This is a genomic window from Lichenibacterium ramalinae, assembly GCF_004137085.1.
Lineage (GTDB): Bacteria > Pseudomonadota > Alphaproteobacteria > Rhizobiales > Beijerinckiaceae > Lichenihabitans > Lichenihabitans ramalinae.
The window spans coordinates 1-57,435 of record NZ_QYBC01000019.1 but is presented as its reverse complement, the minus strand read 5'-3'; the positions used below and the strand labels follow the sequence as shown (position 1 = coordinate 57,435).

49 protein-coding genes, 2 tRNA genes and 1 pseudogene (1 of these 52 only partly in view) are annotated in these 57,435 nt (G+C 70.2%); 27 read left to right on the top strand and 25 right to left on the bottom strand.

Going from position 1 to position 57,435, the window contains the following annotated elements:
• The 4 genes from D3272_RS20485 to holA all read left to right on the top strand — a co-directional run.
• A protein-coding gene (locus D3272_RS20485; RefSeq protein WP_129221075.1) for a chromate transporter crosses the window boundary here: on the top strand, positions 1-32 show its 3' portion. Its footprint begins 535 nt before the window's first position; the window shows 32 of its 567 coding nt (coding positions 536-567); its start codon lies off the left edge, out of view; the stop codon is at positions 30-32.
• A gap of 5 nt (positions 33-37) precedes the next feature.
• Positions 38-568 carry a chromate transporter gene (locus D3272_RS20480; protein WP_207210266.1) on the top strand — a complete coding sequence of 177 codons (531 nt, stop codon included), beginning with the start codon at positions 38-40 and terminating at the stop codon, positions 566-568.
• A gap of 201 nt (positions 569-769) precedes the next feature.
• On the top strand, positions 770-3,223 hold the full coding sequence (locus tag D3272_RS20475) for a diguanylate cyclase domain-containing protein (RefSeq protein ID WP_129221074.1): 2,454 nt from the start codon (positions 770-772) through the stop codon (positions 3,221-3,223).
• A gap of 90 nt (positions 3,224-3,313) precedes the next feature.
• On the top strand, positions 3,314-4,333 hold the full coding sequence (gene holA, locus D3272_RS20470; protein ID WP_129221073.1) for a DNA polymerase III subunit delta: 1,020 nt from the start codon (positions 3,314-3,316) through the stop codon (positions 4,331-4,333).
• Positions 4,334-4,385: 52 nt separating this feature from the next.
• Here the strand turns inward: holA and phoB are convergent, their stop codons facing one another.
• From phoB to D3272_RS20435, 7 genes are all read right to left on the bottom strand, one after another.
• The gene (gene phoB / locus D3272_RS20465; protein ID WP_129221072.1) at positions 4,386-5,126 is read right to left on the bottom strand and encodes a phosphate regulon transcriptional regulator PhoB; all 741 of its coding nucleotides are present in this window, start codon (positions 5,124-5,126) and stop codon (positions 4,386-4,388) included.
• A 23-nt stretch (positions 5,127-5,149) separates the two neighbouring features.
• Positions 5,150-5,875: a phosphate signaling complex protein PhoU gene (phoU, locus tag D3272_RS20460; RefSeq protein WP_129221071.1), complete on the bottom strand. Its 726-nt coding sequence runs from the start codon at positions 5,873-5,875 to the stop codon at positions 5,150-5,152.
• A gap of 25 nt (positions 5,876-5,900) precedes the next feature.
• On the bottom strand, positions 5,901-6,737 hold the full coding sequence (gene pstB, locus D3272_RS20455; RefSeq protein ID WP_129221070.1) for a phosphate ABC transporter ATP-binding protein PstB: 837 nt from the start codon (positions 6,735-6,737) through the stop codon (positions 5,901-5,903).
• A complete protein-coding gene (pstA, locus tag D3272_RS20450) occupies positions 6,734-7,576 on the bottom strand; it encodes a phosphate ABC transporter permease PstA (protein WP_129221069.1) in 843 nt (280 codons plus the stop codon). Before pstA ends, pstB begins: the two co-directional genes overlap by 4 nt.
• Before the next feature lie 7 nt (positions 7,577-7,583).
• The gene (pstC, locus tag D3272_RS20445; protein ID WP_129221068.1) at positions 7,584-8,579 is read right to left on the bottom strand and encodes a phosphate ABC transporter permease subunit PstC; all 996 of its coding nucleotides are present in this window, start codon (positions 8,577-8,579) and stop codon (positions 7,584-7,586) included.
• 163 nt (positions 8,580-8,742) lie between these two features.
• Positions 8,743-9,792 carry a phosphate ABC transporter substrate-binding protein PstS gene (pstS, locus tag D3272_RS20440; protein WP_129221067.1) on the bottom strand — a complete coding sequence of 350 codons (1,050 nt, stop codon included), beginning with the start codon at positions 9,790-9,792 and terminating at the stop codon, positions 8,743-8,745.
• Positions 9,793-9,950: 158 nt separating this feature from the next.
• Entirely contained in the window at positions 9,951-10,991 is a 1,041-nt protein-coding gene (locus D3272_RS20435) for an ATP-binding protein (RefSeq protein WP_129221066.1), read from the bottom strand.
• A 202-nt stretch (positions 10,992-11,193) separates the two neighbouring features.
• Here D3272_RS20435 and rfbC point away from each other — a divergent pair, with 202 nt between their 5' ends.
• From rfbC to D3272_RS20415, 4 genes are all read left to right on the top strand, one after another.
• Positions 11,194-11,763: a dTDP-4-dehydrorhamnose 3,5-epimerase gene (rfbC, locus tag D3272_RS20430; protein ID WP_129221065.1), complete on the top strand. Its 570-nt coding sequence runs from the start codon at positions 11,194-11,196 to the stop codon at positions 11,761-11,763.
• Positions 11,760-12,842 (top strand): dTDP-glucose 4,6-dehydratase, encoded by a 1,083-nt coding sequence (rfbB, locus tag D3272_RS20425; protein ID WP_129221064.1) that lies wholly within the window; start codon positions 11,760-11,762, stop codon positions 12,840-12,842. Before rfbC ends, rfbB begins: the two co-directional genes overlap by 4 nt.
• A 4-nt stretch (positions 12,843-12,846) precedes the next feature.
• Positions 12,847-13,746, top strand: coding sequence for a dTDP-4-dehydrorhamnose reductase (gene rfbD / locus D3272_RS20420; RefSeq protein ID WP_129221063.1), 900 nt, complete (start codon positions 12,847-12,849; stop codon positions 13,744-13,746).
• 61 nt (positions 13,747-13,807) lie between these two features.
• Positions 13,808-14,302 carry a regulatory protein RecX gene (locus D3272_RS20415; RefSeq protein WP_129221062.1) on the top strand — a complete coding sequence of 165 codons (495 nt, stop codon included), beginning with the start codon at positions 13,808-13,810 and terminating at the stop codon, positions 14,300-14,302.
• On the opposite strand, the gene D3272_RS20410 is transcribed toward D3272_RS20415, so the two are convergent.
• From D3272_RS20410 to D3272_RS20400, 3 genes are all read right to left on the bottom strand, one after another.
• Positions 14,215-15,072, bottom strand: a complete 858-nt coding sequence (locus D3272_RS20410) for a GGDEF domain-containing protein (RefSeq protein ID WP_129221061.1) — start codon at positions 15,070-15,072, stop codon at positions 14,215-14,217. The genes D3272_RS20415 and D3272_RS20410 overlap by 88 nt on opposite strands.
• Positions 15,073-15,167: 95 nt before the next feature.
• A complete protein-coding gene (sthA, locus tag D3272_RS20405) occupies positions 15,168-16,562 on the bottom strand; it encodes a Si-specific NAD(P)(+) transhydrogenase (RefSeq protein WP_129221060.1) in 1,395 nt (464 codons plus the stop codon).
• 104 nt (positions 16,563-16,666) lie between these two features.
• Positions 16,667-17,077 (bottom strand): rhodanese-like domain-containing protein, encoded by a 411-nt coding sequence (locus tag D3272_RS20400; protein WP_129221059.1) that lies wholly within the window; start codon positions 17,075-17,077, stop codon positions 16,667-16,669.
• Between the two features lie 84 nt (positions 17,078-17,161).
• Between D3272_RS20400 and ftrA the strand changes: the two genes are divergently transcribed.
• Positions 17,162-18,148 carry a transcriptional regulator FtrA gene (gene ftrA, locus D3272_RS20395; RefSeq protein ID WP_129221058.1) on the top strand — a complete coding sequence of 329 codons (987 nt, stop codon included), beginning with the start codon at positions 17,162-17,164 and terminating at the stop codon, positions 18,146-18,148.
• Between the two features lie 32 nt (positions 18,149-18,180).
• Here the strand turns inward: ftrA and D3272_RS20390 are convergent, their stop codons facing one another.
• Complete coding sequence (locus D3272_RS20390) at positions 18,181-18,798, bottom strand: DsbA family oxidoreductase (RefSeq protein ID WP_129221057.1); 618 nt, start codon at positions 18,796-18,798, stop codon at positions 18,181-18,183.
• 128 nt (positions 18,799-18,926) lie between these two features.
• On the opposite strand from D3272_RS20390, the gene D3272_RS20385 reads away from it, so the two are divergent.
• The 4 genes from D3272_RS20385 (at position 18,927) to D3272_RS20370 (ending at position 21,023) form a co-directional block, all read left to right on the top strand.
• Entirely contained in the window at positions 18,927-19,268 is a 342-nt protein-coding gene (locus D3272_RS20385; protein WP_129221056.1) for a (2Fe-2S) ferredoxin domain-containing protein, read from the top strand.
• 95 nt (positions 19,269-19,363) lie between these two features.
• Positions 19,364-19,624 (top strand): hypothetical protein, encoded by a 261-nt coding sequence (locus D3272_RS20380; protein WP_129221055.1) that lies wholly within the window; start codon positions 19,364-19,366, stop codon positions 19,622-19,624.
• A 79-nt stretch (positions 19,625-19,703) separates the two neighbouring features.
• Complete coding sequence (locus D3272_RS20375) at positions 19,704-20,705, top strand: alpha/beta fold hydrolase (protein WP_245496699.1); 1,002 nt, start codon at positions 19,704-19,706, stop codon at positions 20,703-20,705.
• A gap of 132 nt (positions 20,706-20,837) precedes the next feature.
• Complete coding sequence (locus D3272_RS20370) at positions 20,838-21,023, top strand: hypothetical protein (RefSeq protein WP_129221053.1); 186 nt, start codon at positions 20,838-20,840, stop codon at positions 21,021-21,023.
• 211 nt (positions 21,024-21,234) lie between these two features.
• On the opposite strand, the gene D3272_RS20365 is transcribed toward D3272_RS20370, so the two are convergent.
• From D3272_RS20365 to D3272_RS20345, 5 genes are all read right to left on the bottom strand, one after another.
• Positions 21,235-22,356, bottom strand: a complete 1,122-nt coding sequence (locus D3272_RS20365; RefSeq protein WP_129221052.1) for an ABC transporter ATP-binding protein — start codon at positions 22,354-22,356, stop codon at positions 21,235-21,237.
• Between the two features lie 10 nt (positions 22,357-22,366).
• The gene (locus D3272_RS20360) at positions 22,367-23,182 is read right to left on the bottom strand and encodes a carbohydrate ABC transporter permease (protein WP_129221051.1); all 816 of its coding nucleotides are present in this window, start codon (positions 23,180-23,182) and stop codon (positions 22,367-22,369) included.
• A 9-nt stretch (positions 23,183-23,191) separates the two neighbouring features.
• Entirely contained in the window at positions 23,192-24,109 is a 918-nt protein-coding gene (locus tag D3272_RS20355; protein WP_129221050.1) for a carbohydrate ABC transporter permease, read from the bottom strand.
• A gap of 83 nt (positions 24,110-24,192) precedes the next feature.
• On the bottom strand, positions 24,193-25,512 hold the full coding sequence (locus D3272_RS20350; protein ID WP_129221049.1) for an ABC transporter substrate-binding protein: 1,320 nt from the start codon (positions 25,510-25,512) through the stop codon (positions 24,193-24,195).
• A gap of 98 nt (positions 25,513-25,610) precedes the next feature.
• Positions 25,611-26,582, bottom strand: a complete 972-nt coding sequence (locus D3272_RS20345) for a sugar-binding transcriptional regulator (protein WP_129221048.1) — start codon at positions 26,580-26,582, stop codon at positions 25,611-25,613.
• 332 nt (positions 26,583-26,914) lie between these two features.
• On the opposite strand from D3272_RS20345, the gene mgrA reads away from it, so the two are divergent.
• From mgrA to D3272_RS20320, 5 genes are all read left to right on the top strand, one after another.
• Complete coding sequence (gene mgrA, locus D3272_RS20340; RefSeq protein WP_129221047.1) at positions 26,915-27,949, top strand: L-glyceraldehyde 3-phosphate reductase; 1,035 nt, start codon at positions 26,915-26,917, stop codon at positions 27,947-27,949.
• Between the two features lie 7 nt (positions 27,950-27,956).
• A complete protein-coding gene (locus tag D3272_RS20335; protein WP_129221046.1) occupies positions 27,957-28,454 on the top strand; it encodes a GFA family protein in 498 nt (165 codons plus the stop codon).
• Positions 28,455-28,595: 141 nt separating this feature from the next.
• On the top strand, positions 28,596-28,838 hold the full coding sequence (locus D3272_RS20330; RefSeq protein ID WP_129221045.1) for a helix-turn-helix domain-containing protein: 243 nt from the start codon (positions 28,596-28,598) through the stop codon (positions 28,836-28,838).
• Positions 28,839-28,971: 133 nt separating this feature from the next.
• On the top strand, positions 28,972-30,207 hold the full coding sequence (locus D3272_RS20325) for an acyltransferase family protein (protein WP_165361440.1): 1,236 nt from the start codon (positions 28,972-28,974) through the stop codon (positions 30,205-30,207).
• Positions 30,207-30,416 (top strand): hypervirulence associated TUDOR domain-containing protein, encoded by a 210-nt coding sequence (locus D3272_RS20320; RefSeq protein WP_129221043.1) that lies wholly within the window; start codon positions 30,207-30,209, stop codon positions 30,414-30,416. The genes D3272_RS20325 and D3272_RS20320 overlap by 1 nt, the downstream gene beginning before the upstream one ends.
• 57 nt (positions 30,417-30,473) lie before the next feature.
• On the opposite strand, the gene D3272_RS20315 is transcribed toward D3272_RS20320, so the two are convergent.
• Both D3272_RS20315 and argH read right to left on the bottom strand, forming a co-directional pair.
• Complete coding sequence (locus D3272_RS20315; protein WP_129221042.1) at positions 30,474-32,651, bottom strand: catalase; 2,178 nt, start codon at positions 32,649-32,651, stop codon at positions 30,474-30,476.
• 133 nt (positions 32,652-32,784) lie between these two features.
• Entirely contained in the window at positions 32,785-34,167 is a 1,383-nt protein-coding gene (gene argH / locus D3272_RS20310; protein ID WP_129221041.1) for an argininosuccinate lyase, read from the bottom strand.
• A 21-nt stretch (positions 34,168-34,188) separates the two neighbouring features.
• Between argH and tlpA the strand changes: the two genes are divergently transcribed.
• Complete coding sequence (gene tlpA, locus D3272_RS20305; protein ID WP_129221040.1) at positions 34,189-34,848, top strand: thiol:disulfide interchange protein TlpA; 660 nt, start codon at positions 34,189-34,191, stop codon at positions 34,846-34,848.
• Between the two features lie 60 nt (positions 34,849-34,908).
• On the opposite strand, the gene D3272_RS20300 is transcribed toward tlpA, so the two are convergent.
• Complete coding sequence (locus tag D3272_RS20300; protein ID WP_129221039.1) at positions 34,909-35,796, bottom strand: cation diffusion facilitator family transporter; 888 nt, start codon at positions 35,794-35,796, stop codon at positions 34,909-34,911.
• 109 nt (positions 35,797-35,905) lie between these two features.
• Between D3272_RS20300 and D3272_RS20295 the strand changes: the two genes are divergently transcribed.
• The 4 genes from D3272_RS20295 (at position 35,906) to D3272_RS20280 (ending at position 39,084) form a co-directional block, all read left to right on the top strand.
• Positions 35,906-36,844: a nucleoside hydrolase gene (locus tag D3272_RS20295; protein WP_129221038.1), complete on the top strand. Its 939-nt coding sequence runs from the start codon at positions 35,906-35,908 to the stop codon at positions 36,842-36,844.
• 69 nt (positions 36,845-36,913) lie between these two features.
• The gene (locus D3272_RS20290; protein ID WP_129221037.1) at positions 36,914-38,740 is read left to right on the top strand and encodes a glycoside hydrolase family 15 protein; all 1,827 of its coding nucleotides are present in this window, start codon (positions 36,914-36,916) and stop codon (positions 38,738-38,740) included.
• A 111-nt stretch (positions 38,741-38,851) separates the two neighbouring features.
• A tRNA-Tyr gene (locus D3272_RS20285) sits at positions 38,852-38,936 on the top strand.
• A 74-nt stretch (positions 38,937-39,010) separates the two neighbouring features.
• Positions 39,011-39,084 (top strand) — tRNA-Gly (locus D3272_RS20280).
• Between the two features lie 324 nt (positions 39,085-39,408).
• Here D3272_RS20280 and D3272_RS20275 read toward each other — a convergent pair.
• From D3272_RS20275 to D3272_RS20260, 5 genes and pseudogenes are all read right to left on the bottom strand, one after another.
• The gene (locus tag D3272_RS20275) at positions 39,409-41,844 is read right to left on the bottom strand and encodes a PAS domain-containing protein (RefSeq protein WP_245496698.1); all 2,436 of its coding nucleotides are present in this window, start codon (positions 41,842-41,844) and stop codon (positions 39,409-39,411) included.
• An 18-nt stretch (positions 41,845-41,862) separates the two neighbouring features.
• Positions 41,863-42,597 (bottom strand): annotated as a pseudogene (locus D3272_RS28455) (PAS domain-containing protein); the annotation flags it as partial.
• 420 nt (positions 42,598-43,017) lie between these two features.
• Positions 43,018-46,317, bottom strand: a complete 3,300-nt coding sequence (locus D3272_RS20270; RefSeq protein ID WP_165361439.1) for a PAS domain S-box protein — start codon at positions 46,315-46,317, stop codon at positions 43,018-43,020.
• A gap of 1,150 nt (positions 46,318-47,467) precedes the next feature.
• Complete coding sequence (locus D3272_RS20265) at positions 47,468-48,568, bottom strand: hypothetical protein (RefSeq protein WP_245496696.1); 1,101 nt, start codon at positions 48,566-48,568, stop codon at positions 47,468-47,470.
• A gap of 913 nt (positions 48,569-49,481) precedes the next feature.
• On the bottom strand, positions 49,482-50,330 hold the full coding sequence (locus tag D3272_RS20260) for a fumarylacetoacetate hydrolase family protein (RefSeq protein WP_129221034.1): 849 nt from the start codon (positions 50,328-50,330) through the stop codon (positions 49,482-49,484).
• Positions 50,331-50,529: 199 nt separating this feature from the next.
• Between D3272_RS20260 and D3272_RS20255 the strand changes: the two genes are divergently transcribed.
• Positions 50,530-52,350 (top strand): hypothetical protein, encoded by a 1,821-nt coding sequence (locus tag D3272_RS20255; protein WP_129221033.1) that lies wholly within the window; start codon positions 50,530-50,532, stop codon positions 52,348-52,350.
• 11 nt (positions 52,351-52,361) lie between these two features.
• Here D3272_RS20255 and D3272_RS20250 read toward each other — a convergent pair whose 3' ends face one another.
• Positions 52,362-54,095, bottom strand: coding sequence for a PHA/PHB synthase family protein (locus tag D3272_RS20250; protein ID WP_245496703.1), 1,734 nt, complete (start codon positions 54,093-54,095; stop codon positions 52,362-52,364).
• Between the two features lie 696 nt (positions 54,096-54,791).
• Between D3272_RS20250 and D3272_RS20245 the strand changes: the two genes are divergently transcribed.
• The 3 genes from D3272_RS20245 (at position 54,792) to D3272_RS20235 (ending at position 57,243) form a co-directional block, all read left to right on the top strand.
• Positions 54,792-55,190 (top strand): hypothetical protein, encoded by a 399-nt coding sequence (locus tag D3272_RS20245; RefSeq protein ID WP_129221032.1) that lies wholly within the window; start codon positions 54,792-54,794, stop codon positions 55,188-55,190.
• A gap of 74 nt (positions 55,191-55,264) precedes the next feature.
• Positions 55,265-56,482 (top strand): LL-diaminopimelate aminotransferase, encoded by a 1,218-nt coding sequence (locus tag D3272_RS20240; RefSeq protein ID WP_129221031.1) that lies wholly within the window; start codon positions 55,265-55,267, stop codon positions 56,480-56,482.
• Positions 56,479-57,243: an SIR2 family NAD-dependent protein deacylase gene (locus D3272_RS20235; RefSeq protein WP_245496695.1), complete on the top strand. Its 765-nt coding sequence runs from the start codon at positions 56,479-56,481 to the stop codon at positions 57,241-57,243. Before D3272_RS20240 ends, D3272_RS20235 begins: the two co-directional genes overlap by 4 nt.
• The last annotated feature ends 192 nt before the right edge of the window (positions 57,244-57,435 follow it).

The following is a 57,435-nucleotide window of genomic DNA, read 5'->3' as shown; positions in this document are numbered from 1 at the left end:
CGCTGGAATACGTCCGGCTGCGGCGGGCCTGACCGCGGTGGCACGCCCCGTCCTCGGCCTCCTCGGCGTCTTCGCCCCGCTCTCGCTGGTCACGGTGGGGGGCGGCCAGACCGTCATCGCCGCCATCCAGCGGCAGGTGGTGGACCAGCATCACTGGATGACGGCGCCGCAGTTCCTCAACGCCTTCGCGATCTCCCGCATGGCCCCGGGGCCGGGGTCGCTGCTGGCCACGCTGATCGGCTGGCAGGTTGCGGGCGCCTGGGGCGCCCTCGCCGCCACGCTCGGCATCTTCGGCCCGACGGTCGTGCTGGTCTACGGCGTCGCGGTCCTGTGGTCGCGCCACGAGGGCGCGCTCTGGCAACGCGCGCTCGAGGGCGGGCTGCGGCCCGTGGCGGCCGGCATGATCCTGGCCTCGGTCTACGTGCTGCTCGGGTCGCTCGACGGGGGCTGGCCGGCCCAGGCCATCGCCCTCGCCTCGACGGCGCTGCTGATGGCGACGCGGGTCAACCCGCTGCTGCTCCTGCTGGCCGGGGCGGGGCTTTTCCTCGCCCTGCATGCCGGCGGGTGAGGGGGCGCGCATTCGGCGCAAACATTCGACGGTGCCTCTCGGCGGGCAGATGCGCCCAGGCGTCGCAAAGCGAGGATCGGTTCGCCCGCCGAAGCATTCACGATGGAAGAATGGCGGTTTCCGTTGCGGTATACCCCTCGGCGCCATTAACGCCGTGTAAGGGACGGCGCTCCCAGGTTCGATCAAGACTTGAGAGATGCCATGTCCGCAGCCGCCGAACCGCGTGCCCGCAAGGGCCATCGAGACCCGAGCCGGCTGGTCATCCCGACCATCGGGCTCGTGGTGGCGGGGTTCTGCGCCGCGTCCGTCGCCATGCTCAACGACATCCGGCAGGACACGTGGGACCGCGCCATCACGGGCGAGGGCAACCTGCGGAAGGCCCTGTCGCAGGACATCGCCCGGAGCCTCGAAACCTACGACCTTTCCATGCAGGCGGTGGCGGACGGGGTCGCCGAACCGGAACTGCCACGGCTCAGCCCGCGCCTGCAGGACATGGTGCTCTACGACAGGTCGGCCCTGGGCCGCGACCTCGGGGCGCTGCTGGTGGTCGACGCCACCGGCAAGGTCTTGCGCAGTTCGCTCCCCGCCGCCGTCGGGACCGACGTCGCCGGGCGCGACTTCTTCGTGGCCCAGCGCGACGCCGCGGACCGCGGCCTCTTCGTCGGCGCGCCGTTTCGGCGCGGGTCCGAGGGCGAGGAGGTGGTCGGGCTCAGCCGCCGGCTCCACACCCCCGACGGGTCCTTCGCCGGGATCGTGGCCGGCACCATCCGGCTGTCCTATTTCCGCGACCTGTTCTCGAAGGCCGACATCGGGCCACACGGCGCCATCACGCTCGTGCGGCGGGACGGGATCTGCCTGATGCGCATGCCGTCCGCGACCTCCTGCTTCGGGCGGAGCTTCGCGGCGAGCCCCAACTTCCGGGCCTACATCGCCGGCGGATCCGCATTGTTCACCGGCACGGCCGCCAACGACGGCGTGCGGCGGATCTACGACTTCGGGACGGTCGGCGACCTGCCGCTGGTGCTCAGCGTCGCTTTGGCGGAGGACGACGTCTTCGCGCCCTGGCGCGCCAAGGCCATGGCGCTGGCGGTGGCGCTGACGACGCTCTGCGCGGCCGCCGCGATGCTGGGGTTCGCCCTGTCGCGGCAGATCCGCCGCACGGCCGCGGCCGAGCGGGACTCGTCGGCCAGCGAGGACCAATATCGGCTCCTCGCCGACCACGCCCTCGACATCATCATGCGGCTCGACCGCGCGCTGCGCCGGTCATACGTGTCGCCGGCGGTCCGCGCCGTGCTGGGCTACGCGCCCGAGGACCTCGTCGGCTCGACGCCGCGCGGCATCATCCATCCCGACGACTGGTCGTCGGTGCTGAACGTGATCGCGGCCGCCCAGGAGACGGGGGGCAGCGCCGAGGCCACCTACCGCCTGCGGCACCGGGACGGCCATTACCTCTGGATGGAGGGCCGCTACAATTCGGTGCCGGGCGACGGCGGCTTCATCGTCCTGCTGCGCGACGTCACGCAGCGCAAGGCCGCCGAGGAACGCCTGGCCGCGCTCAACGCCGAACTCGCCGCCGTCGCCAGCAGCGACGCCCTGACGGGGCTCGCCAACCGACGCCGCTTCGATGCCGCCCTGGCGGAAGAGGCGGGCCGGGCCGCCCGCGACGGCACGCCGCTGTCCCTGCTGATGCTCGATGTCGACCGCTTCAAGCTCTACAACGACGCGTTCGGACATCCCGAAGGCGATGCCTGCCTGCGCGCCGTCGCCGATGCCCTGCTCACCGTCGTGCGGCGCCCGAGCGACCTCGTGGCCCGCTACGGCGGCGAGGAGGTGGCGGTGCTGCTGCCCGGTACCGACGCGGCCGGGTCGCTCCGGGTCGCCGAGCGGTGCCGCGCCGCCGTCGCGGCCTTGAAGCGCCCGCACCCCGGCAATGCCGCCTGCGGCGGCGTCGTCACGGTGAGCCTCGGATGCGCGACGCTGGACGCCGGCGACGGCGCGCCGGCGGATGCCGCCGCCCTGGTATCGTTGGCCGATGCCCGGCTCTACGAGGCCAAGCGCACCGGGCGCGACCGCGTCGTCGCTCACGGCGCCGTCCTGCCCGTTCTCCCGCTGCCTCCCGACGAGGAGCGGCGCCTCGCCGTCCTGGCGCATTACGACGCCGGGGGCGCCACCGCGCGCTCCCCCCGGCTCGACGCCATCGCCGAGATCGCGGCGCGCCTGCTCGGGGCGCCGGTCGGCTTCGTCTCGCTCGTGGGCCGGGAGGAGGTGACGCTGGCCGGCTGCCACGGCGTCGAGATGCGCAGGTTCCCGCGCGACGACACCTACTGCGCCCATACGATCCAGGGCGACGATCCCCTGGTGGTGCCCGACACGCGGGCAGACCTTCGCTTCACCGAGAATGCGCTGACGCGCGACGGCGTGGGCTTCTACGCCGGGGCGCCACTCGTCAGCCCGCTCGAAGGGCGCAGGCTCGGCGCGCTCTGCGTCGTCGACACGGAGGCCCGCGCGGCGCTCGACGCGCATCAGCGCGCCCTGCTGGTCGACCTCGCCCGGCTCGCCGTCGAGGACCTCGAGCGGCGGCGCCTGGGGCTCGACCGCGCCGCCGCCGACAGCGGCTCGGAGGCCGGGACGGAGGCCGGCCCGGTGGCGGCGTGACGCCGCGCCCGCTCCGATGAAACCGGCCGGCGGGGCGGCGACCGCCGATCCGGCGTTCCACCCGGCCCGCGATCCGCATATGAAGCACCCATGGTGGCGATCAAGAATCACGAGGCGGAACGGTTCCTGGCGCGCGACGTCGGCAGCTACACGGTCTTCCTCGTGCACGGCCCCGACGTCGGCCTGGTCAGCGAGCGCGTCCGGCGCATCGTCAAGGGTCTCGTCGACGATCCCCATGATCCGTTCCAGCTCGTCCGCCTGTCCGGCGAGGACCTCGGAGGCGACGCCGCGCGCCTCGCCGACGAGGCCCAGACGGTGCCGCTGTTCGGGGGACGTCGTGCCGTCCTGGTGGACGGGACCGCGGCCAAGAAGGTCGAGCCGGCGGTCGAACTCGCCCTGACCCTCGACGGGGCCTGCCCGATCGTGGTGTCGGCCGGCACGCTGAAGAAGGACTCCGCGCTGCGCAAGGCCGTCGAGCGTAGCCGCACGGCGGCCGCCATCGAATGCTACCCCGACAGCGATCAGGACCTCGCCCGCCTCGTCGAGGCGGAGGCGGCGGGCGCGGGATTGGGGATCGACGGGGACGCGCGCGACCTGCTGGTGTCGCTGCTCGGCTCGGACCGCCTCGCCAGCCGGTCCGAGATCGCCAAGCTGCTGCTCTACGCCCACGGCGCCAAGGCCATCACGGCGGACCACGTCATCGCCGCCGTGGCCGATGCCTCGGTGCAGGCCAACGACGACGCGCTCGACGCGGCTTTCGGCGGCGACATGGCGGGGCTCGACGCCGCCCTGAACAAGCTGCACCTCGGCCCCGTCGAGGCCGGCCTGCTGCTCGGCGCCGCCCTGCGCCACGCCGTGGCGCTGCACCGCGCCAAGCTGGCGGGCCCGGGCGGCGATTCGCCCTTCCGCTTCGGCCTGCCGCCCCGGCGCAAGGTGGCGATCGACCGGCAGCTCGCCACGCTCGGCGTCGACGCGCTGGCCCGCACCATCGTGCGCCTCGGCGAGGGCATCGCCCTCGTGCGTCGCGAGCCGCGCCTCGCCGTCGACCACGCGACCCGCGCGCTCTGGACCGTGGCGCTGTCGGCCCGGCCCCGCGGCGGGCGCAACTGACCGCCGCCGCGGTGACGGCGGCTCCCGCCGCGGTGACGGCGGGTCCCGCCGCTCAGGTCCGGCCGAAGGTCTCGTCGAAGCTGTAGCCGGCGCCCCGCACGGTGCGGATCGGGTCGCGCTCGCGGCCGCGCGACAGGGACTTGCGCAGCCGGCCGACGTGGACGTCGACGGTGCGCTCGTCGATCTCGACCGATTGGCCCCAGACGCCGTCGAGCAGTTGCGAGCGCGAGAAGACCCGGCCGGGCCGTTCCATCAGGTAGTCGAGGAGCCGGAACTCCGTCGGCCCGAGGTGGATGTCCCGGGTGCCGCGGCGCACCCGGCGCGTTTCGCGGTCGAGGTCGAGGTCGCCGGCCGAGAGGCGGTTCGCGACGCGCTCGGGCCGCGAGCGGCGCAGGAGCGAGCGCACCCGGGCCATCAGTTCCGGCACCGAGAAGGGCTTGACCACGTAGTCGTCCGCCCCGACCGAGAGGCCGCGGACGCGCTCCGCCTCCTCGCCCCGCGCCGTCAGCATGATGACCGGCAGGGTGCGGGTCGATTCGCGGGCGCGGAGCCGGCGGCAGATCTCGAGGCCCGAGACGCCCGGCAGCATCCAGTCGAGGATGACGAGGTCGGGGGGGATCTCCGCCAGCCGGACCTCGGCCTCGTCGCCGCGCTCCACCCGCTCGACGGTGAACCCCTCGGCTTCGAGGTTGTAGGAGAGCAGCAGGCCGAGGGCCTGCTCGTCCTCCACCACCAGGATAGAGGGCGCGGTGCCGCCGTTCGCGGACTTTGGGGCGCTGCGGACAACGTTCACGGATGGGGCTCCCGGGCCGGCGATCAGGGCTCGTCCTGCGCCTCGGGCGTCGGCACCAGGCTGCCGCCGGAGCGCAGCTTGGGCCGATCGAGCGGCAGGGTGTCGCCGGTGGCGAGGTAGAAGACGGTCTCGGCGATGTTGGTGGCGTGGTCGCCGACGCGCTCGATGTTCTTCGAGCAGAAGAGCAGGTGGGTGCAGAAGGAGATGTTGCGCGGGTCCTCCATCATGAAGGTGAGGAGGTCGCGGAAGATGGAATCTTCCAGCGCGTCGAGTTCGCTGTCGCGCGTCCAAACCGCCTGCGCCCGCTCGACGTCGCGCTCCGCATAGGCGTCGAGCACGTCCTTCAGCTGGTTGGCGGCCAGCTCGTTCATGTGCTTCAGGCCGATCACGGCGCGGGGCACCCGCGGCTCGGTCGCGATCTTGACGGCCCGCTTGGCGATGTTCTTGGCGAGGTCGCCGACGCGCTCGAGGTCGCCCGAGACCCGGATGGCCGCCACGATCTCGCGCAGGTCGACCGCCATGGGCTGGCGGCGCGCGATCGTCATGATGGAGGCGGACTCGATGTCGCGCTGGAGCACGTCCAGGCGCGGGTCGCTGGCGACGACCGCCTGGGCGAGGTCGACGTCGAGCGCCACGAGCGCATCCATGGCGTCGGACAGCATCTTCTCGGCGATGCCGCCCATCTCGGCGATCTTGCGGCCGAGCGTCTGGAGTTCGGTGTCGTAGGCGGTGACGATATGGTCGGCCATGGCGCGATCCTTTCCCGAAGCTCGATCAGCCGAACCGGCCGGTGATGTATTGCTGCGTCTGCTTCTGCGTGGGCGAGGTGAACATGCGCTGCGTATCGCCGAACTCGATCAGCTCGCCGAGGTACATGAAGGCCGTGTAGTCGGAGCAGCGGGCCGCCTGCTGCATGTTGTGGGTCACGATGGCGATCGTGTATTGACCCTTGAGCTCGTCGATGAGTTCCTCGACGCGGGCCGTCGAGATCGGGTCGAGCGCCGAGCAGGGCTCGTCGAGCAGGATCACGTCCGGCTTCAGCGCCACCGTGCGGGCGATGCACAGGCGCTGCTGCTGGCCGCCCGACAGGCTGAGGCCGCTCGCCGACAGCTTGTCCTTCACCTCGTTCCACAGGGCGGCACCCTGCAGGGCCTTCTCGACGCGGCCGTCGAGCTCCGATTTCGGCAGCTTCTCGTAGAGGCGGATGCCGAAGGCGATGTTCTCGTAGATGGACATCGGGAAGGGCGTCGGCTTCTGGAACACCATGCCGATGCGGGCGCGCAGCAGATTGAGGTCCATGGCGGGGTCGAGGATGTTCTGGCCGTCGAGCAGGACCTCGCCCTCCGCCCGCTGTCGCGGGTAAAGGTCGTACATGCGGTTCAGCACGCGCAGCAGCGTGGACTTGCCGCAGCCCGAAGGGCCGATGAAGGCGGTGACGCGGTTGGCCTCGAGGTTGAGCGACACGCCCTTGATGGCCAGCGTGTCGCCGTAGAAGAACTTGAGGTCGCGCACCGAGACCTTGTTCAGGGCGGGGCGTCCGGCGCGCTCGGGCGCCGGCTCGGCCGCGGTGGAGGCGTCTGCGCCGGTGAGGGCGTCTGCGACGGTGGTCATTTGGCGGTCCTCGTGGAGCCGAGCGAGCGGGCCGCGATGCTGAGGATCAGCACGGTGGCGGTGATGATGAGGGCGCCCGTCCAGGCCAGCTGCTGCCAGTCCTTGTAGGGGCTGAGGGCGAACTGGAAGATGACGGTCGGCAAGCTCGCCGTGGGGCCGGTGATGTCGGCGTTCCAGAACTGGTTGTTCAGCGCCGTGAACAGCAGCGGCGCGGTTTCGCCCGAGATGCGGGCGAAGGCGAGCAGCAGCCCCGTGATGATGCCGGGGCGGGCTGCGCTGTAGGCGACCTTCAGCACGACGTGGGAGCGCGGCAGGCCCATGGCGCTGGCGGCCTCGCGCAGCTGGTTCGGCACCAGCAGCAGCATGTCCTCCGTGGTGCGGGCCACGACCGGGATGACCAGGATGGCCAGGGCCAGCGCGCCGGCGATGCCCGAGAAGTGGCCGATGCGCGTCACCACCACCTCGTAGACGAAGAGCCCGATGATGATGGACGGCGCCGACAGCAGGATGTCGTTGAGGAAGCGCACCACCACGGTCAGCTTCGAGTAGCGGCCGTGCTCGGCCATGTAGGTGCCGGCCAGCAGGCCGATCGGCGCCCCGATGGCGAGCCCCAGCAGCGTCATCACGACCGAGCCGTAGATGGCGTTGAGCAGGCCGCCCGCCGCGCCCGGAGGGGGCGTCATCTCGGTGAAGACCGAGGGCCTGAGCCCCGCGAGGCCGTTCCACAGCAGCGCCACCAGGATGAACACCAGGGCCAGCAGGCCGAGCCCCGCGGCGCCGACCGAGAGCCCGAGGAAGACGGCGTTGTTGGCGCGCCGCGCCTTGGAGAAGGTCGCCATGGCGGTTTCAGACTCCGGCGCGGCGCTGGATGCGCAGCAGCATGTAGCGGGCGATCGCCAGCACGATGAAGGTGATGACGAAGAGGATCAGGCCGAGGGCGATCAGCGACGAGGTGTAGAGGTCGCCCACCGCTTCGGTGAACTCGTTGGCGATGGCGGCCGAGATGGTGGTGCCGGGCGACAGGACCGAGGCCGAGATCCTGTGGGCGTTGCCGATCACGAAGGTCACCGCCATGGTTTCGCCGAGCGCGCGGCCGAGCGCCAGCATGACGCCGCCGATGACGCCGGTGCGGGAGAACGGGATGACGATGTTCTTGACCACTTCCCAGGTGGTGCAGCCGAGGCCGTAGCCGGCCTCCTTCAGCACCGGTGGCACGGTGGCGAAGACGTCGCGCGACACGGAGGAGATGAAGGGCAGCACCATGATGCCCAGGATGATGCCGGCGGTCAGCACGCCGATGCCGTAGGGGGGGCCCTGGAACAGGGCGCCGATGCCCGGGATGGGGCCCAGGACGGCGATGAGCGGCGGCTCGACGTAGGACTGCACGAAGGGCGCGAAGATGAACAGGCCCCAGATGCCGTAGATGATGCTGGGGATGCCGGCCAGCAGCTCGATGGCCATGCCGATCGGCTTGCGCAGCGCGAAGGGGCAGAGCTCGCTGAGAAACACCGCGATGCCGAGGCCGACCGGGATGGCGATCGCCATGGCGATGACGGAGGTGACGATGGTGCCGTAGATGGCGCCGAGGGCGCCGTAGACGTCGTCGTTCGGGTTCCACACCTGGGAGGTGAGGAAGCCCAGGCCGAAGGCCCTGAAGGCCGGCATGGAACCGATGATCAGCGAGACGATGACGCTGCCGAGCAGCACCAGCACGAAGACGGCGGCGGCGAGCGTCAGTCCGCCGAAGACCGCGTCGAAGGTCCGGAACCGCGACAGGACGGCCGCGCGGCCGGCATCCATGGTTCGGCGTGCCGGCTGATCCCGCATCGCGACGTCGGTCATAGGGGCTCCTGGAGATGGGCGGCCTCCGCCCGCGGGGCGGGAGGAGGTGGTCAGGCGAAGCCTGGTCGGACGCGGGGACGCGCCTGCGTGGCACATCCCCGCGCCCGTCGTCGCCGGGCGCCGACGCCTTCTCCCGCCGGGCGGCGGGAGAAGGGCAGGGGCCTCACTTCATGTCGTAGACGGGCTTGCCGCCGGCCATGATGCCGGTGTTGATCTCCTTGTCGATCAACGTCACCACCTTGGCGGGCATCGGGATGTAGTCGAGCGCTTCGGCTTCCTTGGTGCCGTTCTTGAAGGCCCAATTGAAGAACTTCAGCGCTTCGGCGGAAGCGGCGGAATCCTTGGGCTCCTTGTGCATCACCACGAAGGTCGAGGCCGTGATCGGCCACGACTGCGCGCCGGGCTGGTCCGTCAGGATCTGGTAGAAGCCGGGGGCGTGCTCCCAATCGGCGTTGGCGGCGGCCGACGAGAACGTGTCCATGGCGGGCGCCACGGCCTTGCCGTCGTGGTTCATCATCTTGGTGGAGACGAGGTTGTTCTGCTTGGCATAGGCGTATTCGACGTAGCCGACCGCGCCCTTGGTGTTGGCGACGTTGTTGGCGACGCCCTCGTTGCCCTTGGCGCCGAGGCCGACCGGCCACTCGACCGCGGTGTTCTCGCCGACTTTGGACTTCCAGTCGGGCGACACCTTGCTGAGGTAGTTGGTGAAGTTGAAGGTCGTGCCCGACCCGTCGGAGCGGTGCACCACCACGATGGCGGTCTCGGGCAGCTTGACGCCGGGGTTCAGCTTGGCGATCGCCGGGTCGTTCCAGGTCTTCACCGTGCCCATGAACATCGCCGCCAGGGTGGGGCCGTCCAGCGTCAGCTCGCCGGCCTTCATGCCGTCGAGGTTCACGACCGGTACGATGCCGCCCATGATCATCGGCCACTGGACGAGGCCGCCGTCCTTGAGGTCGGCTTCCTTCAGCGGCGCGTCGGTGGCGCCGAACGTCACGGTGCCGGCCTTGATCTGCTTGATGCCGCCGCCCGAACCGATCGACTGGTAGTTGATGCCGGTGCCGGTGTCCTTCTTGTAGGTGTCGGCCCATTTGGCGAAAACCGGGTAGATGAAGGTCGAGCCGGCGCCCGAGATGTCGGCGGCCTGCGCCGACAGCGTCCCCGCCGAAAGGGCGGTGGCCAGCAGGGCCGCACGCACGATGAGTTTCATGGTCATGGTTCGCCTTCGTTCAATCGTCGAACAGGTCTGTCCCGTCGCGCGAGCGCCGTGCCCCCGGGCGATGACGGCCGGAGTCGTATCGGAAACGCGACTAGCTTTTACGACGCTGGCGTTTCCGAAATATGACAATGCAAGTCACTGACGAAAAACAACATTCATGTCTTGAGCGGGATCGTCACCGTGATCAGCGTGCCGTGGCCGAGGTCGCTGTCGATGGTGAGTCGGCCGCGGTGGCGGGCCACGATGTGCTTGACGATGGCGAGGCCGAGGCCCGTCCCGCCCTTGGCACGGCTCTGGCCGGCGTCGATGCGATAGAACCGTTCCGTCAACCGCGGCAGGTGCTCCGGCGCGATGCCGGCGCCGAAGTCCCGCACCTTCAGCACGCCGATCCGCCGCTGGGCGCCGACGCCGATCTCGACCCGTCCCGGGGCCGCACCGTATTTGATGGCGTTCTCGACGAGGTTCTCGACCACCCGGAGGATCTCGTCCCGCTCGCCCGCCACGATGACCGGCACCGGCGCGTCCACCGCCAGGGTGACGCCGCTCTCGGAGGCGAGGGGGGCCAGCGTTTCGGCCACGTGCCGCACCGTCAGGGCGAGGTCGATGGGCTTGTCGGGCCGCAGGTGGAGGTTCTGCTCGATGCGCGACAGCGACAGGAGGTCGTCGATGAGGCGGGCCATGCGGCGCGCCTGGTCGGCCATGATGGACAGGAACCGCTCCCGCGCGCGGGCGTCGTCCCGCGCCGGGCCCTGCAGGGTCTCGACGAAGCCGAGGAGCGAGGCCAGGGGCGTGCGCAATTCGTGGCTGGCGTTGGCGACGAAGTCGGCCCGCATGCGCTCGACCCGCAAGGCTTCCGTAAGGTCGCGCAGCGTCAGGACCAGGGCGCGGTCCTCGCCCGGCCGGTCGAGCGGCGCCACCGTGACGTCGAACACCCGTTCGACGGGCACGCGGTCGCGCCAGGACACCTGCTCGGTGTGGCCCGACACGTAGACACGGTCCACCGCGTCCAGGATGTCGGGGTCGCGCAGCGCCAGGGCGAGGTTGCCGCCGATCCTGAGGGCCGGCAGCACGCCCTTGGCGTGCCGGTTGGCCGCCATCACGCGGCCGTCGCCCGCCACGGCCAGCACCGGCTCCGGCATGGCCTCGATCATGGCGGCGATGAGCGCCGTCGTCGATGCCGTATTGACGTCCAACATGTCCCCCGTGCCCCGCTCCCGCCGCCTTCGCCTCGCGTCGGAGTTCTATCCCTCAGCGTGACGCCGTGATGACGGCACGCCGCCGTCCGGGCCCGGTGGTCCCCGGGTCGCGGCGCCTCGCGAGGGCAGGTGCGGGCCGGGAGGACTTGGTGTAAAGCGCCGGGGACGGCGAGGCTCTCGCCTCGCGATTCCGGGGGCGACGATGCAGGTGACGAAGCTGGACATTCCCGATGTCGTGCTGCTGAGGCCGACGCGCCACGGCGACGCGCGCGGCTATTTCGTCGAAAGCTTCAACGCCCGGACCTTCGCCCGCGAGGTCGGCGACGCCGTCTTCGTGCAGGACAACGAGGCCCTGTCGGCCCAGGTCGGAACCGTGCGGGGGCTGCATTACCAGCGCCGGCCGAGCGCGCAGGGCAAGCTGGTCAGGGCGTTGAGGGGCGCCATCTTCGACGTCGCCGTCGACATCAGGACGGGCTCGCCCACCTTCGGCCGCCACGTGTCGGCGACGCTCACCGCCGAGACCGGCGACCAGCTCTGGGTCCCGCCCGGCTTCGCCCATGGCTATTGCACGATCGAGCCCGACAGCATCATCGCCTACAAGGTGACGGACTTCTACAGCGCGGCCGACGACGGCGGCCTCGCCTGGGACGACCCCGCCCTCGACATCCCCTGGCCGGTCGCCCCCGGCGCCGCGCTGCTGTCCGACAAGGACCGGCGCCAGCCCCGGCTCGCCGAGCTTCCGGCCATCTTCACCTACGAGGCCGGCCAGTGAAGCGCGTCCTCGTCACCGGCGGCGCCGGCTTCATCGGCTCGGCCGTCGTTCGCCACCTCGCGGGCGAACTCGGCGTCGACGTGCTCAACGTCGACAAGCTGACCTATGCGGGCAACCTCGAAAGCCTGCGCCCGGTCTCCAACCTGCCGACCTATCGCTTCGCCCAGGCCGATATCGCCGACCGCGCCGCCATGGACCGCCTCTTCGCCGAGTTCCGGCCCGATGGCGTGATGCACCTCGCCGCCGAAAGCCACGTGGACCGGTCCATCACGGGCGCCGGCGACTTCGTGCAGACCAACATCGTCGGCACCTTCACGCTGCTCGAAGCGGCGCGCGCCTATTGGAGCGGCCTCGAGGCAGACGCCAAGGCGGGATTCCGCTTCCTGCATGTCTCGACCGACGAGGTCTACGGCTCGCTCGGCGCCGAAGGCCTTTTCGAGGAGACGACGCCCTACGACCCGTCCTCCCCCTATTCGGCCTCCAAGGCCGCCTCCGACCACCTGGCCCAGGCCTGGATGCGGACCTATGGCCTGCCGGTCGTCATCTCGAACTGCTCCAACAACTACGGGCCGTTCCACTTCCCCGAGAAGCTGATCCCGCTCGTCACGCTCAACGCGCTGGCCGGGGTGCCCCTGCCGGTCTACGGCAAGGGCGACAACATCCGCGACTGGCTCTTCGTCGAGGACCACGCCCGCGCGCTCTGGACCATCCTGATCACGGGACGGCTCGGCGAGAAGTACAATGTCGGCGGCCGCAACGAGCGGACCAACCTCGACGTCGTCGAGACCATCTGCGACGTGCTCGACGAGTTGCGCCCCGGCCCCAAGCCCCGGCGCGAGCTCATCACCTTCGTGACCGACCGGCCCGGCCACGACCAGCGCTACGCCATCGACGCCACCAAGCTCGAGACGGAACTCGGCTGGCGCGCCCGCGAGGATTTCGCCTCCGGCATCCGCCGCACGGTGGCGTGGTACCTCGACAACGAGTGGTGGTGGAAGCCGCTGCGCGAGGGCGTCTACTCGGGCGAACGCCTGGGCCTCGACGCGCCCGGGTCCGCCAGCGCCAAGACGGCGGGCTGAGCCCATGCGCATCGCCGTCACGGGACAGAACGGCCAGGTGGCCCGCGCGCTCGACGAGATCGCGGGCCGCCACGGCCACGAGGTCGTGCTGCTGGGCCGCCCCGCCCTCGATCTCGCCGACCCTTCCACCATCGCGCCCGCCCTGCGCGACGCCCGGGTCGGGGCCGTCATCAACGCCGCCGCCTACACGGCGGTCGACAAGGCCGAATCCGAGCCGGACCTCGCCGAGGCGGTGAACGGCGCCGGCGCCGGTGCCGTCGCGGTCGCGGCAGCGGACCTCGGCTTGCCGGTGCTGCAGGTCTCGACCGACTACGTCTTCGACGGAACGAAGCCGAGCCCCTATGTCGAGGAGGACGCCGTCGGGCCGCTCGGCGCCTACGGGCGGTCCAAGCTCGCCGGCGAGCGCGCCGTCGCGGCCGCCAACCCGCGGCACGCGATCCTGCGCACCGCCTGGGTCTACGCGCCCTACGGCGCCAATTTCGTCCGCACCATGCTGCGCATCGCCGGCAGCAAGTCGGAGGTGAACGTGGTGGCGGACCAGCGCGGCTGCCCGACCTCGGCGCTCGACATCGCCACGACGCTGCTCGGCGTCGCAGCCCGCCTGGCCGAGGCGCCCGACGATGCGTCGCTCACGGGCGTGTTCCACATGGCGGCGCGGGGCGAGGCGGTGTGGGCCGATGTCGCCGAGGCGGTGTTCGCCGCCTCGCGCGCCAAGGGCGGCCCGTCCGCCACCGTGCACCGCATCACCACGGCGGAGTTCCCCACCCAGGCGGCGCGCCCGGCGAATTCGCGGCTCGACTGCGCCAAGCTCGAGCGGGTCTACGGCCTCGCCCTGCCGGACTGGCACGGCCCGCTGGAGCGCACCGTGTCGCGGCTCCTCAACGACGCCAAAAGCCCTGGCTGAGCTCTGGGACGACGTCCCGGACGCGCCCGAGGCGCGTCCCCGCGCGGCGGCCAAGCCGGCCGTGTCGCCCGAGGCGCTGATGCGCATGGCGAGCCACTATCTCGCCCGCTATTCGGCCTCGACCGCCCGCCTGCGCGACGTGCTGGAGCGCAAGGTCCGCCGCCGCTGCGAGCTTCGCGACGCGCCCGTGCCCGAGCCCGATGAGATGCGGGCTTTGGTCGAGGGCGTGGTGGCGCGCCTGACGCGCGCCGGCCTCGTCGACGACGCCGCCTATGGTCGCGGCCGCGCCGCCGCCCTGGCGCGCAAGGGCTGGCCGGCGTGGCGCGTCAAGGCCGACCTCGCCCGCCAGGACATCGACATCGCCCAGGAGGAGGTCGCCGAAGCCGTCGACCTCGACGAGGCCGCGCAGGCGGCGCGGCTGGCACAGCGCAAGCGCCTCGGGCCCTACCGCCCGGGCGAACGCGAGCCCTACCGCGACAAGGACATCCGGGCGCTGGTGCGGGCGGGGTTCCCGGTCGGGCTGGCCAAGCGGGTGGTGGACGGCGACGTGGAGTGAGGTTCGGCCCGGCCGTCGTCGACGATTCTGTCCTCGCCGTCCTCGTCGACCACGATGCAGTTGCGGCCGGACGTCTTCGCGGCATAGAGGGCGCGGTCTGCGGCGGCGTAGAGGGTCTCGAAGCTCCGGCCGCGAGCCCGGGTCGCGACTCCGGCCGAGATCGTCACGCTGACGCGCCCGCCCGCGAGCGGCGTGGCTTCGATGTCCCGGCGCAGCGCCTGCAGCCGCTGCATCAGGTGCGGCAGGGGCACGTCCGACGACAGGAAGGCAAACTCCTCTCCCCCGAGCCGCCCGACACGCCCGAGGTCCGCGAGATGATCGCTCATGAGGCTCGACACGGTGCGGATGACCTCGTCGCCGACGAGGTGGCCGTGGGTGTCGTTGACCCGCTTGAAATGGTCGAGGTCCGTGATGACCAGCGTCATGGTGTCGACCGACCCGTCGAGGTCGGCGAGGAGGGCCCGCCGGTTGAGCAGCCCGGTCAGCGGATCCGTCCGGCTCAGGCGCTCCACCTCGGCCTTCGCGCGCCAAAGGGCGAGCTGTGCCTGGCCGATCGCGCGGGAGGCCACGGCGGCGATGCCGCTCGCCACCAGCAGAGTCACCAGCCAGGATCTCAGCGCGCTTTCCCAGCCCGCGAAGAAGACGAGCTGGTTGACGACGTCGAGGGCCAGCGCCGAGCCGGCGCTGAGCGCGGTCGTGCGGGCCACGTAGAGCGCCAGGCTGCGCCCGTCGTGGATGTCGCGGGTCCACAGGTTCTTCAAAGGCGGCATGGTCGGCGTCTCGGCGAACACGATCACTGGCCAAGCTGGCCGTGCTGCCTTGACCTTACGTTAGGTGAGGACGCGACCTTTCGTCCATGCTGCGCTCACACCCGCGCCATGCGGTTCCAAGCGTCGAGCCCGGCGATCTTGTAGGCCTCGGCCAGCGTCGGATAGTTGAAGGTGTTCTCGATGAAGAAGTCGATCGTGCCCTTCAGGTTCAGCACCGCCTGGCCGATGTGGATCAGCTCGGTCGCGCCCTCGCCGACGATGTGGCAGCCGAGCAAGCGGCGCGTCTTCAGCGAAAAGATCAGCTTCATCATGCCGCCGTCGAGGCCCATGATGTGGCCGCGCGAGGTTTCGCGGAAGCGCGCCACGCCGCATTCGTAGGGGATCTTGCGCTTGCGCACCTCCTCCTCGTTCATCCCCACCGTGGAGATCTCCGGCACCGAGTAGATGCCGTAGGGGAAGAACTCGGGCGGGGGTGGGGGCTGCAGGCCGAAGGCGTGACAGGCGGCGACGCGGCCCTGCTCCATCGAGGTCGAGGCGAGGCTCGGGAAGCCGATGACGTCGCCCGCCGCATAGATGTGCGGCACGGCGGTCTGCAGGGTCTTGGGCTCGACCGCGATGCGGCCGCGCGCGTCCGTCGTGAGGCCGGCGGCTTCGAGGTTCAGCGTGTCGGTGTTGCCGATGCGCCCGGCCGCGAAGAGCAGCATGTCGGCCGAAACGCTGCGGCCGTCGTCCATGCGGCAGGTGACGCGGCCGCCCTCCGGCGCCTCGATGGCGGTGACGGGCGAGCCCAGGCGCAGCGCCACGTTGCGGTCGCGCAGGTCGTGGGTGAATTCCTCCATGACTTCCTTGTCGATGAAGTCGAGGAAGCTCGCGCGGGGCTCGATCAGCGTCATGGCGACGTCGAGCGCCGAGAAGATGGTCGCATATTCGACGCCGATCACCCCGGCGCCGATGACGATCATCGAGCGCGGCAGGCGCGGCATCTCGATGATCTCGTCCGAATCGAACACCGTCGCGCCGTTGAACGGCACGTAGTCGGGCCGGAAGGGCCGGGTGCCGCAGGCGATCAGCACGAATTCCGCCGTGTGGGTGTGGACGTCGCCGTTCTCGGCCCGGACCTCGATGCCGTGCGGCCCCACGAAGCGGGCTTCGCCCCGCAGGGTGCGGACGGCGTTGCGGCTGAACTGGTGTTCGAGCACCTCGACCTCGTGGTCGAGCGTCTTGTGCAGGCGCGCCAGCAGGTCCTCGGCGCCGATGTCCTGCTTCACCCGGTAGGAGCGGCCGTAGAAGCCGCGCTCGCGCCAGCCCGACAGGTTCAGCACGGTTTCGCGCAGCGTCTTCGACGGGATCGTGCCGGTGTGGACCGAGACGCCCCCGACGCGGCGCCCGCGCTCGACCACCAGCACGCGGCGGCCGAGCTTGGCGGCCTGCACGGCGGCCCGGCGGCCCGATGGGCCGGAGCCGATCACGATCATGTCGAACTCGGCCATCCGCTCGTCCACCCCCGTTTGGCCCGGACGCGCCGGCTCGCCCCGACACCTGCCATGCGGGGCTGGTGCCGGGCTCACGCGATGCATGGGGCATGCCGCCCTTGTCAGGCGGATGACGGGCCGCTCCGCTCCGAAGCCAGGCCCTCGTCGGCCCAGCCCGTCATGCCGCCGATCATCACCTTCACGGGCCGTCCCAGCGACGCCAGGTGCAGCGCGGCCCGGTCGGCCCCGTTGCAATGCGGCCCCGCGCAATAAACGACGAAGAGCGTGTCGGCGGGCCAGTCCTCCAGGCGCCGCGGCGTCAACTTGCCGCGCGGGATGTTGAGGGCGCCGGGCACGTGGCCCGCCGCATAGGGGCCGGGGCCGCGGACGTCGACGAGGACGAAGCCGGGCGAGCCGCCGCGGAGCGCAACGGCCACGTCGGCGCAATCGGTCTCGAAGGCGAGGCGCTCGGCATAGCGCGCCACGACGGCCTCGGCGGCGGCGGGCGGGATCTCGGTCACGGGATTGGTCATGGAGGACTCCTCGAACGGCGTCCGCATCGTCCCGCACCGGAGCGCCCCTGGACATCAGGCACGACGTCGACGAGCATCGACATCATGCCAATCTCGCTGGCCTTTCCGGACCGCCTCTCCGGCCCCCGCGTCGCCGTGCTGGCCTACGACGGGCTCTGCACGTTCGAGTTCGGCGTCGCCGCCGAGGTCTTCGGCCTGCCGCGCCCCGAGATGGGCGTCGGCTGGTACCGCTACGCCGTCTGTGCCGATGCCCCGGGGCCGCTCCGCGCCGCCGGCGGCCTCGCCGTCACGGTCGAGCGGGGCCTCGACGTGCTGGCCGAGGCCGATCTCGTCGTCGTGCCGGGCTGGCGCGGCATCGACGCGCCGGTGCCGGACGCGCTGACGGCGGCGTTGCAGGCCGCGCACCGCCGCGGCGCCCGTGTGGCCTCGCTCTGTTCGGGGATCGTCGTGCTGGCCGCCGCGGGCCTGCTCGACGGCCGCCGCGCCACCACGCATTGGCGTTACGTCGAGGCGGTGTCGCGCCGCCACCCGACGATCGCGCTGGACCCCCGGGTGCTCTACGTCGACGAAGGGGACGTGTTGACGGCCGCCGGCAGCGCCGCCGGGATCGACCTCTGCCTGCACATCGTCCGGCGCGACTTCGGGCCCGGGGCCGCCAATGCCGTGGCGCGGCGGCTCGTGGTGCCGCCGCATCGCGACGGCGGCCAGGCGCAGTTCATCGCCGCGCCGGTTCCCCGCGACCGCGAGGCCGCGCGGCTCGGCCCGCTCATCGACGCGATGCGGGCGGCGCCGGGTGCCGACCATCGGCTCGACGCGCTGGCCCGCCGCGCCGGCATGAGCCTGCGCACCTTCCAGCGCCGTTTCGCCGCCGCCACGGGCCTGCCGCCGGGCGAGTGGCTCATGGCGGAACGCCTGCGCGTGGCGCGCGAACTGCTTGAGGGCGACCCTGCGGCGGCGCTCGCCGACGTGGCGGAGGCGGCCGGCTTCGGCACGGCCGCCGCCATGCGCCACCATTTCCGCACCCGTCTCGGCACCAGCCCGGCCGCGTTCCGGGCGCGCTTCGCGACTTGAGGTGCCGGCTTCGGAAGGGGGCCGGACGGGGCTCAGCCGGCGCCCCGCCCGCTCCTGGCCTCGGCGATGGCCTGGGCCACGATGTCGAACGGCTGGGCGCCGCTCAGGAGGTAGTTCTGCCCCTCGTGCCGGATCAGCAGGGCCGGAACCCCCGTGATGCCGATCCGCGCCGCGAGGTCCTCGTCGGCCACGACCCTGGCGAGGAGCGCGGGGTCGTCGAGCGCCCGGTGCAGGTCGGCGCTGTCGAGCCCGCAGGCCGTGGCGATGTCGAGCAGCACCGACCGGTCGCCGATGTCGAGCCCTTCCTCGAAGAAGGCCCGGAACAGCGCCTCGTGCACGGGCTCGAAGACGCCGACCCCGGCGGCGAAGGCGGCCGTGACGGCGGCGAGGCGGGACCTCGGCTGCACGGGCGGCAGGCGCAGCACCATGTCGCGCTGGTCCGCCATCGGGTAGACGGCCGTGTCCCAAACGTTGTGGAGGTATTCGGCGTCGGGGTCGAGCGGCGGCTGCGGTTCCGGCCTGAGCTCGAAGGCGCGCCACGACACCGCGACGTCGAGCTCTTCGGCGACCCGGCGCACCACCGGCAGGGCGAGGTAGCAGAAGGGGCAGACGTAGTCGCTCCAGACCAGGAGGCTGGTACCTGAGGGCATGGCAGGGTCTCGGCGTGTTCCGGCTGTCGGCCAACGCTGGCGGCGGTCGCGCGGTTCGCCGCCCGCGGCCTTGCGGCCGGGCCGGGCGGGTCCATCTGCGGAACGATGGGCTGTGGAAAGGGTGAGGCGTGGGTAGGGACGGGACGTGGAAGCAGGTCGAGGCCGAGTGGCGCGACGTCGTGCTGGTTTGCCGCAAATGCGCCAGGAAGCTCGACGGCGGCTTCGGGCCCGACGGCGAGGAGAGCCTGGCGAAGGCGCTGCGCCGGTCGTTCGACGCCGACCCGGGCCGCAAGCTCAAGGCGCGGCGGCGCGCCATCGCCGTGCTCGAGGTGGGGTGTCTCGACATCTGCCCCAAGAAGGCCGTCGTCGTGGTGAAGGGCAGCGAGCCCGGAGCCATGATCCTCGTCCCGAAAGGGGCCGGGATCCCCGACGTCGTCGAGCGTCTCGGGCTCGGTCCCGGCAGCGCCTGATGGGGCGGTCCTGGACCTTTCGCCGCCATGGGACGTTGCCGGGCACGATGGAAGCCCGCCCGCGACGGCCGGGCCCGGCGCAGGGGACATCGATCGTGAGGACACAGTTGGTGCTGGTGGCGAGCCTGTTGGGGCTCCTCGCACTCCCGGCGCAGGCCGACGCGCAGGGCATCGTCGGCGGGGCCCGGACGGGCGCGGCCCGCGGCGAGCGAGCCGCCGGGCCGGTCGGCGGTGTCGTGGGCGGCGTCCTCGGCGGAGCGGTCGGGGGTGTCGTCGGTGGCGCGCGCGGCGTCCTGGGATTGCCCCGGCGCGGCGCCCATCACGTTGTGCGGCACCACCGCCGGCACCGGCGTTGACGTGCGGGGCGGGGGCGGCGCGATGAGCGGACGGGAGGTCTGCAGCCGCCGGCGCCTCCGTCGGCGAGCCGCGCTGCTTTTGGCCGGCCTCCTGACGGCGGGCCTGGTGCCCGGGGCCCGGCCGGTCGCCGCGCAACCCGCGCCGTCCGAGGAGCTTCCGGCTCTCGGCATCGGCATCGAGGGCTGGCCCTATCCGGCTCCCGTGCACTTCTTCCAGGTCTTCGCCGGCGGCCAGCCCTGCCGTATGGCCTACATGGACATCGGCCCGCGCGGCCCGGCCAACGGGCGGACCGCGGTGCTGATGCACGGCAAGAACTTCTCCAGCGACTATTGGTCGAACGTCATCGACGACCTCGCCCGCCGCGGCTACCGCGTCGTCGTGCCGGACCAGATCGGGTTCAACAAGTCGTCCAAGCCCGACACCGACTACGCCTTCGACGAGTTGTCCGCCAACACGCTCGCGCTGCTGGACACGCTCGGCGTGACCGGCCCCGTCGACCTCGTCGGGCATTCGACGGGCGGCATGCTGGCGATCCGCTTCGCGCTCCTGCATCCGGAGCGGGTGCGCAAGCTGGTCCTCGAGGACCCGATCGGTCTCGAGGACTACCGGCTCGCCATCCCGCCGCAGACGACCGAGACCCTCGCGGCGGCCGAGCGCCGCCAATCGGCCGAAAGCTACCGCGCCTTCATCGCGCGCTATTTCGTCGCCTATCCGGCCGACAAGCAGGCGCCCTTCGTCGAGCAGCGCATGCGCATCGCGCGGTCGGGCGAGTTCGATCGCTGGGCCCGGGCCGCGGCGGAAACCTATCAGATGATCTATCGGCAGCCCGTCCGCTACGAGATGGGACATCTGGCCATGCCGGTGCTGATCGCCGTGGGGGCGAAGGACCGCACCGTGGTGATGAAGGGCTACGGCGATCCGGCGCGCACGGCCGGCATGGGCGATTTTCCCGCGCTGGCGCGCCAGGCCTGCGCCGAGATCCGGGACTGTCGGACCGCCATCATCCCGGAAGTCGGGCACATCCCCCACCTCGAACAGGCCGATGCCTTCCTGGCCGCCCTCGACGGGTTCCTGATGTAAAGGCCCGAAGCGGCACCGCAACCCTTCCATGCGCGGGCCGGCTCGTGGCTCGCGGCCGTGTTGGTGCCGCATTTGGGAGGCGTGTGTGGGTGGGCCGGACACACGGCTCACCCTCGCGATTCAGGTCCTTCCATGACTTTCTCCCCGGCGATCCAGATCCTCCGCGTCAAGCTCGGCGCCCTCGCTCTGGGCGCCGTCGTGCTGACCGCCGGCCATGCCGTGGCCAAGAACCACGACTGCCAGACCTTCAAGATGCACTCCGCCGCCCTGGCGCTGCACGACCGGGCTCCCGGCCCGTCGGTCCGCATCCCGGACTGACCGGGTCTTTCGGCGGCGTCGCCACAAAGGCGGCGACCGCGGATCATGGCGGCGCGGCGGTCCAACCAGAGCCGTATCGGCTTTCTCCGGGTCGCCTTGGCGACCCCAAGCCGATGAAACCGCTCTCGTTTCGAAGCTGGAGCGATTTCGCCGGAGGCGAAGGCGCTCTAGCGGCAAGCCGCCATCGTCGCCCTTCGGCTCGCCGCCGGGATCACTGCGCGGCGGTCGCCAGCCCCGCGATGGCGCGCCGGTTCATCGGCTCCATGGCCTGACCCTCGGCATCGAAGAGCCGGGCCTCGACGGTGTCGATCGCCAGGCGCACGACGTCGCCGATCTTGGCCGAGGTGCTCCCGGACGCCTTCACGGTGACGAGGTGGCCGTCGCCGACGTCGACATAGACCAGCGTCTCGCCGCCGAGGTGCTCCACCACGGCGACCTTGCCGCCCATCGGCCCCTCCGGCGCCATCGCCAGCGTTTCGGGCCGGAACCCTACCGTGCAGGCCGCACCCGCCGTCGCGTTCCGGGGCTCGACCGGGATGGTGGCGACGCCGCCGCCCGGCAGCTGGACGTCGACGCCCCCGGCATGGGAGCCCCTCACCGTCGCCTGCGTCAGGTTCATCTTGGGCGAGCCGATGAAGCCCGCCACGAACGTGTTGGCCGGATAGTGATAGAGCTCCAGCGGCGAGCCGACCTGCTCGATCTTTCCGGCCCGCAGCACCACGATGCGGTCGGCCATCGTCATGGCCTCGATCTGGTCGTGGGTGACGTAGATCATCGTGGCGTTGAGCTCGCTGTGCAGCCGCGCGATCTCGATGCGCATCTGAACGCGGAGCGAGGCGTCGAGGTTGGACAGCGGCTCGTCGAATAGGAACACCTTGGGCTGGCGCACGATGGCGCGGCCGATGGCGACGCGCTGGCGTTGTCCGCCCGACAGCTGGCCGGGCTTGCGGTCGAGCAGCTTCTCGAGCTGCAGGATCTTCGCCGCTGACCCCACCTTGGCGTCCCGCTCCGCCTTCGGTACGCCCGCGAGCCGCAGCGCGAAGGCCATGTTGTCGGCCACCGACATGTGGGGGTAGAGGGCGTAGCTTTGGAACACCATGGCGAGGCCGCGGGCGTCCGGCGGCACGTCGTTGACGACCGCGCCGTCGATCATCAGGTCGCCGGACGTGATCTCCTCGAGCCCCGCGATCATGCGTAGCAAGGTCGACTTGCCGCAGCCCGACGGGCCGACGAAGACCACGAACTCGCGGTCCTTGATGGCGAGGTCCACGCCCTGGATGATGTTGACGGCGCCGTAGCTCTTGCGCACGTCCTTCAGTGTGACGGTAGCCATGGCTGAGCCCTTACTTGACGGCGCCGAAGGTGAGGCCGCGCACGAGTTGACGTTGAGTGAGCCAGCCGAAGACCAGGATCGGCGCGATGGCGAGCAGCGAGGCGGCCGACAGCTTCGACCAGAACAGGCCCTCGGGGCTGGAGAAGCTGACGATGAGCTGGGTCAGGGGAGCCGCCTTCACTGAGGTGAGGTTGATGCTCCAGAAGGCCTCGTTCCAGCACAGGATGATGGACAGCAGGGCCGTGGACATCACGCCCGGGAGGGACAGCGGCAGCAGGAGCAGCCGCATCTGCTGCATGGGGGTGGCGCCATCCATGCGGGAGGCTTCCAGGATTTCCTTCGGCACTTCGCGGAAGAAGGAATACAGCATCCATACGACGATCGGCAGGTTCATCATCGTGAACATGGCGATGATGCCGGTCCAAGTGTCGAGCAGGCCGAGCTGCTGGAAGATGACGTAGATGGGCACCAGGACGCCGACGGCCGGCATCATCTTGGTGGACATCATCCACATCAGGAGGTCCTTGGTCTTCCGGCCCGGGTAGAACGCCATCGCGTAGGCGGCCGGGACTGCGAAGGCCAGGCACACCATCGTGGCGCCGACCGATTCCACCACGCTGTTGATCACGGCGCCGAAGTAGTTCACCCGCTCGTTGACGGTCGTGTAGCTTTCGAGCGTCGGGTGAAAGAAAAGCGACGGCGTGATGGCGTCGATCTCGGATTTGAAGGAGGTGATGGCCATCCACAGAATGGGAAAGAACACCAAAAAGGCGACACCCCATCCCAGGAACGTCATGATGATCTTGTCGCGCTGCTTGGTCTTCATGGCGACGGCTCAGTTGTCGAGGTTGCGGGCGACGGTTCGGACGAGGAAGATGGCGACCACGTTGGCCAGCACGACCGCCACGATGCCGCCGGCCGAACCGCCGCCAACGTCGAACTGCAGCAGGGCCGTCTTGTAGACGAGATAGACGAGGTTGGTCGACGCGTCGCCGGGGCCGCCGCTGGTGGTGACGAGAATCTCGGCGAAGATGCCGAGCAGGAAGATGGTCTCGATCATCACCACCACGGTGATGGGGCGGGCGAGATGCGGCACGATGATGTGGCGGAAGCGGGCGATCGGCTTGGCGCCGTCCATGCGGGCCGCCTCGATCTGCTCGCGGTCGAGCGACTGCATGGCGGTGAGCAGGATCAGCGTCGCGAAGGGCACCCACTGCCACGCCACGATGAGGCCGATGGAGAACAGCGGTGTCGTGGTGAACCAGGTGATCGGCTCGAGGCCGATGCCGCGCGCCATGTAGGCGAAGAGCCCGTTGACCGGGTCCATCAGCAGGTTCTTCCACACCAGCGCCGCCACGGTCGGCATGACGAAGAAGGGCGCGACGACGAACAGGCGCGATATCCCTTGGCCGTAGAACTCCTGGTCGAACAACACGGCGAACAGCGTGCCGAACACGATCGTGGTGATCAGCACGCCGCCGACCAGCAGTACCGTATTGATGATCGACGTGATGAAGGAATCGTCGGTGAGCAGGTAGGTGTAGTTGGACAGGCCCGCCCAGCCCTGCACGGTCGGATCTGTCAGATTGTAGTTGCGGAACGAGAAATACAGCGTCAGCGCAAGCGGGACGATCATCCACACCAGCAGTGCGGCGATGCTCGGCCAGACGAGGGGCCGCGTGTCGATGCCGCGTTTCGATCGCCCGACCTTCGGGGACGCGACGGCGTCGCGCGGCAGGGCTGAAGTCGACATGGCGGCCTCCCGTCTGGGGCTTTGGGTCATGGTGGACTGGAAACGCCGGGGCGTGAAGCCCCGGCGTCGCCGTCAGCCCCGGCTCACTTCGGGTAGCCGGCCTGCTTCATGGTGCGCTCGGTGGTGGCCTGTCCCTTCTTCAGGGCGGCGTCGGCCGTATCCTGCCCGGCGAGCGCCGCCGAGATGTCCTGGCCGACGTTGGTGCCGATGGCCTGGAACTCGGGGATGGCGACGAACTGCACGCCCGTGTAGGGGACGGGGTTCACGGTCGGATGCTTGGGGTCCGTGGTCTCGATGGCCTTCAGCACGGTGGGGGCGAAGGGCGCGGCCTTCTTGTACTCCGGGCTGTCATAGGTCGAGAGGCGGGTGCCGGGAGGCGCCGCCACCCAGCCCTCGCTCTCGCCCACGAGCTTCACGTAGTCCTTCGACGTGGCCCAGGCGACGAACTTCTTGGCGGCCTCCGCCTTCTTGGTGGAGGTCGGGATGGCGAGGTTCCAGGACCAGAACCAGCCCGAAGCCTTGGGGTCCTTGTCGGTCACGGGCGAGGCCGTGAAGGCGATCTTGTCGGCCACCTGGCTCTGCTTCGGGTCGTAGACGCGGCCGGCCCCCGACGTGGCGTCGATCCACATGCCGCACTTGCCCGAGGCGAAGAGGGCCTGGTTCTCGTTGAAGCCGTTGGCGGTCGGGCCCGGAGGTCCATCCTTCTTCATCACGTCGAGGTACCACGTGATGGCGTCCTTCCACGGCTGCGTCGTCAGCTGCGGCTGCCACTTCATGTCGAACCATTCGCCGCCGAAGGCGTTCACGGCCGTCCCGAGGAAGGCCATGTTCTCGCCCCAGCCGGGCTTGCCGCGCAGGCAGATGCCGTAGATGCCGTTCTTCTTGTCGGTGATCTTGTCGGCGTATTCGGCGATCTGCGTGTAGGTCGGCTTTTCCGGCATGGTGATGCCGGCCTTGTCGAACAGATCCTTGCGATAATAGGTGAAGGACGATTCGGCGTAGAAGGGCGCCGCATACATCTTGCCGTCGAGGCTCAGCCCGTCCTTCACCTGCGGGATCAGGTCCTTGTAGTCGTAGCCCTGGCCGAGGTCGTCGAGCGACATCAGCCAGCCCTGCTTGGCCCAGATCGGCGTCTCGTAGGCCCCGATCGTCATGATGTCGAACTGGCCGCCCTTGGTGGCGATGTCGGTGGTCATGCGCTGGCGCAGCACGTTCTCTTCGAGAACCACCCAGTTCAGCTTGATCCCCGTGTCCTTCTCGAACTTCGGAGACAGTTTCTGCATGATGATCATGTCGCCGTTGTTCACGGTCGCGATCGTCAGCGTGGGTTCGTCGGCCGCCCGGCCGGCGATCGTCGAAGCCAGAAGCGCGGCCAGCAGCCCGCCAGTACGAGCAAAACGCATTCCTTGATCCTCCCGATGGCGACCGTTGGCCGGCCGCGAACTTTGCTCAGCGCGAGAGCAAATGCTCAATCTTGGCAGCCTCGCTGTCAAGGGCGATTTCATGGCGCTCCCGCCCGTTGATGGTCGAGGAGCCGCGTCGCCGTGGGTTCGTCGATCACCAGGCCCGTGGCGAATCGTCCGGCCAGGGCCGCCGCGAGGGCGTCCAGCTTGGACCGGCCGGCCGCCACCAGGATGGTGGGACGTCGCGGCCGCCACACCGGCGGTATCGCGGTGAGCCGGCGCGTCACGGCATTGTCGATGAGGGCGCCGGCGGCGTCGATCGGGTGCGAGCGCAACTCGCCCACCGCCCCCGCCGCCTCGAGGCCGGCGAGCTCGTCCGGCGTCACGAAGCCGTCGATGAGCAGCGGCGCCGTCGGCCCGATCGACCCGACGCCGAGCACCTCGGCATCGGCGGCCTGGACGAGACCGTCGACGATGCCGTAGCCGCGCTGCGCCCGCAGGAACCCGCACTCTTCCTGGGTGTCGGTCAGCACCGGCAGGGGCAGGGGATAGCATTGCGCGCCGATGCGGTCGGCGAGGCGGATGGCGACGTCGTAGGGGCTGGCGCGGCCGTCGCGCGTCAGGTTGCCGACGGCGGACACGACCTTGTGGTCCGGCCGATCCATCGAGGTGACCTCGCGCACGGTTTCGAGCAGCGTGCGCCCGGTGCCGAGCGCCAGGATGCGCGGCGTCGCGGCGCCGAGCAGCGTTTCGATGAACTGGGCCGCCAGCAGGGCCACGCCGGCACGGTCGCTCTGCCCGTCGACGCTCGGCGCGACCTCGCAGGTGTCGAGGCCGAAGCGCTCGCACAGGCGCTCGCCGAGCTCCATGCTCTTCAGCAGCGGGTGGTCCAGCCGGAACTTGATCAGCCCTTCGCTGATCGCCAGGGCGACCAGCCGCTGTGCGTTGGGCCGCGACACGCCGAGTTCGGCTGCGATCTCGTCCTGCGTGCGGCGCTTGATGTAGTAGAGCCAGGCGGCACGGGCCGCCAGGTCGAGCCGCCTCGTCCGGGCGTCAGCCTTCTCGTTCACCCCGGGGCTCCCGCGCCTTCTTCGTCGCTCCCCCAGGCGCCGGACGCTGCGCCGCGAAGCGGGGAATGGTTCATCAGGGTGACGCCATTCGATGCGCGGGGTCAAGCGCCGGTCGCCGCCCTGTTTCCCCCGGCAGGACCCTGGGCCGTGGGCAGGCCGAGCCCGCCTTGGCGCCGTGAACGCCGCCGCGGCTCCCGGCGGCGGGCCATTTCACGCTCGCTGGACAGGAGGCCGGCGATAGGGCCTGAATGCGCGCCATCATCCGTCGGAGCGGGCGCGCGGAACCTTTGCCGCGCATCTGCATACAACGACGGAACCCAGCAGGAAACGCCATGACCTATCTCCCCGCCGAGCGTCGTTACGAGGACGCCGACTTCCGCCGCTGCGGCCGCTCCGGGCTCGACCTTCCGGCCGTGTCCCTCGGGCTGTGGCAGAACTTCGGCGGCACCGACGTGTTCGAGACCGGCCGCGCCGTGCTGCGGCGCGCCTTCGACCGCGGCGTCACCCACTTCGACCTCGCCAACAACTACGGGCCGCCCTACGGCTCGGCCGAGGCGAACTTCGGGCGCTGGATGGACCTCGACTTCCGGCCGCACCGCGACGAGCTGGTGATCTCGTCCAAGGCCGGCTGGGACATGTGGCCGGGGCCCTACGGCAACTTCGGCTCGCGCAAATACCTCGTGGCGAGCTGCGAGGCGTCGCTGAAGCGCATGGGGCTCGACTACGTCGACATCTTCTACCACCACCGGCCCGACCCGAAGACGCCGCTCGAGGAGACGATGGGGGCGCTCGACCACCTCGTGCGCTCCGGCAAGGCGCTCTATGTCGGCGTGTCGTCCTACTCCCCCGAACTGACGCGCGAGGCCCACGCCATCCTGAAGCGCCTCGGCACGCCGATGCTGATCCACCAGCCCTCCTATTCCATGCTGAACCGCTGGGTGGAGCAGGGGCTGCTCGACACGCTGGAGGCGCTCGGCGTCGGCTGCATCGCCTTCTCGCCGCTGGCCCAGGGCCTGCTCACCGACAAGTACCTCGGCGGCGTGCCCTCCGATGCGCGGGCCGCCAAGGGCGGGTCCTTCAAGGCGGACCTCGTCAGCGAGGAGAACCTCGGGCGCATCCGTGCGCTGGCCGAGATGGCCAAGGCACGCGGCCAGAGCCTCGCCCAGATGGCGATCGCCTGGGTGCTGCGCGACCCTCGCGTCACCTCGGCCCTGATCGGGGCGCGGTCCGTCGCCCAGCTCGACGACTCGCTCGACGCGCTGAAGCGGCTCGACTTCTCCGGGGAGGAACTCGCCGCCATCGACCGCCACGCCACCGAGGGCGGCATCGACCTTTGGCGCAGCCAATCCGCCATCAAGCCTGCGTGAGGTCGCCATGCCGACGCGGCTCGAAGGATCCTGCCACTGCGGCGGCGTGCGCTTCACCTGCGAGAGCCACGCCCCGCAGCCCTACCAGCGATGCTACTGCACGATCTGCCGCAAGACCGCGGGTGGGGGCGGCTACGCCGTCAACCTGTCGGCCGCGGCGGGATCGATGGCGATCGTGGACCCCGACGGGCTGCGCCGGGTCTACCGCGCCGAGCTGGCCGACGCGGAGGGCCGGCCCTTCACGTCGCCGGGCGAGCGCAGCTTCTGTTCGCGCTGCGCCTCCGCACTGTGGCTCTGGGACCCGCGCTGGCCCGAACTGATCCACCCCTTCGCGTCCGTCATCGACACCACCCTGCCGGTGCCGCCGGAGAGCACCCATATCCTGCTCGAATCGAAGGCGCCCTGGGTGGTGCCGCAGGTCGGGCCCGGCGACGGCTGCTTCGACGACTATCCCGCCCAGTCCATCGAGGCCTGGCACAGGGAAAGGGGACTGTGGGTGGACTGACGCCGCCGCGGCCCGTCACCGGCGGCGGGCCGGCGGCCCGGGACGGAAAATGTCATGAACCCATCGAAACCTCCCGTGTAGGGTCTCGTAGCTGGATGGACGTACCGCTCGCGGTCGGCTCCCAAGGAGACTGTCGGCCGCATGATCACCGGGAAGCAGATCCGTCAAGCGCGCGCCCTCATGGGACTGCAGCGGTCGAAATTTGCCGAAAAGGCCGGCGTTCCGCATGTGATCGTCAAGCTGGCCGAGATGAGCGACGACGAATGCCCGGTGACGCTGGACCGCGCCCGGCAGATCCGGCGGACCATCGAGGCGGCCGGCATCGAGCTTTACGGCGAGGGCGCCGAGGCCGGTGCGCGGCGGCGCGCCACCCCGCCGACCTGATCCACCGGGTGCAAACCGCTCGATGTGAGGTTATGGTGCCGCCTCGAAGCCAGGCGGGCGTTGCGGAATGGTGGGCATCTGGGCAGCGTCTGCTGTCTCTTGGTACAGGGCTCGCCGCCCGAGGCTAGGTGAGGTGCTGGACGATCGGTCGAACAACTTCGACCTGATCCGCCTATGCGCCGCGGCCCTGGTGATCTACGGGCACAGTTTCTTCGAGGCCCCCGACGACCCCACGCCCGACCGGGTCCAGGCGCTTCTGGGCGGCGCCGAATACTCCGGCAGCATCGCCGTCTATGCGTTCTTCCTCATCAGCGGCCTGCTGATCACCGCCTCCATGGAGAAGCACAGGTCGGCGCTGGCCTTCGTGACGCTGCGCGCCGCGCGGATCTGGCCCGGGTTCGTCGTCTGCGCCGGCCTTCTGATCGTCGCCGTGGTGCCGCTGGCCTCCGGCATCGTGCCGTGGGAGCCGGCCTGGCGCCGGGCTGCCGCGAGCTGTTTCGGCGCCGATGCGCTGTTCTTCGTGCGCGACGTCTGCGGGGCGCTGCCCGGCGCCTTCCCGCGGACGCCCGTGCCGAACGCCTTCGGCTTCTCCTGGTGGACCCTGCCGGCCGAGGTCCACTGCTACGCCATGGTGCTGGGGCTGGGGCTTGTCCTGCGCTCCCGGTTCAGCGCCACGCCGCGGCAGGCGGCGCGCTTCGTCGTCGCCACGCTGGCGCTGCTCGCCGCCTATCTGGTGGCGGTGCGGCACCCACCGGTCGATTCAGCGCCGTTCCATGCCGAATTCACCGTCATGGGCGGCTACGCCACATATCCGGTGCTGTTCTTCTTCGCCGGCATGCTGCTCTACGCGCTGCGCCGCTATGTTCCCGTCGACGGGACGACGGCCTGCGTCCTCGGGGCCGCGACCCTGCTCCTGCCCCAGCCGAACCCGCTCCTCTACCCCGCCCTCGCCTACGGCGTGCTGGCCATCGCCGCGGCGCGTCCGTTGCGGCGCCTCCGGCTCCGGCACGACCTGTCCTACGGGCTCTACATCTATGGCGCCGCCCTGCAGCAGCTCGTCGGCACCCTCCTGCCGGGGCGCAGCGCCGCCACCAACGCCCTGGTGAGCTTCGCGGTCGCGCTCGGCGCCGCGGCGGTGTCGTGGCGCTGCGTCGAGGCTCCGGCGATCCGCTTCGGCCGGGCCCTGGTGCGACGTCAAGGGCGCTTTCGCCGTGGACGGATCGGCTCCAGCCTGGAAACGAGAACCGGGGTCTGGGGCCGGCGCCGCCGACATGATCCCGAGGGGCTCCAGGCCTCTTTCGGCCCGACGGCGCCCACGGACCGCGCGATTCCCCAATGCGTCGAGGGCGCGATCGAGAGGAGCAGGTGATGACGAAGCTGCCGAAGCCGGGCGACGAGGTGACGTGGGGAACGTCGGGCGGGGAAACGCACGGCACCGTCGAGAAGGTCGTGACCTCGACGACCCACGTGAAGGGTCACACCGCCAAGGCCACCAAGGAGGACCCTCAGGTCCTCGTCAAGAGCGGTAAATCCGGCAAGCAGGCCGTGCACAAGCCCGAGGACCTGAAGAAGGCCTGAACGTTCGCCGAGGGACGCGGCACCGAGCGGCATGAGCCGCCCGGTGCCGCGTCGCCCTCAGGCCGCGACCGACGCGATGTCGCGGTTCGGGAAGCGGTGCTTCTCGAGGCCCGCCACCAGGGCCGAGACCGCCGCCTCGGCGTCGCCCGTCGTCACGCCCTGGTCCGGTGCGCCGGCGGCCGGCACCGGCAGGTGCGCCTTGGCGATGAGCGCCGTCCCCTCGCCGATGAAGGCCAGCGGCTTGCCGTGCTTGAAGGCTTCGGCGACGAAGGCCAGGGCGAGACCCGTCCCGGCCAGCTTGGGAGCCGAGGCGCCGCCGGGAACCACGACGGCATCGTAGATGACGGAGGGCGCGTTGGCGGCCGGCCGGTCAACCTTCACGCTCTTGCCGAGGCTGCACGTGATGGTGCCGCCGCGGTTCGCGATGACCTCGATGATGGCGCCGCGCGCTTCGAGCGCCGAGCGCAATGTGCCGAGTTGGGCGCCGTCGACCCCCTCGCCGGCCAGCACCGCGATCTTGCGGCCCTTGATGCCCTTCGTCACCTTGTCCATGGACAGTGCAGGCGAGGCCGCCACCTTCAGCCGACCGCTCGGCATCTCGGCCGGTGCGGCCGTCTCGGTCACGACCGGCTTGGGCGCGACCCGCTGGCATTCGGCGATGTCGAGCCCCGTCTCCTCGGCCACGCGGGCGGCAAGGTCGGGGTGGATGTTGACGAGCAGGTTGGCCATCACGGCCTTCGGCACCGCCTTGGTCTCGCACTGGTTCAGCTCGAAGGCGAAGCCGGCCACGATGTGGTCCTTCTCCCAGGACGCCATCGAGTTCCAGAACATGGTGGCCTGGGAGAAGTAGTCGGTGAAGCTCGTCGACCGCGCCCGGATCTTGTGGCCGTCCACCTTCTCGGCATAAGACCGGAAGGCATCGGGGGCCTTCGGCTGGTGTGCGGGATGCGTGCCTCCGAGCGCGCTCGGGAAGTAGGACACGCGGCCGGGATGGATGGTCGCCTTGGCGAACCCGTCGCGACGGTTGTTCGACACCGGGTTCAGCGGGCGGTTGATCGGCAGCTCGGCGAAGTTCGGGCCGATGCGCCGGAGCTGCGTGTCGAGGTAGGAATGCAGCCGGCCCTGCAGCAGCGGGTCGTTGGTGAAGTCGATCCCCGGCACCACGTGGCTGACGCAGAACGCCACCTGCTCGGTCTCGGCGAAGTAGTTGTCGGGGTTGCGGTTCAGCGTCAGCTTGCCGACCGGCCGCACCGGCACCAGCTCCTCGGGGATGAGCTTGGTGGAATCCAGCAGGTCGAAGTCGAAGGCGAACTCGTCCGTCTCCTCGACGATCTGCAGGCCGAGCTCCCACTCGAGGAAGTCGCCGCGCTCGATCGACTCGAACATCTCGCGGCGCTGGTAGTCGGCGTCCTTGCCGGAGGTCTTCTGCGCCTCGTCCCAGACCTGGCTGTGCACGCCCTTCACGGGCTTCCAATGGAACTTGACGAAGCGGCTGCCCCCCTTCGCGTCGACGAGGCGCCAGGTGTGGACGCCGAAGCCTTCCATGTGGGCGAAGGAGCGGGGCAGGGCGCGGTCGCTCATCGTCCACATGAGCATGTGGGCCGTCTCGGGGCTGAGCGAGGCGAAGTCCCAGAACGTGTCATGGGCCGAGGCCGCCTGCGGGATCTCCACGTGAGGCTCGGGCTTCACGGCATGGATGAGGTCCGGGAACTTGATGGCGTCGTTGATGAAGAACACCGGCATGTCGTTGCCGACGAGATCCCACACGCCCGTGTCGGTGTAGAACTTGACGGCGAAGCCGCGCACGTCGCGCGGGGTGTCGGCCGAACCGCGCGACCCCGCCACCGTCGAGAAGCGGACGAAGACCGGCGTCTGCTTGCCCTTCGCCGCGAAGGGCGACGCCATGGTGAGGGCGCCGAGGTCCTCGTAGGCCTCGAACACGCCATGGGCGGCGGCGCCCCGGGCGTGCACGACCCGCTCGGGGATGCGCTCGTGATCGAAGGCCGTGATCTTTTCGCGCAGGAGGAAGTCTTCGAGAAGCGAGCCGCCCCGAACGCCGGCTTTTTCCGAGTTCTGGTCGTCGCTGATCTTCAGACCCTGGTTCGACGTCATGGCCTCGCGCGGCGGCACGGTGTCGTGCTTCAGCGCCACGGTCTTGGCGGTCTCGACCGAGCCGTGGGTCGCACGGTCGTGTCCGCCGCCGCCCTGGGGCGGGGCGAAGCTGTCGTGGGTCATCGTTTCACTCCGACTGTCATAGTGCCAGTCGTAACGGCCAGCCTGCCGAAAGGTCGCAAGCCGGGGCGGAGAGTCGGAGCGGTTTCCCGGACTCGGTGCCGATCCCGGACGGACGTCCGGGCGTTCGGTGCCGTCAGCCCTTCAAGCGTTCCAGCCAGGCCGTCGCCTGCGCCCGCACGTTGTCCGGGGCGGTGCCGCCGAAGCTGGTGCGGCTCGCCACGGATCTGTCCGCCCCGAGCACGTCGAAGACCGTCGCCGTGATGCGCGGCTCGATGCCCTGCAGCGCCGCGAGCGGCAGCTGCTCGAGCGTCGCGCCCCGCGCCGCCGCCAGCGCCACGATGCGTCCCGTCACGTGATGGGCCTGGCGGAACGGCATGTCGAGCTTCTGCACCAGCCAATCGGCGAGGTCCGTGGCGGTGCTGTAGCCCGAGCCCGCCGCGGCCTTCATGCGGACGAGGTCGGGGGTCATGTCGCGCACCATGCCGGCCATGGCCGGCACGGTGAGCGCCAGGGCGTCGAGCGCGTCGAACGTGCCCTCCTTGTCCTCCTGCATGTCTTTGGAATAGGCGAGGGGCAGGCCCTTCATGACGACGAGGAGCCCCACGAGGTCGCCGATGACGCGCCCGGCCTTGCCGCGCACCAGTTCCGCGGCATCGGGGTTGCGCTTCTGCGGCATGATGGAGGAGCCGGTCGAGAACCGGTCGGACAGCGCCGCGAAGCCGAACTGCGGCGTCGCCCAGAGCACGATCTCCTCGGCGAAGCGCGACAGGTGCACGGCGCAGATGGCCGCCGCGGAGAGTGCCTCGAGCGCGAAGTCGCGGTCCGACACGCTGTCGAGCGAATTGGCGGTCGGCCGGTCGAAGCCGAGCGCCGCCGCAACGGCGTGGCGATCGATCGGGTAGGAGGTGCCGGCGAGGGCGGCGGCGCCGAGCGGCGACTCGTTCATGCGGCGCCGGGCGTCCGAGAAGCGGCCGCGGTCACGCCCGATCATCTCGACATAGGCCATGAGATGGTGGCCGAGCGTCACGGGCTGGGCCGACTGCAGGTGGGTGAAGCCCGGCATCACGGCATCGGCATGGGCCAGCGCCTTCTCGGCCAGGGCGAGCTGCAGGTCGTGCAGTGCGGCATCGACGGCGTCGAGCGTGTCCCGAACCCAGAGCCTGAAGTCGAGCGCCACCTGGTCGTTGCGCGAGCGCGCCGTGTGGAGGCGGCCCGCCGCCTCGCCGATCAGCTCCGCCAGGCGCGATTCGACGTTCATGTGAATGTCCTCCAGCGCGCGGGAGAACGTGAAGGTACCGGCCTCGATTTCGCCCGCGATCCGGTCTAACCCGTCCTGGATCGCGGCGGCATCCTCGGCCGAAACGATCCCGCGTTGCGCCAGCATGGCGGCGTGGGCCTTCGAGCCCGCGATGTCCTGGGCGGCCAGGCGCTGGTCGAAGCCGATGGAGGCGTTGATCTCCTCCATGATGCTGTCGGGGCTCGCCGTGAACCGGCCGCCCCACATGGCATTGCTCATCGGAAGCCTCGGACGTGAAGAATGGCTGAAGCAACGGAACCCGCCCCGAACCCCGCCTCGCCCCGCCGAGGGCGGAAGCGTGCGGCCCTCGGGGCCGTCGCGGGCCTCGGGATCGTCGCGGTGGTATATGGCGTCGCGGTCCCGGGCAAGGGCGGTGCCGCGGCCTGTCCCGCGGCGGCCGGCACCACGGCGCGGCTCGACCCGCTGGTCCGCGGCGAGGTGGCGGCCCTCGGCCTCGCCCAGCCGGCCCGCGCCGAGCCCGAGATCAGCTTCAGGACACCGGAGGGCCAGCCCACCACGCTCGCCGCCTTCCGGGGCAAGGCGCTGCTGGTCAACCTTTGGGCGACGTGGTGCGTGCCCTGCCGCAAGGAGATGCCCGCCCTGAACGCGCTGCAGCGGCAGCAGGGCGGCGGCGACTTCCAGGTGGTGGCGGTGAACGTCGACACGGCGCGGCTCGACCGACCGGCCGCCTTCCTCAAGGAGAACGGCATCACCGACCTCGCCCTCTATGCCGATCCTTCGGCCGACGTCCTGCAGTCCCTGAAAGCCCAGGGCGGGCTCCTCGGCCTGCCCACCACCCTGCTGATCGACCGCAACGGCTGCGAACTCGGCCGCATGGCGGGGCCGGCGGACTGGGCCTCGCCCGACGGGCAGGCGGTGATCCGGGCGTTGAAGGGATAGCCGAGCTCGGTCGTGGGCCAGGTCGTCGTCGACGGGCATGAGGCCCGTGCCGATCGACCGCTACAGGACCACGATCCCCTGGTGCTTGCGCTTGTCCTCGGGCTCGACGTGGATGGTGACGGCGGCGTCGGGCACGTCGGCCTTGAGCACGCGCTCGAGCCGGTCGCAGATGTCGTGGGCCTCCGTCACTGTCGCGTCGCCCGGCACCACCAGGTGGAACTCGATGAAGGTCAGCTTGCCGGCGCAGCGGGTCTTGAGGTCGTGCGCCTCGATGGCGCCCTCGGCATTGGCGGCGATGAGGGCCTTCAGCCGCGCCAGGCTCTCGTCCGACATGCCCTCGTCGAGGAGGCCGTTGACGCTTTCCTTCATCAGCCCCCAGCCGCTCCACAGCACGTGGAGCGCCACCAGCCCGGCCAGCACGGGGTCGAGGACGAGCTTGCCCGTCACCACCACGAGGCCCACGCCGACGAGGACGCCGACCGACGTCACGACGTCGGTCATCAGGTGGCGGCCGTCGGCGAGGAGGGCGGGGGACCTGTGCCGCCGGCCGTGATGCCCGAGCACGGCGGCCCAGCCGGCGTTGACGATGGTGCCGACCGAGCCGACGGCGAGGCCCAGCACCGGCGTGCCGATCGGCTCCGGGTGGAGCAGGGCGCCATAGGCTTCGCGCAGGATGGCCAGCGCGGCGCCGACGATGAGCACGCCTTCCAGAACGGCCGACAGGTATTCGGCCTTGGTGTGGCCGTAGGGATGGCGGGCGTCGGCGGGCTGCAGCGACACGTGCAGGGCCCAGACGGCGGCGAGCGCCGTCGCCACGTTGATGATGGATTCGAGCGCGTCCGACAGCAGGGCGACGCTGCCCGTCACCTGCCAGGCATAGAACTTCACCCCCAGCACCGCGACCGCCACCACGACGCTGCCCAGGGCGAGTTTCTGGGTTATGATCATGCGTCCCTTCCGTCCGTCCCGATGCCGTCCCGCGAAGGGTTCGCGGCGCGGGGCCCAGCCGGTTCCCGCGCGGACGAGACCGATAGACCATCGTCCTGCCGGAGGCCATATGCCGCGAAAGATCATCATCGACACCGATCCCGGCCAGGACGATGCCGTCGCCATCCTGCTGGCGCTGGCCTCCCCGGAACTCGACGTGCTCGGCATCGTGGCGGTGGCGGGCAACGTGCCGCTCGCCCTGACGGAGCGCAACGCCCGCCGCATCGTCGAGCTCGCCGGCTTTCCGGAGGTGCCGGTCCATGCCGGCGCGGTGCGCCCGCTGGTGCGCCCGCCCATCACGGCTGAGCACGTGCACGGCCAGACGGGGCTCGACGGCGTCGACCTGCCGGAGCCCGACGTGCCGCTGCATCCCAAGCCCGGCATCGACTTCATCGTCGAGACCCTGCTGGCCGCCGATTCCGGCGAGGTGACGCTGTGCACGCTCGGCCCGCTGACCGACGTGGCGCTGGCGCTCAACCGCGCGCCCGAGATCGCCCCGCGCATCCGCGAGATCGTGATGATGGGCGGCGCCTATTTCGAGGTCGGCAACATCACGCCCACGGCCGAGTTCAATGTCTACGTCGATCCCGAGGCCGCCGACGTCGTGCTGCGCTCGGGCGTGCCCATCACCATGCTGCCGCTCGACGTGACCCACCGGGCGCTCGCCACGCCCGAGCGGCTCGCCCGCTTCCGCGCGCTCGGCAACCGCTGCGGAGCGGCCGTCGCCGGGATGCTCGGCTTCTCCGAACGGTTCGACCGCGAAAAATATGCCTCGCCCGGCGCCCCGATCCACGACCCCAACGTCATCGCCTGGCTGCTGGCGCCCGAGCTCTACGAGGGGCGCCGCATCAACGTCGCGGTGGAATGCGCCAGCCCCCTCACGCTCGGCATGACGGTCGCGGATTATTGGCGCGTCACCGGGCGGCCCGCCAACGCGCTGTTCCTGCGCGGCGTCGACGACGCCGGCTTCTTCGACCTCCTCGTCGAGCGGCTCGCCCGCCTGCCTTGAGCTCCGCCCTGGCAGGCGACGGCCCAGGCGCTACTTGCCCCGAGACACGACGAGGCGAACGGGACCATCATGGCGCTGCGAATCGAAGACTATGCGTTGATCGGCAATTGCGAGAGCGCCGCGCTCGTCGGGCGCGACGGCTCGATCGACTGGATGGCCCTGCCGCGCTTCGATTCGCACGCCTCCTTCGCGGCCCTTCTCGGCACGCCCGAGAACGGCCGTTGGCAGATCGCCCCGGCCGTGCCGGTGACGCGGGTGACGCGGCGCTACCGCGAGGGCACGCTGGTGCTCGAAACCCGCTTCGAGACGGAGGCCGGCACCGTGCTGCTGGTCGACGCCATGGGCCGGCGCGAAGGCCACGGCGACGTCGTGCGCCTCGTGCGGGCCGAGAGCGGCAGCGTGCCGATGCGGGTCGAGATCGTGCTGCGGCCCGGCTACGGGACGGTGGTGCCCTGGGTGAGCCGGCTCGCCGACGGGCGCGTGGCGGCCGTGGCGGGACCCGACCGCTACGTGCTGGACACGACGGTGCCGCTGCGCGGCCAGGACTTCCGCACGCTGGGCGAGTTCACCGCCGAGGAGGGCGCCGACACGGCTTTCACGCTGACCTGGTCGCCCTCCTTCCATCCCGTGCCGCAGGCGGTCGACCCCGCCCAGATCATCGAACTCGTCACCGAAGACTGGACCGACTGGGCCCGCTCGCACCGGACCGAGACGGCGGGCGACTGGGTGGAGGTGGTGCAGCGGTCGCTGATCACCCTCAAGGCCCTGACCCACTACGAGACCGGCGGCATCGTGGCGGCACCCACCACGTCGCTGCCCGAGCAGCTCGGGGGACCGCGCAACTGGGACTACCGCTACTGCTGGCTGCGGGACGCCACGCTGACGCTCTACGCGCTGCTCACCTCGGGCTTCCTCGAGGAGGCCAGCGCCTGGCGCGACTGGCTGATCCGCGCCATCGCGGGCTCGCCCGACCAGATGCAGATCATGTACGGCATCGCGGGCGAGCGCAGGCTCGAGGAATACGAGGTGCCGTGGCTCGCCGGCTACGAGGGCTCGACCCCGGTGCGGATCGGCAATGCCGCGGCCGGCCAGCTGCAGCTCGACGTCTACGGCGAGGTGCTCGACGCCATGTACCAGGCGCGCCGCCTCGGGCTCGCGCCCGACGACAACGGCTGGAACCTGGAGCGCGCCCTGGTCGGCCACCTCGAGACCATCTGGCAGCAGCCCGACGAGGGCATCTGGGAGGTGCGGGGCGGGCGCAAGCATTTCACCGCCTCGAAGGTGATGGTCTGGGCCGCCTTCGACCGGGCCATCCGCTCCGTCGAGGAATACGGCCTGGCCGGCCCGGTCGACCGGTGGCGCGGCGTCCGGGACCAGGTGCACCGCGAGGTGTGCGAGCGCGGCTTCAGCGCCGAGAAGGGCTGCTTCACGCAATATTACGGCGGCACGTCGCTCGACGCGAGCCTGCTGCTGATGGCCATGGTGGGGTTCCTGCCGGCCGACGACCCTCGCGTGGTCGCCACCGTCAAGGCCATCGAGGATCACCTGCTCGAGGACGGCTTCGTGAAGCGCTACGACGAGACCGGCAACGTCGACGGGCTGGCGGGCGGCCACGAGGGCGCCTTCCTGCCCTGCTCCTTCTGGCTCGCCGACAATTACGTCCTCATGGGCCGTCTCGACGAAGCCCGGGCCCTGTTCGAGCGGCTGATCGCGCTCCGCAACGACGTGGGCCTGCTGTCGGAAGAATACGATTCCGTCGCGAAGCGCCAGGTCGGCAACTTCCCGCAGGCCTTCACCCACGTGGCCCTGATCAACACGGCCCACAACCTCAGCCGCGAGTTCGGGCCGGCGCAGCACCGGGCCGAGAGCAAGGAGACCGGGGCCGCCGTCTCCTGAGCGGAGCCCCGGACCGGTCACGCGGCCGTCACGCTCGGGGTTGACAGAACCACCGCCCGCCGCGATAAGCGCGCCAGTCCGGCGGCGCCGAGCGGCGCCGCGGGATGGGACGGAGGAGTGTCCCGAGCGGCAAAGGGGGCGGACTGTAAATCCGCTGGCTATGCCTTCGTAGGTTCGAGTCCTACCTCCTCCACCATCACCTCCATCGACTGGTCTGGCCGACACCGAAGGGTTGCTGCGACCGGGCGCCGATGCTAGCGTGACGAGCATGCGGGTGTAGCTCAATGGTAGAGCAACAGCCTTCCAAGCTGATGACGAGGGTTCGATTCCCTTCACCCGCTCCAGCGCTGCGAGCGCGACAGACCTTTCCCGCGTCCATGACAGGTTTTTCCGACCCATCCAGCCCGATGGCGCTTCGTCAGGCGCTGGCCTGATCGCGCCTGGGAACACAGTGGCGAGTCGGACGGCGAAACCAGGTCGTCCTTTGTCGGATCCGTCCCGACTGGCAGGACATGCCGGACGACGTCGTCGTGCACGTCACGAAGGGCTACGGTGATCCGTGCCTCGGGCGAAGCCCTGACTGGGGGCAGGGATGCGGCGACCGGGCGGAAGATGTTCTCGCTTCAGCGACTTCGGACCGGGCGAGCGCGGGAGACTCAGGCGGAACGTCAGGGTCTGATGATGCGGCTGCGACGCTGCCAGGCGGCGACCTTGCGCAGCAGGCGGGAGAGTTGCTCGACCGAGTAGGGCTTGTGCAGCAGCTCGAAACCGTCGGTGCCGTTCTGCGCCAACACGTGGCTGTAGCCCGACGCCAGCAGCACCGGCAGGTCGCGGTACCGGCGGCGGATCTCCCCCCCGAGTTCGATGCCGTTCATGCCCGGCATGACCACGTCGGTGAACACGACGTCGAACCGGCTGGCGTCACGGGCCAGCTCTGCCAATGCCTCTTCGGCGTTGCCTGCCAGTACCGGCACGTAGCCAAGATCGGTCAGGGTCTGAACCGCGAAAGAGCCGACCTCGGCATTGTCTTCGACGACCAGAACGCCGGTGCCGTGTCCGTCCACGAGAGGAGCGGGTTCGTGGTCGTTCGAGGCCTGTTCGGGCGCCGGGACGCGGGGCAGGTAGAGGGTGAACGTCGTGCCGCGACCGACTTCGCTCTCGACCAGGATCTCGCCGCCAGACTGCTTGGCGAAGCCGAACACCTGGCTCAGGCCGAGGCCGGTCCCCTGCCCGACGGCTTTGGTGGTGAAGAAGGGCTCGAAGATTTGATCGAGGCGCTCTGGCGGGATACCGCTTCCCACATCGATGACCGAGATCGCCACGAACGCTCCATCGACGCCGTCATGCGCGCGAACGGGCGGCTTGTGGTCGACGGCCTCGACGCGGATCGTGAGTTGCCCTTCGCCGTCCATGGCGTCCCTGGCATTGACCGCCAAGTTCACCAGCGCCGTGTCGAATTGGCTCCGGTCCGCTTCGACGAAGCAGGGCTCCTCCGGCAGCTCGGTCGTGACGAGGATCCGTGATCCGGTCAGGGTGCCGATCATGTCCCTGAGGCCTTGCACGCCGTCGCTGGCGGCGAAGACTTCCGGCTTCAGCGCCTGCCTGCGCGCGAAGGCGAGCAACTGGCCGGTGAGCTTGGCGGCGCGATCGACGGTGTCCGAGATCGCGCCGACGTAGCGGACGCGACGTTCCTCCGGCAGGTCCCGCCGTTTCAGCAGGTCCACCGACGACCGGATCACGGTCAGCAGGTTGTTGAAATCATGCGCGACACCGCCGGTGAGCTGGCCCACGGCCTCCATCTTCTGCGACTGACGCAGCGCCTCTTCGGTCTGTCGTTGCTTCGTCGTCTCGACGCCCACGCCCGTCCGGCGGACGGGCTGCCCCTCCGCGTCGTGATAGGTGTGCCCGCGCGACAGCACCCATCGTATGACGCCATTCGGATGGCAGATCCGATACTCCAGTTCCAGATCGCCCGGATGCACGAGACCACTCGCCATGGTGGTCGTCAGGGCCGCGCGATCGTCGGGATGCACGTTGGCGAGGAATTCGACGCGCGGGATGCCCTTCGGCCCTCGTTGGGGGTCGAGAGCGTAGAGGTCGGCGATGGCGGCGTCGTAGGAGAACCGGTCGGTGGCGGCCTCATGGATCCACACGCCCACTCCGCCCACGGCGGAGAGGGCGAGCCGGGCGAAGTCCTGGGTGTCCCGCAGGATGGCTTCGCGCTCCCGCTCCTGCGACACGTCGCGGCCGCTGGCGTAGACCATTGCGTCCTGGGAGGCGGCCACCCAAGAGATCCAGCGTGTGCTCCCGTCGGCATGCAGGCAACGCGTCTCGTAGGCGGGCAACCCGGACTCCAACGCCGCCCGGAGTGCCGACACGCTGTCGGCATGATGGTCGGCATGCTCGAAGGCGAGGTGATGGCGGCCGACGACCTCGTCGGGTCTCCACCCCAGGATGGCGGTCCAGGCCTGGTTGACGGCGACGAAGATCCCGTCCTGGTCCACCACGGCCTGAAGGTCGCGTGACAGCTTCCAGGCCCGGTCACGCTCCCGTGTGCGCTCCTCGACCCGCCGTTCCAGCGACGCGGCGAGTTCGACGAGGTCCTGCTCGGCTCGACGGCGCTCGACCGCGACGCGGGTCCGCTCGGCGGCGTCCCGAACGAAGGCCAGTTCACCGGGCGACCAACGTCGCGCCGTCGCATGGTTGAGATAGAGCAGGGCCACCAGCCCCGCGTGTTCGGTCACCGGCATGTTGACGACCGCTGTTGCGCTGATGGCCTGCAGGGCGTTGGCCGTCGCCGCCGTCCTCGGGTCGGTTTCCGCGTCGGCGAAGACCACCGTCTCGCCGCGCTTCAGGTCGTCGATGTACGATCCGTAGTCGCGGAAGTGGAGGACACCGGCGAGGCTTCGGATCCCCGGCGCGTTCCAGTCCCGCTCGATGGTGATCGTCTCGCGGGTGAGGTCGACCGTGCCGTAACCGGCGCGACTGACGCCCAGCGTCGTGCCGAGGATCCTGGCCGCCGTGAACGCGACCCCGTCCGGGTCCGTACCGTCGCGGATCGCGTCCCCGAGTTCGACGAGGGCACGCCGGCGGATGTCGGCCACCGCGCGTTCCGTGACGTCGAGCGAGATGCCGACGAGGTGAGGCGACCGCCCGTCTGCCTCGATCATCGTCCTGGCGCGGACCTGCACCCACCCCGTGCTGCCGTCGGGGCGGATGATGCGATACTCGATGTCGTAATCGTCCCCGGTCCTCGCCGCCTGCGCCACTGCCGCTTCGCGACGCTCTCGATCGTCGGGGTGCACGGCAGCCTGGATGTCGGCGTAGGTGAGACGCCAGGATCGCGGGAGGCCGAAGTTCTCGGCGCAGCGTGGCGAGGCCTCCATCTCGTGTGTCCGGAGATCGAGGTCCCAGACGCCGAGCTTGCCGGCCTCGGTCGCGAAGCGCAGGCGTTCCTCGCTCCGCTCCTGAGCCTCGGCGCGTCCGGCCATCTCCGTGGCGAGTGCCACGTTGTGGCTCTCCAGTCCCGTCAGACGGTTCCGTTCGGCCGTGATGTCGACCTGGCTGGCGAAGAAGTAGCGCAGGGTGCCGTCGGCACCGTGGACCGGTGCCGTCAGGAGCCGATTCCAGAAGCGCGTGCCGTCTCGACGCGCGTTCTCGATCTCGATCTCGACGGCCTCGGGAACGGCTATGGCGGCCCGGATGCGGGCCACCGTGTCGGGATCCGTGTCGGCGCATTGCAGGAAACGGCAGTTCCGACCGAGGATCTCCGCACGAGGGTAGCGGGTCAGCCTGCAGAAGGCGTCGTTGGCGAAGACGATCGGGTTATCGGGCAGGCGTGGGTTCGATACCACCATGGGCATGCGTGTGGCCTGGACCGCGGCGAAGAACGGGTCTTCGCCGAGGTCCGTGCCGGCAATCTCGGAGGAGACGTGATCCGATGTCGTCGATGATGCCGGGGCACCTGCCACGAGGGCGCGCAGGCGGACGATCTCCGCGCGGTACTCGCCTTCCGTGAGGCGCGGATCGAGTTCGCCTTTGTCCATGCAGCGCTTGTACCATGGTACCGTCGTGCGTTCGACGGTACCTGATCGGTCGAGGCGCCCTCCGGAGCGCTTGCGGCGGAATGACCGACCTGGCTCGACGCTCCTCACCGTGCGAGCCGACCCCTCAGGTGTCGGGATCACCGCCCCACCGACGATCCGCGATCCGGCCCGCACAGGCCGGTCCACCCTACGGTTCGGGGCAGCTCCATCGATACGGGTGGCCCGACCCGGTCAAGGTGGCGAGGTGGCCGGCCCGGGCGTGGCCGTGCGCGTCTTCCGCCCGGCATGGCCACGCAGGATCCGGGACAGTTGTTCCGCCGAGTAGGGCTTTCGCAGCAGGTCGAACCCATGCGTGCCCTCCTGCGCCAGGACGAGGCTGTAGCCGGACGTCAGGACCACGGGCAGGTCACCGTGGAGGCGCCGGATCTCGTGACCCAGGTCGATGCCGTTCATGCCCGGCATCATGACGTCGGTGAACACCACGTCGAACCGGTCCGGATCGCGGGCCAGTTCCGCCAAGCCCTCCTCGGCGCTGCGGGCCAGGACGGTAACGTAACCCAGGTCGGCCAGGGCCTGCTCGACGGAGGTGCCGACGTCGTCGTTGTCCTCGACCACGAGGACGCGTGTGCCGTGCCCGTCGGCCAGCATCTCGATGGCGGGTTCGCCCGCCGCGAGCGCGGGCGCCTCGGCCGCGACACGCGGCACATAGAGCGTGAATGCGGTGCCTTTCCCGACCACGCTCGCGACCGTGACCTCACCTCCGGATTGTTTGGTGAACCCGAACACCTGGCTCAGGCCGAGCCCTGTGCCCTTGCCGGTGTCCTTCGTCGTGTAGAACGGCTCGAAGATGCGGTCCAAGCGGTCGGCGGGGATGCCGCTCCCCGTGTCCGCCAGGGTGATGGCCACGAACGGCCCCTGCCGGGAGGGATCGGCGCGGACGGCGGGCATCCCGTCGACCTCGCGAACGGCGATGGTGAGCAGGCCAACGCCGTCCATGGCGTCTCGCGCGTTGACGGCCATGTTGACCAGGGCCGTGTCGAACTGGCTCGGATCGGCAACCACGAAGCAGCCACCGTCGGGCAGGTCGAGGGTGACTTTGATCCGCGAACCGGTCAGCGTTGCCATCATGTCCAACAAGGCGCGCACGCTCGCGCAGGCATCGAAGATCTCGGGCTTGAGCGCCTGGCGCCGCGCGAAGGCGAGCAATTGGCCGGTGAGCTTGGCCGCACGGTCCGCAGTGTCGGAGATGGCGGCCACGTAGCGACGGCGGCGCTCCTCCGGCAGGTCCGCACGCTTCAGGAGGTCGGCCGACGAGCGGATCACGGTCAGGTGGTTGTTGAAGTCGTGAGCGACGCCACCCGTGAGTTGCCCCACGGCTTCCATCTTCTGCGCCTGCCGCAGGACCTCGGCCTGCTCGCGTTCGACCTTCAGGTCGCGGCCGGTCGCGTAGACGAGTCCGTCCTCGAAGGCGCCCGTCCAGGCGAACCAGTGATAGGCACCATCCTTGTGACGGAAACGGTACTCGTACGGCACGGCCAGGGGTCGCTCCAGCACGCTCGCGAACGCCTGCAGCGTCGCGGCGAGGTCGTCGGGATGCGTGTAATGCGCGAAGGAGGTGCCGACGAGCTCGGCCGCCGTCCAGCCGAGCAGCCGCGTCCAGACCGGGTTGACGCTCACGATGACGCCGTCCTGCGTGGCGGTCACGAGCAACTGCTGCGACAAGCGCCACGCCCTGTCGCGCTCGGCGGTTCGCCGTTCGACCTGCTGCTCCAGCGATGCCGCCAGCCGTCGCAGCTCGCCTTCGACACGGCGCCGTTCCGTCGCCACCCTCGTCTGCCCTGCCGCGGTCTGGATGAAGGCGACTTCCTCAGGGGTCCAGGCCCGGGAGGCCTGGTCGTTGACGTAGAGGAAGGCCACCATGCGCCCCTGTTCGATCAGCGGCAGGTTGACGAGAGCACGGACGGCATAGGCGTCGAAACCCGCGATGCCGTCCCTGGCGGTCCGCGGGTCGAGGGCCGTGTCCGCGATGACCACGGCATCGCCGTCGCGCAGATCCGAAACGGCCCTGCCGTAGTCGGAGGCCCGGTGCAGGCCAGTCCCGCTCGCGAAGCCCGGCGCCGTCCAGTCCCGCTCGATGGTCAGTGCCTCACCATCCTCGCTCATGGTGGCGTATCCCACGCGGGCGACCCGCAGCGCTTCGCCGATGACCTCCGACGCCGCGAACGCCATCTCGGCGGGATCGCTCAACTCGTGCAGTCGGTCCGCCAGGCGCAGCAGAGCCGAGCGAAGCATCTCCTCGCGCTGCTGCCTCGACACTTCCTGGAACAGGACGCCGACGCGGTCGGGGGCCACGCGGAACGCACGGACGTCATAGATCTGGTGGAGGACCCGCAGCGGCATCCTGAAAGCCTGCGGCTCTCCGGTTTCCGCCACCGCGATGTACCTGTCGAGCCAGTCCTGCTCGACGCCGGGGATCACGTCGTCGACGGCGCGGCCCATGGCGCTCGCCCGTGACAGGCCGGAGATGCGGTCCCAGGCGTCGTTGGCCTCGACGAAGCGCCACGTCCTGGCGACACCCGAGGCGTCGCGGATCATCTCCACGACCATGAACCCTTCGTTCAGCCGTTCGAACAACCCGCGCCAGTGCGCCTCGCTGGCGCTCAGCCGCTCCGCCGCCCGCCTTTCCTGGTCGATGTCGACCACGGCGACGATGCCACCGATGAGCCCGCCCGCCCCGTCGAGCACCGGGGCGCCGATGATCCGCACCCAGGCCTCACGGCCGTCGCCCCGGCGGTACAGGCATTCCAACTCGGGCCGCTCCTCACCGGCGTAGACGCGCGCCAGGGGGTACTCTCGCCCCTGCACGCGGCGGCCGTCCGGATGGTGGGCGATCCAGTCACCGTAGGCGTCCAGGTCGGGGGAGCGCAGGACGGCGTGGCCGAAGATCTGCTCGGCACGGGCGTTGCCGCCGTACACGGCACCCCGCTCGTCGGCCATGACGATGCCGACCGGCACGGTGCCGACGATCGCGCGCAGGCGCGCCTCGCTGGCCCGAACCGCCTCGACCCTGTCCAACAGCTCGCCGTTGGTCCGCGACAGTTCGCGTTCCGCGACGACGCGCGCGGTCGTTTCCGTCACGACCAGGAAGATGCCGGCGACGCGACCCTCGTCGTCCCACAGCGGGCTGTGGCAGTGGGTGAAGAACGCTTCCTGTGGCTCCCCGTCACGATCCGGGGTATATCGCGCGTCCTCGACGTAGAAGGCCTCTCCGGACAGGACCCGGTCGAAGATGGGGGTCAGTTCGTCCCACATCTCCGACCACCATTCCCGCGCGGGACGGCCGAGGTTGCCGGGATGTTTGTGGCCGAGGCTGGGCGCGTAAGCGTCGTTGTAGATCGTGACCAGGTCCGGTCCCCAATGCAGCATCATGGGGAACTTGGAGCTGAGCACGATCCGCACCGCCGCCTGCAGGGACAGCGGCCAAGCCGCGACGGGACCGAGCGGGTTGACCGACCAATCCGTGGCTCGCAACCGCTCTCCGGCCGCACCACCTCCCGCGAGGCATGATCGCGGTGCCTGGATGTGAGGGTTCATCGTGCGCTGCATCCGAGGCGCCCGCGTTCCGCGACCGGGCGCGACGAGCGGCCTTCCCGTGCCGCCAGGTCGCGGTCCCGCATCCGCCGCCGTCGACCCGGCGCGTTTCGAGCGATGAAGGCCCGACCAGGTTGACGAGGGCGAATGGTGGATGATCTCCCGGCCAGCATGAGGCCCAAGCTATCGACAATGGACCCGTCCGACACAAGCGCTTCGAACGCGGCGCCTCGCGGAGATCGGGCCTTGCCAAAGGTGCGTCGACGACCAGACTGCCGCACTTCGACCGCTCGAACTCCCGTGCAGCGCGACGGCTCGCTGGGAAGCCGGCCGATGCGAGCGGACCGGCGCCCGTTCGGAGATCGGCGGGACCGCATCTCAGATACGCCGCATCTCACCGCACCCACCCCGGCTGCCTCGCGTCCGCCATGGCCGACAGCACGGCTCGCAGGTCGCCAGGGTCGGCCGGGGGCCGGGCATCGCATCGGGGCGAAGGACAGACGATGGCGCGTGGGCTGACGCCAGCCAGCTGTTCAGTGCCGACTCCGTCCGTTCTCGGCATAGGTCGCTTCTGGACGGTGATGGTAGGGGCTGCAGGCGGAACGGCCGATCACGGGCTCAGCACCCGGCTCGCAGGCGCGGGTATCGGCCTGCCTTGCCCAATGAGCTGAGGCTCGACAGCTCGTCGGGCCTCACGGGGTCGTCGCCTGAAGGCCGCCATCGCGGTGGCCATCCGGCTGCGCCGGTCAAGGGACACGGACGACGGCCTGGGCCTTCTCGAAGCACCCTCAAACTGTAATGGCAGGCGATCTCGCAAGCTGAAGCGCCAGACTGTCGGGCATGCTGGTTTGCCGCGGACATCCTACTTCCCGAACGATCCGCCGTGTCGCACGTCGGCTCTCGATCATGCTCGGCTGCTCGTTCAAGCCAGCGCGAGGCAGCCCTACGTCGTTCCGACGGTCGAACAGCTTCGACGCATCGGGTGTCCAGACCGAAAAAGTTTCACCCTTTCGTCGAAGTCGTCGGCGCTCGAACAGCCTTGCCCAGAGGGCAGGGTGCGAAAAGGTGGGCCGCGTCAAAGTTCCATCCATCACTTTCCGCGCCTGACGACGATCCCGATCGATGTCGACGCATATCCCTCAAGCAGTAACTTGAGGTGGCCGTGCGATGAAAAAGGCGGCACGTCGACATACTGATCCAGCACATGGGATTCGGGAGCGAATACGATCGGCTCGACCGAATGGCCTCGACTTCTCAGCCGTTCCGCAAACGCCATCAAATCCCTACGACGATATAAGACGGTGGCGCCGGCCTCTACGGTGTCGTGATCCGACGAAACGTTGAATTCGGTGGTGTGGCAGGCGACCCCGCCGACCTTCAAATTCTTCTCCACGGTATTCTCGATGAAATCTAGCCCATGTTTCAGACTCCCTAGATGTTCCAGGCAACATGACGACCATACAAAATCGAAATCGTTGAACCCGGTCGACACCGCGTTCATGTCGGCTTCTGCGAAGTCCACTTTCTGCCGAAATTCGTCGAGTTCGATGATCCCCTGGTAGTGAAGATTGTCCACGCCACTCGAATATTGACCTCCCGCCAACCAGCCTTTACTCACGCCGATCTCCACCGGCGCATCTGTCGCGAGGACAAATGATCCAGCCTTGGCCAGCGCAGCGGGGAGTGGTTCTGTGCCGACCCCATAGCCGAGTGCACGCTTCCCGTTCCCGCAAGCACCGAGCGACATAGCCTTGTGCAGTATGAATACCCACTCCCAATATTTTCTGTGGTAGATGGGTGCGAAGCCAAGTAGCGCGCTGAGTTCCTTGAACCTCGGGTGGAAGAAATCAGCAGCACAGCACGACGAGCTCGCCATGAAGGGCTCACTCTCATCGCGTTTCGGCACATCGAACTCTGTGATCGGAGTTTTGTACAGCCATTGCGCAAACGGTAATCCGTTTCCCGCAGCCGGCCATCTCACCTTGGAGCCATGAATATCGCAAGTATTGTACATGCGTCCTTGGTAGAATTCCAAAGTAGGTTTGAGATTCGGCTCGCTCCTGACGATGTCGTCGATCTGCGCTGCTGATTCGACGTCGAATGAGATCTCGAATGGGAGAGACGCCTCCCCTTCCCAATCGGATCTCAAGCTAGCAAGCGCCGCGATGATTTTTTTGGCATGAGGCGGCATGACGATTCCTTGCTGTCGTTTGCGGTTGGGACTTAGACGGTCAATGTCAGAGAAAGCAAGATGCGCTCGGCCGAGCGAACCCGCGGTGCGACCGCCGGCACTGTTGCGGAGCATTGCTATGCTGGGCGCGAAGCACGTCTTGGCAGCTCCGATGATGTGTGGTCCCTCATAAATCGCTCCGGCCGGAAGCTGCGCCGGTCACAGTACCACGTCGGCGTTGAGTACGGCCGCACTGTTCTTCGAGCCGATCAAATGGTCCGCAATACGCCGGGACCGGCGGGCGAACGCGAGCGGCGACATCGGCAGAGTTCAGTCGATGCTTCGGTCGTGCTGTCCGGGGCTGACGTGATGGGGCCGAGTCGCCTGCCTCGGCTCCTACCCGCGGATCCGTCCGGGTGGGTGAGCCGGATGATGCTGCCGCGGTTCGCCGCGTCCGGGCCTTCGTCCTGATGATGTCTTGATCGACCTCGGCGATGATCCGGGTCGGTGCGTTTGTCGGATCATTCCGCCGAGCCGCGCCAGCGGTCACTCCCGGCATCTTGGCCTGGCTGCAGCCTCGGCGGCCCTCCGCGCTGTTCTGCATCGGGCACCACACTTCTGCACCATGGTTCGGAGTGCAATCGAAGGGCGTGGTTCGGTCCGCGCGCGCGGCGCTACCGACGGAGTTCAAAGCTCCAGAATAGTGGAGTGCGTTTGCCGCGACCGACCGGGCGCGTCAGTGGCGGCGGACGGCGTCGAGGCTCGAACACTGATCGACCACGCGCTGAAGAGCAGTCGAGGTCTGGCGTGCTCATAACGACCGCCTCGCCGGGCGGGTCGGACGCCAGAGATGGGATGGCGGCGGCGCCCCCGCGCCTCGGCCTCGACGGCTGTGCCCTCGCCGGCCCATGCGCCGGCCGGCGAGGTCTGCCGTTCAGCCCCGGGTCCAGCCCACCACGCTCTGCTTCTGCTCGCCGAGGCCCGCGATGCCCAGCGCCATGACGTCGCCGGGCTTGAGGAAGACCGGCGGCTTCATGCCGAGGCCGACGCCGGGGGGCGTGCCGGTGGTGATGACGTCGCCGGGTTCCAGCACCATGAAGTGCGAGATGTAGGACACGATCTGCACCACGTTGAAGATCATCGTGGCGGTCGAGCCGGTCTGCATGCGCCGGCCGTTGACGTCGAGCCACATGTCGAGCGCCTGGACGTCGGCGATCTCGTCGGGCGTCACCAGCCAGGGGCCGAGCGGGCCGAAGGTGGCGCAGCCCTTGCCCTTCATCCACTGGCCGCCGCGCTCGGTCTGGAAGGCGCGCTCGGACACGTCGTTGCAGACGCAGAAGCCCGCGACGTGGTCCATCGCCTCCTTCTCGTTGACGTAGGACGTCCGCGCGCCGATCACGATGGCGAGCTCGACCTCCCAGTCGCTCTTCTCGGACGCCTTGGGCAGCATCACCGTGTCGTTGGGCCCGACGATGCAGTTCGGAGCCTTGTTGAAGAGGATCGGCTCCTTCGGGATCGGGGCGCCGGTTTCCGCCGCATGGTCGGCGAAGTTGAGCCCCACCGCGATGAAGTTGCAGGGCCGCGCCACGCAGGGCCCGATCCGCGGGGAGCCGTCGACCACGGGCAAGTCGTCGGGGTTCGCGGCCCTGATCCGGCCGAGCGACTCGCGGCCGAGATGCTCGCCGGCGAGATCCGGCACGATATGGCCGATGTCGCGCAGCGTGCCGCCGTGGATCAGGCCCGGCTTCTCGTGTCCGGGCTCGCCGTAGCGCACCAATTTCATGTCCGTCTCCCGCAGTCCGGCGCCTCACGCGGGGGCCGGCTCGCCGACGACTATGCGTCCCGTCTCCCGCCGCGACAAGGCCGGGCGGGGAGGCGGCGCGTAAGGGCCGCTTCGCTTTTGCGGTCCATAAGCGTCCCGTGCCCTCGCGCCGGTGCCGTCCGCCATGCTTCACGCCCCATCCCAGACCCGACCGTCGCCGGTGCCTCCACCCCTGTGGCGAGCCGGCACGGCGGTGCTGCTCGGCTGCGCGCTGGTGCTGGCCCTCACCGCCGGCAAGGCGGCGGCCGTGTGGTCGACCGGCATCTTCTTCAACCCCGACGACGCGATGCGGGCCGTCGAGGTGCGGGACCTGCTGGGCGGGCAGGGCTGGTACGACCTCGTGCCGACCCGCCTGGCGCCGGGTCACGGCGTGCCGATGCACTGGTCGCGCCTGGCTGACCTGCCGATCGCCGGCCTGATCCTGTTGTTCCGCGCCGTCGCGGCCCCCGACACGGCCGAGCGCCTGGCGCGGCTCGTCGAGCCCGTCGCCCTGCTGGCGGCCTTCATGGCCTGCCAGGCGCGGCTCGGCCGGCTGCTGGTGCCCGGGCCGGGCGCCGCCCTGGCGGCCTGCCTGCTCGCCGTCGGCGGCCTCGAGACCGCCAGCGTCTTCGTGCCGGGCCACATCCATCACCACGGCCTCCAGGTGACGCTGCTGGCGGCCTTGGCCTGCGAGACCGTGGCGGGCATCGGCGCGACGCGGGGCCGGGCGGCGCATGCCGCCGCCGCTGGCATGCTCACGGCCGTGACCCTGGCCATCAACCTGCAGAACCTCCCCTTCGCCGTGGTGCCGGGCGCCGCCGCCGTCCTCGCCTGGGTGCTGCGGGGCCGGGAGGCCGAAGGCGCGCTGCGGACCTATGCCGGCGCGCTGCTCGCCGCCACCGCCCTGGTGGTCGTGGTGCAGATCCCGCCCGACCGCTGGGGCGAGCGCAGCTGCGACGCCTTCGGGGCACCGCATCTGGCCGCCTGCTGGTGCGCGGGGCTCGTCTCGCTCGCCCTCACGCTCGCCACCGCCCGTCTGGGGACGCCGGTGCTGCGGGCGGGCGCGGCGCTCGTCGCCGGCGTCGGCGCCGCGCTGGTGCTGGTCACGGCCTTCCCGGGCTGCCTCGCCGATCCCTTCTCGGGCGTCGACCCGCTGTTGCGCAGCCGCTGGCTGGCCGATGTCGGCGAGGCGCTGCCGCTGGGCGAACTCCTCCGGCGCGACCCGGCCGGCGCCGTGCCGATCGCCGCCATGCTGATGCTGGGAGCCGTGCTGGTCGGCACCGCGCTGGCGCGGTCCTCCGGCGCCGTGCGGGCGCGTTGGGCCGTGGTGGCGGCTTTCCTCGCCGCCGGGATCGCCGGGACCTGCTGGGCGGTGCGGGTGGCGGCCTCGGCGGAAGCCTTCGCGGCGCTCGGCGGCGCCTGGGCCCTGTGCCGGCTGTTCGATCCCGCGCGGCCGCGGCGGCCCCTCGCCGCTCTGGCCTGCGTGGTGGTGGGCCAGGGCCTGACGCAGGCGGGCTGGGCCGCCGCGATGGCGGTGGGGCCGGGCAGGGTGGCGCCCGCGCCCGTGCATCCGGTCGACGCCACCGCCTGCTTCGCTCCCGCCGCCTATGCCGGGCTCGGCCGGCTGCCGGCGGGCCTGGTGCTGTCCACGATCGACCCTGGATCGCAGATCCTGGCCTACACGCATCACGCCGTGCTGGCGGCGCCGTATCACCGCAACGCCTATGGCAACCGGGCCGCGCTGCTCTTCTTCGATGCCGGGCTCGACGAGGCCCGCGCGATCGCGGGCGCGGCCGGCGTCCGCTACGTGGTGGCGTGCCTCACCTCGCCCGAGGTGGTGGAGGATGCGGAGCGCCGGCCCGACGGCGTGGCGGCCCGCATCCTCGCCGGCGCCCCGCCCGCCTGGCTCCGCCCCGCCGGCCCGGCGAGCGGGCCGGTGCGGGTCTTCGTCATGGCACCGGGGGACGTCTCGGCATCGCAGGACGCGACCGCCGCCCCGTGAGTCCTCCGCGCTCAGCTCTGCACCCGGACGTACTCGCCCGGCGCGTCGCAGAGCGGCTCCAGCACGCCGCCGCCCGGCTGGCGCGCCGGCACCTTGTCGGGCGCCTGGGCGGCGACCCAGGCGGCCCAGTCCGGCCACCAGCTGCCGGGCGTCTCGGTCGCGGCATCGAGCCAAGCCTCGAAGCTGTCGCCGACCGCGGGGCCGGACCAGAACTGGTATTTCGGCTTGGCCGGCGGGTTCACCACGCCGGCGATGTGGCCGGAGCCCGCCAGCACGTAGCGCATCGGCCCGCCGAAGAACCCCGCCCCCACGAACACCGACTTTGCCGGCGCGATGTGGTCCTCCTTGGTGGCGAGGTTGTAGACCGGGATCGTGACGCGCTTCAGGTCCAGGGTTTCGCCGCCCACCACCATCTCGCCCTTGGTCAGCTTGTTGCCGAGGTAGCAGTTGCGCAGGTAGAATGCGTGGTTGGCGGCCGGCATACGGGTGGAATCGGAGTTCCAGGTGAGCAGGTCGAAGGCCGAGGGCGCGTTTCCCTTCAGGTAGTTGTTGACCACGTAGGACCAGATGAGATCGTTCGGCCGCAGCATGTTGAAGGCGTTGGCCATCTTCGAGCCCTGCAGGTAGCCCTGCTCGCGCATCTGGGCTTCCACGGCGGCGATCTGCTCTTCGTTGGCGAAAACCTTGAGGTCGCCGGCGTTGCGGAAATCCGTCTGCGCCGTGAACAGCGTGGCGCTGGAGATGCGGGTGTCGCCCTTCAGCGCCATATAGGCCAGCGTCACGGCCAGCAGCGTGCCGCCCACGCAATAGCCGATGGCGGTGGCGTCGCGCTCGCCGGTCGCCTGCTCGACGGCGTCGAGGGCGGCGAGGATGCCCTCCCGCATGTAGCTCTCGAAGTCCTTGTCGGCGTGGCGCTCGTCAGGGTTGACCCAGGAGATGACGAACACCGTCAGGCCCTGGTCGACCGCCCATTTCACGAAGCTCTTGGCCGGGTTGAGGTCGAGCACGTAGAACTTGTTGATCCAGGGCGGCACGATGAGCAACGGGCGCCGGTACACGTCGGGTGTGGCGGGCGCATATTGGATGAGTTCCATCAGCGCGTTGCGATAGACGACCTTGCCGGGCGTCATCGCCATGTTGACGCCGAGCTTGTGCACCGTGTTGTCGCTCTGGCGGATCTTGAGGTCGCCCTTGCCGGCCGCGATGTCCTCGGCCAGCATCCGCATGCCGCGCACGAGGTTCTCGCCGCCCTCCTCGAACGTGTGCCTGAGCAGTTCCGGGTTGGTGGCGAGGAAGTTCGACGGCGACAGGGCGCCGGTGATCTGGCGAAGGTAGAAGCGTGCGCGCTCCCGGGTCGCCTCGTCGAGGTCGGCCTCCTCGACGAGGCCGTTGGCCCAGTCGCTGGTGATGGTATAGGCCTGACGCAGGAAGTCGAAGCCCGGCAGTTCGCGCCATTCGGGGGCGGCGAAACGCTTGTCCGCCGTTTTGGCCGGTTCGGGTTCGGGCGCGGGTCCGCCCGCCATGCGGCGCATCGTGCCGGCCCACAGGTCGACCATCTGGCTCGACAGCGTCGCCTGCGCCACCATCATGCGGGCGGGGTCGGTCAGCCATTGCGCGGCGACCTGGCCCAGCGTCTGCACCATGTCCTTGGCTTCCTCGCCGCCCTGCGCCGGCACGGCCCCGCGGGTGCGGGGCTCCATGTAGGCGCTGGCGACCTTCTGGCTCTCCTCGACGAGCAGGCTCATGTTGCGCGACAGCTTGTCGAGTTCGGCGAGGCCCGGCACCGGCGCCGGATCGGCCGGCGCGGGATCCGCCGCGGGGGCGCCGGGGTCGGCCGGCGCCGATGTCGTCGCGCCCGGTCGCGGCTCCCCGGCCGGCGGGCGGGCATTGGGCATGGTCCTGGCCATGTCTTGGAGGGCCGACGCACGGGCGCCGAGCGGCTTCGCGTCCCTCGCCGGTGCATCCCCGGCGGTCGCGGCGCCGGGCGTCCCGGTTCCGGATCCCGCAGCCTCGGTTCCTGCGTCCTCGGGCTCGACGACCTCGTGCGCGACGACCTCGGGCCCGACGACCTCGTGCTCCGCGTCCTTGAGGTCGACACGGCCGGGTTTGGCGGTCGGTGGCTTGGATCCGACGGGCTTGGCGACGCTCGGCTTGCCGGACACGGACCGTCTCCGGGCGCTGTCCGGCTGTCTCGGCGGACGCTGGTCCTTCATGACGATCTCCCTCGCTCGAGAGGGGTGCCGTGCATGCGGCGCCCCGTTCTGTCGATCCCGGCCGGGGCGTGCCGCGCGCCGGGGCGGACCGGCACCGCCGCATCACCGGCCTGCGCCGACGGGCCGCGGCGCTTGCCGTCCATCTCCGAACACAATATCCCGCTACCGATCGTGATCGAAACCCCGCCCGGGGTCTTCGCCCGTCCCCGGTCCCGCGGGAGTCGATATATGTGTGGGAAAGACCCCGACCGCAACCCGAGTTCCCGCTCCGCCCTGGCCATCCTGGTGGCCCTGGCGGGCCTGGCCGCCGCGGCGCCGGCGCGCGCCGGAGACGGGTTGTGGGACCAGGCGCTGCAGACGCTGAACCTCAAGGCGACGCCGGCCGAGCCCCCGCCCGCCTTCGTCGAGCGCACGCGGCCGAACGCCGCCGAGCTCGGCTACATCCCGACGGCGCTGCCCCACAAGGTGAGCCCGCGCGCCGTGAAGACGCCCGCCGAGATCGAGGCCGCCACGGATGCGCTCGATGCCGCGAAGGCGCGCCAGCTGAACCCGGCCGCCGCGCCGGTCGATCTGCCCAAGGGGCGCAGGCGCGCCAAGCCCACGTCCGCTCCCGCCGTTGCGGATTAATTCACCACGTCGCCGCATTCTCCCCCAACAGCGGGCGACCTGCCCGCTCATCCCGTTCCAGGGTCGTCCTTCCCATGTCCGATTTTCACCGCGTCCGCCGCCTTCCCCCCTACGTCTTCGAGCAGGTCAACCGCCTGAAGGCCACGGCCCGGAACGCCGGTGCCGACATCATCGACCTCGGCATGGGCAACCCCGACCTGCCGGCCCCCAAGCACGTCGTCGACAAGCTCGTCGAAACCGCCACCAAGCCGCGCGTCGACCGCTATTCCTCGTCCAAGGGCATCGCCGGCCTGCGCCGCGCCCAGGCGAGCTATTACGGGCGCCGCTTCGGCGTGAAGCTCGATCCGGACCGGCAGGTGGTGGCGACGCTCGGCTCCAAGGAAGGCTTTGCCAACATGGCGCAGGCCATCACGGGCCCGGGCGACGTGGTGCTGGTTCCGAACCCGTCCTACCCCATCCACGCCTTCGGCTTCCTGATGGCGGGCGGCGTCATCCGCTCCGTGCCGGCCGAGCCGACGCCGGACTACTTCACCGCGCTCGAGCGCGCCGTGGTCCATTCCATCCCGAAGCCGCTGGCCGTCGTGGTCTGCTACCCGTCGAACCCCACCGCCATGGTGGCGTCGCTCGACTTCTACCGGGACCTCGTCGCCTTCGCCAAGAAGCACGACATCTTCATCCTGTCGGACCTCGCCTATTCGGAGGTGTATTTCGACGGCGAGCCGCCGCCCTCCGTGCTGCAGATCCCCGGCGCCATGGATGTCTGCGTGGAGTTCACCTCCATGTCGAAGACCTTCTCCATGCCGGGCTGGCGCATGGGCTTCGCGGTCGGCAACGAGCGGCTGCTGGCCGCCCTGACGCGCGTGAAGAGCTACCTCGACTACGGCGCCTATACGCCCATCCAGGTCGCGGCCGCGGCGGCCCTCAACGGGCCGGAAGACTGCATCGTCGAGATGCGCTCCATCTACAAGAACCGCCGCGACGTGATGGTGGACAGCTTCGCGGCCTCGGGCTGGACGGTGCCGGCCCCGGCCGCCTCCATGTTCGCCTGGGTGCCCATCCCCGAGCGTTTCCGCCACCTCGGCAGCCTCGAGTTCTCGAAGCTGCTGATCGAGCGGGCCGACGTCGCCGTGGCGCCCGGGATCGGCTTCGGCGAGCACGGCGACGACCATGTGCGTCTCGCCCTGGTCGAGAACGAGCAGCGCATCCGCCAGGCGGCGCGGGGCATCAAGCGCTTCTTCGACGCGGCCGATAGCCGCCTCCACAACGTCGTGCCGCTGAAACAGTCGGCTTGACGGCGCGGGACGCCACCGCGGCCTCGGAGGCCCTCGCGCGCCTGCTCGGCGCCGCGCGGGCCGTGACGGTGTTCACCGGCGCCGGCATCTCCACCGAATCCGGCGTGCCCGACTACCGCTCGCCGGGCAGCCCCTGGCGGGTCCACGCGCCCATCGCCTTCAAGGACTACCTGGCGGAGCCCGCGCTGCGGGCCGAGGCCTGGCGGCGCAAGTTCGCCATGGACGACCTTTACGCCGGGGCCGTGCCGAACCGAGGCCACCGCGCCGTGGCGCGCTGGGTGGAGGTGGGCCTCGCCCGGACGATCATCACGCAGAACATCGACGGGCTCCACGCCGCCGCCGGCCGCGCGGGCGACGACATCGTGGAACTGCACGGCAACGGCGGCCATGCCCGGTGCCTCGGCTGCGGCACCCGCTACGAGCTCGCGCCCATCCGGGCCCGGTTCGAGCGGGACGGCGCCTTGCCGCAATGCCGGTGCGGCGGCATCGTCAAGTCGGCCAGCATCGCCTTCGGCCAGTCGCTCGACGAAGCGACGCTGCGCCGGGCCGTCGCGGCCTCGCTCGGCTGCGACCTCTTCGTCGTGCTGGGGTCGACGCTGCTGGTGCGCCCGGCCGCGCGGTTCCCCGAACTGGCGGCCGGCAACGGCGCCCGGCTCGCCATCGTCAACCGGGAAGCGACACCTCTCGACGCCGCGGCCGACCTCGTCCTCCACGCCGACATCGGCGACGTGCTGGAGCCCTTGAACCGGCTCCACTTCTAGCGCCTCTCGGCCGACTCCCGGTGGCCCTGGCGGCTCCAAGCCCCTGCATATGCTTTCGATTCGGAGCTGGAGCGAACCGCCGGGGGCGAAAGCGGTCCGGCGCTGGCGCGCCACGCTAGAGTTCGTCAGCGAGCATTAGAATCTCGACGGCGTGGCGGCGCGGTGTGAAGTGTGATTCAGTTAGGTCGTCAG

Bases quoted from the DNA above. Each gene is read 5' to 3' on its own strand.
- D3272_RS20475 (WP_129221074.1), top strand. From the start codon at position 770: ATGTCCGCAGCCGCCGAACCGCGTGCCCGCAAGGGCCATCGAGACCCG.
- holA (WP_129221073.1), top strand. From the start codon at position 3,314: ATGGTGGCGATCAAGAATCACGAGGCGGAACGGTTCCTGGCGCGCGAC.
- phoU (WP_129221071.1), bottom strand. From the start codon at position 5,875: ATGGCCGACCATATCGTCACCGCCTACGACACCGAACTCCAGACGCTC.
- pstB (WP_129221070.1), bottom strand. From the start codon at position 6,737: ATGACCACCGTCGCAGACGCCCTCACCGGCGCAGACGCCTCCACCGCG.
- pstA (WP_129221069.1), bottom strand. From the start codon at position 7,576: ATGGCGACCTTCTCCAAGGCGCGGCGCGCCAACAACGCCGTCTTCCTC.
- pstC (WP_129221068.1), bottom strand. From the start codon at position 8,579: ATGACCGACGTCGCGATGCGGGATCAGCCGGCACGCCGAACCATGGAT.
- pstS (WP_129221067.1), bottom strand. From the start codon at position 9,792: ATGACCATGAAACTCATCGTGCGTGCGGCCCTGCTGGCCACCGCCCTT.
- D3272_RS20435 (WP_129221066.1), bottom strand. From the start codon at position 10,991: ATGTTGGACGTCAATACGGCATCGACGACGGCGCTCATCGCCGCCATG.
- rfbC (WP_129221065.1), top strand. From the start codon at position 11,194: ATGCAGGTGACGAAGCTGGACATTCCCGATGTCGTGCTGCTGAGGCCG.
- rfbD (WP_129221063.1), top strand. From the start codon at position 12,847: ATGCGCATCGCCGTCACGGGACAGAACGGCCAGGTGGCCCGCGCGCTC.
- D3272_RS20410 (WP_129221061.1), bottom strand. From the start codon at position 15,072: ATGCCGCCTTTGAAGAACCTGTGGACCCGCGACATCCACGACGGGCGC.
- sthA (WP_129221060.1), bottom strand. From the start codon at position 16,562: ATGGCCGAGTTCGACATGATCGTGATCGGCTCCGGCCCATCGGGCCGC.
- D3272_RS20400 (WP_129221059.1), bottom strand. From the start codon at position 17,077: ATGACCAATCCCGTGACCGAGATCCCGCCCGCCGCCGCCGAGGCCGTC.
- ftrA (WP_129221058.1), top strand. From the start codon at position 17,162: ATGCCAATCTCGCTGGCCTTTCCGGACCGCCTCTCCGGCCCCCGCGTC.
- D3272_RS20390 (WP_129221057.1), bottom strand. From the start codon at position 18,798: ATGCCCTCAGGTACCAGCCTCCTGGTCTGGAGCGACTACGTCTGCCCC.
- D3272_RS20370 (WP_129221053.1), top strand. From the start codon at position 20,838: ATGACTTTCTCCCCGGCGATCCAGATCCTCCGCGTCAAGCTCGGCGCC.
- D3272_RS20365 (WP_129221052.1), bottom strand. From the start codon at position 22,356: ATGGCTACCGTCACACTGAAGGACGTGCGCAAGAGCTACGGCGCCGTC.
- D3272_RS20360 (WP_129221051.1), bottom strand. From the start codon at position 23,182: ATGAAGACCAAGCAGCGCGACAAGATCATCATGACGTTCCTGGGATGG.
- D3272_RS20355 (WP_129221050.1), bottom strand. From the start codon at position 24,109: ATGTCGACTTCAGCCCTGCCGCGCGACGCCGTCGCGTCCCCGAAGGTC.
- D3272_RS20350 (WP_129221049.1), bottom strand. From the start codon at position 25,512: ATGCGTTTTGCTCGTACTGGCGGGCTGCTGGCCGCGCTTCTGGCTTCG.
- mgrA (WP_129221047.1), top strand. From the start codon at position 26,915: ATGACCTATCTCCCCGCCGAGCGTCGTTACGAGGACGCCGACTTCCGC.
- D3272_RS20335 (WP_129221046.1), top strand. From the start codon at position 27,957: ATGCCGACGCGGCTCGAAGGATCCTGCCACTGCGGCGGCGTGCGCTTC.
- D3272_RS20330 (WP_129221045.1), top strand. From the start codon at position 28,596: ATGATCACCGGGAAGCAGATCCGTCAAGCGCGCGCCCTCATGGGACTG.
- D3272_RS20320 (WP_129221043.1), top strand. From the start codon at position 30,207: ATGACGAAGCTGCCGAAGCCGGGCGACGAGGTGACGTGGGGAACGTCG.
- D3272_RS20315 (WP_129221042.1), bottom strand. From the start codon at position 32,651: ATGACCCACGACAGCTTCGCCCCGCCCCAGGGCGGCGGCGGACACGAC.
- argH (WP_129221041.1), bottom strand. From the start codon at position 34,167: ATGAGCAATGCCATGTGGGGCGGCCGGTTCACGGCGAGCCCCGACAGC.
- tlpA (WP_129221040.1), top strand. From the start codon at position 34,189: ATGGCTGAAGCAACGGAACCCGCCCCGAACCCCGCCTCGCCCCGCCGA.
- D3272_RS20300 (WP_129221039.1), bottom strand. From the start codon at position 35,796: ATGATCATAACCCAGAAACTCGCCCTGGGCAGCGTCGTGGTGGCGGTC.
- D3272_RS20295 (WP_129221038.1), top strand. From the start codon at position 35,906: ATGCCGCGAAAGATCATCATCGACACCGATCCCGGCCAGGACGATGCC.
- D3272_RS20290 (WP_129221037.1), top strand. From the start codon at position 36,914: ATGGCGCTGCGAATCGAAGACTATGCGTTGATCGGCAATTGCGAGAGC.
- D3272_RS20265 (WP_245496696.1), bottom strand. From the start codon at position 48,568: ATGCCGCCTCATGCCAAAAAAATCATCGCGGCGCTTGCTAGCTTGAGA.
- D3272_RS20260 (WP_129221034.1), bottom strand. From the start codon at position 50,330: ATGAAATTGGTGCGCTACGGCGAGCCCGGACACGAGAAGCCGGGCCTG.
- D3272_RS20250 (WP_245496703.1), bottom strand. From the start codon at position 54,095: ATGAGCCTGCTCGTCGAGGAGAGCCAGAAGGTCGCCAGCGCCTACATG.
- D3272_RS20245 (WP_129221032.1), top strand. From the start codon at position 54,792: ATGTGTGGGAAAGACCCCGACCGCAACCCGAGTTCCCGCTCCGCCCTG.
- D3272_RS20240 (WP_129221031.1), top strand. From the start codon at position 55,265: ATGTCCGATTTTCACCGCGTCCGCCGCCTTCCCCCCTACGTCTTCGAG.